Annotated in this window: 56 protein-coding genes (1 of these 56 cut by a window edge); 33 read left to right on the top strand and 23 right to left on the bottom strand. The window is 59.7% G+C overall.

Annotated elements, in window-relative coordinates:
* Window positions 1-731, top strand: the 3' portion of a protein-coding gene (cysH, locus tag HMPREF3143_RS23065) for a phosphoadenosine phosphosulfate reductase (protein WP_032675427.1). It extends 4 nt beyond the left edge of the window; only the last 731 of its 735 coding nucleotides appear in the window; the start codon falls outside the window, past its left edge; its stop codon occupies window positions 729-731.
* 96 nt (window positions 732-827) lie between these two features.
* Here the strand turns inward: cysH and HMPREF3143_RS23060 are convergent, their stop codons facing one another.
* The gene (locus tag HMPREF3143_RS23060) at window positions 828-1871 is read right to left on the bottom strand and encodes an aminopeptidase (protein ID WP_008499615.1); all 1044 of its coding nucleotides are present in this window, start codon (window positions 1869-1871) and stop codon (window positions 828-830) included.
* Between the two features lie 246 nt (window positions 1872-2117).
* Here HMPREF3143_RS23060 and cysG point away from each other — a divergent pair, with 246 nt between their 5' ends.
* The 13 genes from cysG (at window position 2118) to rpoS (ending at window position 13197) form a co-directional block, all read left to right on the top strand.
* Complete coding sequence (cysG, locus tag HMPREF3143_RS23055) at window positions 2118-3467, top strand: siroheme synthase CysG (protein WP_161958631.1); 1350 nt, start codon at window positions 2118-2120, stop codon at window positions 3465-3467.
* A gap of 9 nt (window positions 3468-3476) precedes the next feature.
* Window positions 3477-4385 carry a sulfate adenylyltransferase subunit CysD gene (cysD, locus tag HMPREF3143_RS23050; RefSeq protein WP_008499613.1) on the top strand — a complete coding sequence of 303 codons (909 nt, stop codon included), beginning with the start codon at window positions 3477-3479 and terminating at the stop codon, window positions 4383-4385.
* Window positions 4386-4394: 9 nt separating this feature from the next.
* Entirely contained in the window at window positions 4395-5819 is a 1425-nt protein-coding gene (gene cysN / locus HMPREF3143_RS23045; RefSeq protein ID WP_047746431.1) for a sulfate adenylyltransferase subunit CysN, read from the top strand.
* Window positions 5819-6424 (top strand): adenylyl-sulfate kinase, encoded by a 606-nt coding sequence (gene cysC, locus HMPREF3143_RS23040; RefSeq protein ID WP_070534348.1) that lies wholly within the window; start codon window positions 5819-5821, stop codon window positions 6422-6424. Before cysN ends, cysC begins: the two co-directional genes overlap by 1 nt.
* Before the next feature lie 58 nt (window positions 6425-6482).
* Window positions 6483-6809 (top strand): DUF3561 family protein, encoded by a 327-nt coding sequence (locus HMPREF3143_RS23035; RefSeq protein ID WP_008499610.1) that lies wholly within the window; start codon window positions 6483-6485, stop codon window positions 6807-6809.
* 166 nt (window positions 6810-6975) lie between these two features.
* Window positions 6976-7287, top strand: coding sequence for a cell division protein FtsB (gene ftsB / locus HMPREF3143_RS23030; RefSeq protein WP_008499609.1), 312 nt, complete (start codon window positions 6976-6978; stop codon window positions 7285-7287).
* A gap of 19 nt (window positions 7288-7306) precedes the next feature.
* Entirely contained in the window at window positions 7307-8017 is a 711-nt protein-coding gene (ispD, locus tag HMPREF3143_RS23025; RefSeq protein ID WP_023616744.1) for a 2-C-methyl-D-erythritol 4-phosphate cytidylyltransferase, read from the top strand.
* A complete protein-coding gene (gene ispF, locus HMPREF3143_RS23020) occupies window positions 8017-8496 on the top strand; it encodes a 2-C-methyl-D-erythritol 2,4-cyclodiphosphate synthase (protein WP_070534347.1) in 480 nt (159 codons plus the stop codon). The genes ispD and ispF overlap by 1 nt, the downstream gene beginning before the upstream one ends.
* The gene (truD, locus tag HMPREF3143_RS23015) at window positions 8493-9542 is read left to right on the top strand and encodes a tRNA pseudouridine(13) synthase TruD (RefSeq protein ID WP_063453298.1); all 1050 of its coding nucleotides are present in this window, start codon (window positions 8493-8495) and stop codon (window positions 9540-9542) included. The genes ispF and truD overlap by 4 nt, the downstream gene beginning before the upstream one ends.
* Window positions 9523-10284, top strand: a complete 762-nt coding sequence (gene surE, locus HMPREF3143_RS23010) for a 5'/3'-nucleotidase SurE (RefSeq protein ID WP_023344809.1) — start codon at window positions 9523-9525, stop codon at window positions 10282-10284. Before truD ends, surE begins: the two co-directional genes overlap by 20 nt.
* Window positions 10278-10904 carry a protein-L-isoaspartate(D-aspartate) O-methyltransferase gene (locus HMPREF3143_RS23005; RefSeq protein WP_008499604.1) on the top strand — a complete coding sequence of 209 codons (627 nt, stop codon included), beginning with the start codon at window positions 10278-10280 and terminating at the stop codon, window positions 10902-10904. Before surE ends, HMPREF3143_RS23005 begins: the two co-directional genes overlap by 7 nt.
* Before the next feature lie 116 nt (window positions 10905-11020).
* A complete protein-coding gene (nlpD, locus tag HMPREF3143_RS23000) occupies window positions 11021-12145 on the top strand; it encodes a murein hydrolase activator NlpD (RefSeq protein WP_008499601.1) in 1125 nt (374 codons plus the stop codon).
* Window positions 12146-12204: 59 nt separating this feature from the next.
* The gene (rpoS, locus tag HMPREF3143_RS22995; RefSeq protein WP_008499600.1) at window positions 12205-13197 is read left to right on the top strand and encodes an RNA polymerase sigma factor RpoS; all 993 of its coding nucleotides are present in this window, start codon (window positions 12205-12207) and stop codon (window positions 13195-13197) included.
* 52 nt (window positions 13198-13249) lie between these two features.
* Here the strand turns inward: rpoS and HMPREF3143_RS22990 are convergent, their stop codons facing one another.
* Window positions 13250-13630, bottom strand: coding sequence for a DUF4440 domain-containing protein (locus HMPREF3143_RS22990; protein ID WP_032675421.1), 381 nt, complete (start codon window positions 13628-13630; stop codon window positions 13250-13252).
* A complete protein-coding gene (locus HMPREF3143_RS22985; RefSeq protein ID WP_070534346.1) occupies window positions 13627-14829 on the bottom strand; it encodes an MFS transporter in 1203 nt (400 codons plus the stop codon). Before HMPREF3143_RS22985 ends, HMPREF3143_RS22990 begins: the two co-directional genes overlap by 4 nt.
* A 108-nt stretch (window positions 14830-14937) precedes the next feature.
* Here HMPREF3143_RS22985 and HMPREF3143_RS22980 point away from each other — a divergent pair, with 108 nt between their 5' ends.
* Window positions 14938-15825 carry a LysR family transcriptional regulator gene (locus HMPREF3143_RS22980; protein WP_070534345.1) on the top strand — a complete coding sequence of 296 codons (888 nt, stop codon included), beginning with the start codon at window positions 14938-14940 and terminating at the stop codon, window positions 15823-15825.
* On the opposite strand, the gene HMPREF3143_RS22975 is transcribed toward HMPREF3143_RS22980, so the two are convergent.
* Entirely contained in the window at window positions 15822-16229 is a 408-nt protein-coding gene (locus tag HMPREF3143_RS22975) for a MarR family winged helix-turn-helix transcriptional regulator (protein ID WP_008499596.1), read from the bottom strand. The genes HMPREF3143_RS22980 and HMPREF3143_RS22975 overlap by 4 nt on opposite strands.
* Before the next feature lie 172 nt (window positions 16230-16401).
* Between HMPREF3143_RS22975 and HMPREF3143_RS22970 the strand changes: the two genes are divergently transcribed.
* The 3 genes from HMPREF3143_RS22970 to HMPREF3143_RS22960 are packed head-to-tail and all read left to right on the top strand — an operon-like array spanning window position 16402 to window position 18653.
* The gene (locus tag HMPREF3143_RS22970) at window positions 16402-17004 is read left to right on the top strand and encodes a non-oxidative hydroxyarylic acid decarboxylases subunit B (RefSeq protein WP_055321969.1); all 603 of its coding nucleotides are present in this window, start codon (window positions 16402-16404) and stop codon (window positions 17002-17004) included.
* Window positions 16994-18421: a non-oxidative hydroxyarylic acid decarboxylases subunit C gene (locus HMPREF3143_RS22965; RefSeq protein WP_070534344.1), complete on the top strand. Its 1428-nt coding sequence runs from the start codon at window positions 16994-16996 to the stop codon at window positions 18419-18421. Before HMPREF3143_RS22970 ends, HMPREF3143_RS22965 begins: the two co-directional genes overlap by 11 nt.
* Before the next feature lie 10 nt (window positions 18422-18431).
* Window positions 18432-18653 carry a non-oxidative hydroxyarylic acid decarboxylases subunit D gene (locus HMPREF3143_RS22960; RefSeq protein ID WP_003862116.1) on the top strand — a complete coding sequence of 74 codons (222 nt, stop codon included), beginning with the start codon at window positions 18432-18434 and terminating at the stop codon, window positions 18651-18653.
* Window positions 18654-18745: 92 nt separating this feature from the next.
* Here the strand turns inward: HMPREF3143_RS22960 and mutS are convergent, their stop codons facing one another.
* Together mutS and HMPREF3143_RS22950 are read right to left on the bottom strand one after the other, a co-directional pair.
* Window positions 18746-21307 carry a DNA mismatch repair protein MutS gene (mutS, locus tag HMPREF3143_RS22955; protein ID WP_047748599.1) on the bottom strand — a complete coding sequence of 854 codons (2562 nt, stop codon included), beginning with the start codon at window positions 21305-21307 and terminating at the stop codon, window positions 18746-18748.
* Window positions 21308-21420: 113 nt separating this feature from the next.
* Window positions 21421-21651 carry a SymE family type I addiction module toxin gene (locus tag HMPREF3143_RS22950; protein WP_008499591.1) on the bottom strand — a complete coding sequence of 77 codons (231 nt, stop codon included), beginning with the start codon at window positions 21649-21651 and terminating at the stop codon, window positions 21421-21423.
* A 175-nt stretch (window positions 21652-21826) separates the two neighbouring features.
* On the opposite strand from HMPREF3143_RS22950, the gene HMPREF3143_RS22945 reads away from it, so the two are divergent.
* A complete protein-coding gene (locus tag HMPREF3143_RS22945; RefSeq protein WP_008499590.1) occupies window positions 21827-22171 on the top strand; it encodes a nitrous oxide-stimulated promoter family protein in 345 nt (114 codons plus the stop codon).
* Between the two features lie 5 nt (window positions 22172-22176).
* Here the strand turns inward: HMPREF3143_RS22945 and HMPREF3143_RS22940 are convergent, their stop codons facing one another.
* From HMPREF3143_RS22940 to hypA, 10 genes are all read right to left on the bottom strand, one after another.
* Window positions 22177-23397, bottom strand: coding sequence for an MDR family MFS transporter (locus HMPREF3143_RS22940; RefSeq protein ID WP_008499589.1), 1221 nt, complete (start codon window positions 23395-23397; stop codon window positions 22177-22179).
* 16 nt (window positions 23398-23413) lie between these two features.
* Window positions 23414-24175, bottom strand: a complete 762-nt coding sequence (locus HMPREF3143_RS22935) for a siderophore ABC transporter ATP-binding protein EitC (RefSeq protein ID WP_070534343.1) — start codon at window positions 24173-24175, stop codon at window positions 23414-23416.
* Complete coding sequence (locus tag HMPREF3143_RS22930) at window positions 24175-25212, bottom strand: FecCD family ABC transporter permease (protein ID WP_025912391.1); 1038 nt, start codon at window positions 25210-25212, stop codon at window positions 24175-24177. Before HMPREF3143_RS22930 ends, HMPREF3143_RS22935 begins: the two co-directional genes overlap by 1 nt.
* Window positions 25212-26210 carry a siderophore ABC transporter substrate-binding protein EitA gene (locus HMPREF3143_RS22925; RefSeq protein ID WP_070534342.1) on the bottom strand — a complete coding sequence of 333 codons (999 nt, stop codon included), beginning with the start codon at window positions 26208-26210 and terminating at the stop codon, window positions 25212-25214. The genes HMPREF3143_RS22930 and HMPREF3143_RS22925 overlap by 1 nt, the downstream gene beginning before the upstream one ends.
* A 153-nt stretch (window positions 26211-26363) precedes the next feature.
* Window positions 26364-28436, bottom strand: a complete 2073-nt coding sequence (flhA, locus tag HMPREF3143_RS22920) for a formate hydrogenlyase transcriptional activator FlhA (RefSeq protein WP_070534341.1) — start codon at window positions 28434-28436, stop codon at window positions 26364-26366.
* A gap of 64 nt (window positions 28437-28500) precedes the next feature.
* Window positions 28501-29511: a hydrogenase expression/formation protein HypE gene (hypE, locus tag HMPREF3143_RS22915; protein WP_070534340.1), complete on the bottom strand. Its 1011-nt coding sequence runs from the start codon at window positions 29509-29511 to the stop codon at window positions 28501-28503.
* Complete coding sequence (gene hypD, locus HMPREF3143_RS22910) at window positions 29508-30629, bottom strand: hydrogenase formation protein HypD (protein WP_045418280.1); 1122 nt, start codon at window positions 30627-30629, stop codon at window positions 29508-29510. The genes hypE and hypD overlap by 4 nt, the downstream gene beginning before the upstream one ends.
* 2 nt (window positions 30630-30631) lie before the next feature.
* Window positions 30632-30904, bottom strand: a complete 273-nt coding sequence (locus tag HMPREF3143_RS22905) for a HypC/HybG/HupF family hydrogenase formation chaperone (RefSeq protein WP_008499582.1) — start codon at window positions 30902-30904, stop codon at window positions 30632-30634.
* Window positions 30895-31758 (bottom strand): hydrogenase nickel incorporation protein HypB, encoded by an 864-nt coding sequence (hypB, locus tag HMPREF3143_RS22900; protein WP_039265545.1) that lies wholly within the window; start codon window positions 31756-31758, stop codon window positions 30895-30897. The genes HMPREF3143_RS22905 and hypB overlap by 10 nt, the downstream gene beginning before the upstream one ends.
* Before the next feature lie 3 nt (window positions 31759-31761).
* A complete protein-coding gene (gene hypA / locus HMPREF3143_RS22895; protein ID WP_008499580.1) occupies window positions 31762-32112 on the bottom strand; it encodes a hydrogenase maturation nickel metallochaperone HypA in 351 nt (116 codons plus the stop codon).
* A gap of 210 nt (window positions 32113-32322) precedes the next feature.
* Here hypA and hycA point away from each other — a divergent pair, with 210 nt between their 5' ends.
* The 9 genes from hycA to hycI all read left to right on the top strand — a co-directional run bounded on the left by hycA (window position 32323) and on the right by hycI (window position 40102).
* Window positions 32323-32787 (top strand): formate hydrogenlyase regulator HycA, encoded by a 465-nt coding sequence (hycA, locus tag HMPREF3143_RS22890; RefSeq protein ID WP_008499579.1) that lies wholly within the window; start codon window positions 32323-32325, stop codon window positions 32785-32787.
* Between the two features lie 71 nt (window positions 32788-32858).
* On the top strand, window positions 32859-33467 hold the full coding sequence (locus tag HMPREF3143_RS22885; RefSeq protein WP_023294427.1) for a 4Fe-4S dicluster domain-containing protein: 609 nt from the start codon (window positions 32859-32861) through the stop codon (window positions 33465-33467).
* Window positions 33464-35278: a formate hydrogenlyase subunit 3 gene (gene hycC / locus HMPREF3143_RS22880; protein ID WP_032664254.1), complete on the top strand. Its 1815-nt coding sequence runs from the start codon at window positions 33464-33466 to the stop codon at window positions 35276-35278. Before HMPREF3143_RS22885 ends, hycC begins: the two co-directional genes overlap by 4 nt.
* A gap of 1 nt (window position 35279) precedes the next feature.
* Window positions 35280-36203 carry a respiratory chain complex I subunit 1 family protein gene (locus HMPREF3143_RS22875; protein WP_023294425.1) on the top strand — a complete coding sequence of 308 codons (924 nt, stop codon included), beginning with the start codon at window positions 35280-35282 and terminating at the stop codon, window positions 36201-36203.
* Between the two features lie 15 nt (window positions 36204-36218).
* The gene (hycE, locus tag HMPREF3143_RS22870; RefSeq protein WP_070534339.1) at window positions 36219-37928 is read left to right on the top strand and encodes a formate hydrogenlyase subunit HycE; all 1710 of its coding nucleotides are present in this window, start codon (window positions 36219-36221) and stop codon (window positions 37926-37928) included.
* A 9-nt stretch (window positions 37929-37937) separates the two neighbouring features.
* Window positions 37938-38480, top strand: coding sequence for a formate hydrogenlyase complex iron-sulfur subunit (locus tag HMPREF3143_RS22865; RefSeq protein ID WP_008499573.1), 543 nt, complete (start codon window positions 37938-37940; stop codon window positions 38478-38480).
* Window positions 38480-39247 carry an NADH-quinone oxidoreductase subunit B family protein gene (locus HMPREF3143_RS22860; protein WP_021241938.1) on the top strand — a complete coding sequence of 256 codons (768 nt, stop codon included), beginning with the start codon at window positions 38480-38482 and terminating at the stop codon, window positions 39245-39247. Before HMPREF3143_RS22865 ends, HMPREF3143_RS22860 begins: the two co-directional genes overlap by 1 nt.
* On the top strand, window positions 39244-39654 hold the full coding sequence (locus HMPREF3143_RS22855) for a formate hydrogenlyase maturation HycH family protein (protein ID WP_070534338.1): 411 nt from the start codon (window positions 39244-39246) through the stop codon (window positions 39652-39654). Before HMPREF3143_RS22860 ends, HMPREF3143_RS22855 begins: the two co-directional genes overlap by 4 nt.
* Window positions 39647-40102, top strand: a complete 456-nt coding sequence (gene hycI, locus HMPREF3143_RS22850; protein WP_070534337.1) for a hydrogenase maturation peptidase HycI — start codon at window positions 39647-39649, stop codon at window positions 40100-40102. Before HMPREF3143_RS22855 ends, hycI begins: the two co-directional genes overlap by 8 nt.
* 81 nt (window positions 40103-40183) lie before the next feature.
* Here the strand turns inward: hycI and HMPREF3143_RS22845 are convergent, their stop codons facing one another.
* Together HMPREF3143_RS22845 and ascF are read right to left on the bottom strand one after the other, a co-directional pair.
* On the bottom strand, window positions 40184-41608 hold the full coding sequence (locus tag HMPREF3143_RS22845; protein ID WP_045354360.1) for a 6-phospho-beta-glucosidase: 1425 nt from the start codon (window positions 41606-41608) through the stop codon (window positions 40184-40186).
* Between the two features lie 18 nt (window positions 41609-41626).
* Window positions 41627-43078: a PTS cellobiose/arbutin/salicin transporter subunit IIBC gene (ascF, locus tag HMPREF3143_RS22840; protein ID WP_063436623.1), complete on the bottom strand. Its 1452-nt coding sequence runs from the start codon at window positions 43076-43078 to the stop codon at window positions 41627-41629.
* A 213-nt stretch (window positions 43079-43291) separates the two neighbouring features.
* Between ascF and HMPREF3143_RS22835 the strand changes: the two genes are divergently transcribed.
* The 4 genes from HMPREF3143_RS22835 to HMPREF3143_RS22820 all read left to right on the top strand — a co-directional run bounded on the left by HMPREF3143_RS22835 (window position 43292) and on the right by HMPREF3143_RS22820 (window position 48231).
* Window positions 43292-44305 (top strand): LacI family DNA-binding transcriptional regulator, encoded by a 1014-nt coding sequence (locus HMPREF3143_RS22835; protein WP_023325960.1) that lies wholly within the window; start codon window positions 43292-43294, stop codon window positions 44303-44305.
* 134 nt (window positions 44306-44439) lie between these two features.
* Window positions 44440-44985 carry an electron transport protein HydN gene (hydN, locus tag HMPREF3143_RS22830; protein ID WP_008499565.1) on the top strand — a complete coding sequence of 182 codons (546 nt, stop codon included), beginning with the start codon at window positions 44440-44442 and terminating at the stop codon, window positions 44983-44985.
* Window positions 44986-44990: 5 nt separating this feature from the next.
* Window positions 44991-47207, top strand: a complete 2217-nt coding sequence (hypF, locus tag HMPREF3143_RS22825; protein WP_070534336.1) for a carbamoyltransferase HypF — start codon at window positions 44991-44993, stop codon at window positions 47205-47207.
* Between the two features lies 1 nt (window position 47208).
* The gene (locus HMPREF3143_RS22820; RefSeq protein ID WP_070534335.1) at window positions 47209-48231 is read left to right on the top strand and encodes a HoxN/HupN/NixA family nickel/cobalt transporter; all 1023 of its coding nucleotides are present in this window, start codon (window positions 47209-47211) and stop codon (window positions 48229-48231) included.
* A gap of 81 nt (window positions 48232-48312) precedes the next feature.
* Here the strand turns inward: HMPREF3143_RS22820 and norW are convergent, their stop codons facing one another.
* Entirely contained in the window at window positions 48313-49446 is a 1134-nt protein-coding gene (gene norW, locus HMPREF3143_RS22815; protein WP_070534334.1) for an NADH:flavorubredoxin reductase NorW, read from the bottom strand.
* Window positions 49443-50885, bottom strand: coding sequence for an anaerobic nitric oxide reductase flavorubredoxin (norV, locus tag HMPREF3143_RS22810; RefSeq protein WP_070534333.1), 1443 nt, complete (start codon window positions 50883-50885; stop codon window positions 49443-49445). Before norV ends, norW begins: the two co-directional genes overlap by 4 nt.
* A gap of 186 nt (window positions 50886-51071) precedes the next feature.
* On the opposite strand from norV, the gene norR reads away from it, so the two are divergent.
* Window positions 51072-52583 (top strand): nitric oxide reductase transcriptional regulator NorR, encoded by a 1512-nt coding sequence (gene norR, locus HMPREF3143_RS22805; RefSeq protein ID WP_070534332.1) that lies wholly within the window; start codon window positions 51072-51074, stop codon window positions 52581-52583.
* Here the strand turns inward: norR and gutQ are convergent.
* The 3 genes from gutQ to gutM all read right to left on the bottom strand — a co-directional run bounded on the left by gutQ (window position 52580) and on the right by gutM (window position 54734).
* Window positions 52580-53545 (bottom strand): arabinose-5-phosphate isomerase GutQ, encoded by a 966-nt coding sequence (gene gutQ, locus HMPREF3143_RS22800; protein ID WP_021241948.1) that lies wholly within the window; start codon window positions 53543-53545, stop codon window positions 52580-52582. The two genes, norR and gutQ, sit on opposite strands and share 4 nt — an antisense overlap.
* Window positions 53538-54311 carry a glucitol operon DNA-binding transcriptional repressor SrlR gene (locus HMPREF3143_RS22795; RefSeq protein ID WP_039025238.1) on the bottom strand — a complete coding sequence of 258 codons (774 nt, stop codon included), beginning with the start codon at window positions 54309-54311 and terminating at the stop codon, window positions 53538-53540. Before HMPREF3143_RS22795 ends, gutQ begins: the two co-directional genes overlap by 8 nt.
* A 63-nt stretch (window positions 54312-54374) precedes the next feature.
* Window positions 54375-54734 carry a transcriptional regulator GutM gene (gutM, locus tag HMPREF3143_RS22790; RefSeq protein WP_032653148.1) on the bottom strand — a complete coding sequence of 120 codons (360 nt, stop codon included), beginning with the start codon at window positions 54732-54734 and terminating at the stop codon, window positions 54375-54377.
* Between the last annotated feature and the right edge of the window lie 47 nt (window positions 54735-54781).

Below are 54781 nucleotides of genomic sequence, written 5' to 3'. Positions count from 1 at the left end.
CCGTACTCGATCTAAACGCCCTTAATGACCTGCCAAAAGTCGAACGCATTCTGGCGCTGGCAGAAACCAATGCCCACCTTGAAAAGCTGGACGCTGAAGGGCGCGTGGCGTGGGCGCTGGAAAACCTGCCGGGAGACTATGTGCTCTCGTCAAGCTTTGGTATTCAGGCGGCGGTCAGTTTGCATCTGGTGAATCAGATCCGTCCGGACATTCCGGTGATCCTCACCGATACCGGCTATCTGTTCCCGGAAACCTACCAGTTCATTGACGAGCTGACGGACAAGCTCAGGCTGAACCTGAAAGTTTACCGCGCGACGGAAAGCGCGGCCTGGCAGGAGGCGCGCTACGGCAAGCTGTGGGAGCAGGGCGTTGAGGGCATTGAGAAATACAATGAGATCAACAAAGTTGAGCCGATGAACCGGGCGCTGAAAGAGCTTAATGCCCAGACGTGGTTTGCGGGTCTGCGCCGCGAGCAGTCCGGCAGCCGGGCAACCTTACCGGTGCTGGCGGTGCAGCGCGGGGTCTTTAAAGTGCTGCCGATTATCGACTGGGATAACCGGACGGTGTATCAGTACCTGCAAAAGCACGGGCTGAAATACCATCCGCTGTGGGACCAGGGCTATCTGTCGGTGGGCGATACCCACACCACGCGTAAGTGGGAACCGGGCATGGCGGAAGAAGAGACGCGATTCTTCGGGCTGAAGCGCGAGTGCGGGTTGCACGAAGGGTGATAACTATTTTGCCCGGTGGCGCTGCGCTTACCGGGCCTACAAAGGCTTAAGAGAGGGGTGGGGTGAGGGCATCAGGCCGCACTATGCTTAACGGCCTCAGGCTTTCCCCGCTTTCGCCAGCTCCTTCACCAGCGGCAGCATCACCTTCACCACATCACGACTGCGGTGTTCAATCCGCTGCGGCAGCGCGCGATCGATGTGCTGCTGATTGTCCAGCATCACGTTGTGCCAGCTCGTCCCGTCCGGGAAGGCCTTCGATTTAGCCCGCTGCTGGTAGCCATCTTTTTTGCCCAGCGCCCAGTTCGTCGCTTCCACGTACAGCACCGGAATGCCCGCCTTATCGAACACTTCCCCGTCGTTGCAGCAGCCTGTGCCTCGCGGATAATCCGGGTTACCGCCGGGATTGCTGGTGGCATAAACACCATGGCTGCGGGCTATCGCCAGCGCCCGGTCGCGCGTCAGTTTCCGCACGGTACCCGGCGTACTCTGCCCGCTGTTGAAATAGAGCTTATCGCCGACGATCAGGTTGTCGAGGTTGATCACCAGCAGCGTATTTTTCTTCTCCTCAGCGCTCATACGCTTAAGGAGATTCTCAGCGCCGAGTTTGCCCTCTTCCTCACCGCTGGTGGCAACAAAACGAATGCCATATTGGGTCGGAATATCTTTCATCCGCTCGGCCAGTTCGAGCATCACGCCCAGGCCTGCGGCATTGTCGTCCATGCCCTGCAGCGTCAGCCCGCCAAGATTGTTATCCGTATCGGCGTCACTCATCGGGGCGTAGGTATCAAGGTGCGCCATAATGATAATTTGCTCTTTTGCGCTGCCTTCGTGGGCCGCAATCACCGTACTGCCGGTCACGTTATGCCAGTTTTTCGTTTTATTGCGTGAGGTATAGACGTAGCGGCTGTGAAACGATCGGATATCGCTCTGGTAACCCATGTCGGCAAACTGCTGACGAAGATAGTCCGCGGAGAGCATTTCCGCAGGCGATCCGGTCATGCGGCCAGGGAAAACGGTGGCAATATGCCGCGCCTGCATAGTGGCGATTTCACCATAAGGTTGGTTTTTTGCCTGGGCAGGAAGAATAAAGCAAACGCCGAGCGCCAGGGCAGCAATACGGTGGCGCGTTGCGGAAAACATAGTGAGTCCTTAAAAACAGAGCAAAATAATAACCCGCCTAGTATGAAACTGTGATCGTCCATACACAATTTGAATCGTTCTTAAATGCCCGAAATTTCGCGCGTTAAGCACTTTTTGGTATTAGCTTTTTCACAGCGTTATTCCATTGAGTAACTACTCATTCCAATTCGTAATTTCATTCGGTCTAAGCCGCCCCCTATAGTCCCTCTATTCCTCGTTGTTAGTGAGTTGTTGCCTGTGGACTATCTGCCCTTATTTGCTGCGATTAAAGAGAAACCGGTGCTGGTGGTTGGCACGGGTGAAATCGCCGATCGCAAAATCGCGTTTCTGCAGCGCGCAGGGGCCCAGGTGCAGGTCGTTGAAGAGGCGGATTTCGACGAGTCACAAATCGACAGCGTCGTGCTGGTAATTGCGGCGACCGAAGATCGTGAACTGAACCAGCGGATCTCCGACGCCGCTCAGGCCCGTTACCGCCTGGTGAACGTGGTGGACGACCAGCCTTTATGCTCGTTTATTTTCCCGTCGATCGTTGACCGTTCGCCGCTGCTGGTGGCGATCTCCTCCGGCGGTACCGCACCGGTGCTGGCGCGCGTGCTGCGGGAAAAAATCGAAGCGCTGCTGCCGACCAGCCTCGGGCGCATGGCGGAGAAAGCCAGCTACTGGCGCAACCATCTGAAAACCCGCCTGACCAGCGTGACGGAACGCCGTCGCTTCTGGGAACGCGTGTTTCGCGGCCGCTTTGCCAGCCTGATGCATGCCGGTAATGAGACAGCGGCGCAGAAAATCCTCGAGGACGAACTGGATAACCCCGGCAGTACGGGCGGGGAGATCATTCTGGTGGGCGCGGGGCCAGGCGATGCCGGGCTCCTGACGCTGCGCGGCCTGCAGGTGCTGCAGGATGCGGACGTGGTGTTCTACGACCACCTGGTCACCGACGGCGTGCGCGAGCTGATCCGTCGCGACGCGGAGCAAATCTGCGTCGGCAAACGGGCGGGCGAACACTCGGTGCCGCAGCACGACACCAACCAGATGCTAATTGACGCCGCGAAAGCGGGCAAAACCGTGGTGCGCCTGAAGGGGGGCGATCCGTTCATTTTCGGTCGCGGCGGCGAAGAGCTGCAGGCGGCAGCCGAAGCGGGCGTTCCGTTCCAGGTGGTGCCCGGCATCACGGCGGCTTCTGCGGTAACGGCCTACGCCGGTATCCCGTTGACCCACCGCGATTACGCCCAGAGCGTCACCTTTGTGACCGGCCACTACAAGGCGGACAGCACGCCGTTCGACTGGTCGCATCTCGCCCAGAGCCGCCAGACGCTGGCGATATACATGGGCACGATGAAAGCGGCGGACATCAGCGAACAGCTTATTCAGCACGGTCGCGAGGCGACGACCCCCGTTGCCGTCATTTCTCGCGGCACGCGCGTCGATCAGCATGTTGCTGTCGGCACACTTCAAGACCTTGCAACCCTGGCGAAAGACGCCCCTATGCCCGCCCTGATCGTGGTGGGGGAAGTGGTGCAGCTGCACAGCACGCTCGCCTGGTTTCAGCACACAACCGATACAGAAGGCTTTGGTTCTTCTGTTGTAAATTTGGCTTAAGGAACGGTTATGGACCAAAAACGTCTTACACACCTGCGGCAGCTCGAAGCGGAAAGTATCCATATTATCCGCGAAGTGGCCGCCGAGTTTTCTAACCCGGTGATGATGTACTCCATCGGCAAAGATTCCAGCGTCATGCTGCATCTGGCGCGTAAAGCGTTTTATCCGGGCACGCTGCCGTTCCCGCTGCTGCACGTGGACACCGGCTGGAAGTTCCGCGAGATGTACGAATTCCGCGACCGTACCGCGAAAGCCTACGGCTGCGAGCTGCTGGTGCATAAAAACCCGGAAGGGGTGGCGATGGGGATTAACCCGTTCGTGCACGGCAGCGCCAAACACACCGATATCATGAAGACCGAAGGGCTGAAGCAGGCGCTGAATAAATACGGTTTTGATGCGGCCTTCGGCGGCGCGCGCCGTGACGAAGAGAAGTCACGCGCCAAAGAGCGTATCTACTCCTTCCGCGATCGCTTCCACCGCTGGGACCCCAAAAACCAGCGTCCGGAGCTGTGGCACAACTACAACGGCCAGATTAACAAGGGCGAAAGCATCCGCGTCTTCCCGCTCTCCAACTGGACCGAGCTGGATATCTGGCAGTACATCTATCTGGAAAACATCGAGATCGTTCCGCTGTATCTGGCCGCCGAGCGCCCGGTGCTGGAGCGTGACGGCATGCTGATGATGATCGACGACGATCGCATCGACCTGCAGCCGGGTGAAGTGATCAAAAAACAGATGGTGCGTTTCCGCACCCTCGGCTGCTGGCCGCTGACCGGCGCGGTGGAATCCAACGCCCAGACGCTGCCGGAGATCATCGAAGAGATGCTGGTGTCGACCACCAGCGAGCGACAGGGGCGCGTGATTGACCGCGACCAGGCAGGCTCCATGGAGCTGAAGAAACGTCAGGGTTATTTCTAAGGAGCCGCCATGAATACCACTATTGCTCAACAAATTGCCAACGAAGGCGGTGTGGAAGCGTATCTGCACGCGCAACAACACAAAAGCCTGCTGCGTTTTCTGACCTGCGGCAGCGTGGATGACGGGAAAAGTACCCTGATTGGCCGCCTGCTGCACGATACGCGCCAGATTTATGAAGATCAGCTCTCCTCCCTGCATAACGACAGTAAGCGTCACGGTACCCAGGGCGAAAAGCTGGATCTGGCGCTGCTGGTTGACGGCCTGCAGGCGGAGCGCGAGCAGGGCATCACCATCGATGTGGCCTACCGCTATTTCTCTACCGAGAAGCGCAAATTTATTATCGCCGACACCCCGGGGCACGAACAGTACACCCGCAATATGGCGACCGGCGCGTCGACCTGTGACCTGGCGATCCTGCTGATCGACGCCCGTAAAGGCGTGCTGGATCAGACCCGTCGCCACAGCTTTATCTCCACGCTGCTGGGGATCAAACACCTGGTGGTGGCGGTCAACAAGATGGATCTGGTGAACTTCAGCGAAGAGAAGTTCGAGGAGATCCGCCAGAGCTACCTGACCTTTGCCGAACAGCTGCCGGGCAACCTGGATATCCGCTTTGTGCCGCTCTCGGCGCTGGAAGGGGATAACGTCGCCTCCCAGAGCGCGAACATGCCGTGGTACAGCGGCCCGACGCTGCTGGAGGTGCTGGAGACGGTTGAAATTCAGCGCGTGGTCGACACTCAGCCGATGCGCTTCCCGGTGCAGTACGTGAACCGTCCTAACCTCGACTTCCGCGGTTTCTCCGGTACTCTCGCGTCAGGCTCCGTGAAGGTGGGTCAGCGCGTCAAGGTGCTGCCATCCGGTGTGGAATCGACCATCGCACGCATCGTCACCTTCGACGGCGATCTCCAGGACGCAGGCGCCGGTGAAGCGGTAACCCTGGTGCTGAAAGACGAGATTGATATCAGCCGGGGCGACCTGCTGGTGGACGCGCAGGAAACGCTGGCGGCGGTGCAGGGCGCGTCCGTGGACGTGGTGTGGATGGCGGAACAGCCGCTGACCGCAGGCCAGAGCTACGACATCAAAATCGCCGGCAAGAAGACCCGCGCTCGCGTGGACGGTATTCAGTTCCAGGTGGACATCAACAACCTGACCCAGCGCGAGGTCACCGAGCTGCCGCTGAACGGTATTGGTCTGGTCGATCTAACCTTTGACGAACCGCTGGTGCTGGATCCGTATCAGCAAAATCCGGTGACGGGCGGGCTTATCTTTATTGACCGCCTGACGAACGTCACCGTCGGCGCGGGGATGGTCCGTGAGCCAAACGAACAGGCGTCCGCGGCTTCAGAATTCAGCGCCTTTGAGCTGGAACTGAACGCGCTGGTGCGTAAGCACTTCCCGCACTGGGGCGCGCGCGATCTGCTGGGAGGCAAGTAATGGCTGCCCATGATGAGAACGTCGTCTGGCATCCTCATCCGGTCACCGTCGCCCAGCGCGAACAGCTCCACGGTCACCGTGGAGTTGTGCTGTGGTTTACCGGGCTCTCCGGCTCGGGTAAATCGACGGTGGCGGGCGCGCTGGAAGAGGCATTGCATCAGCAGGGCGTAAGCACGTACCTGCTGGATGGCGACAACGTGCGCCATGGCCTGTGCAGCGATTTAGGGTTCAGCGACGACGACCGCAAAGAGAACATCCGCCGGGTCGGGGAGGTCGCCAGCCTGATGGCCGACGCCGGGCTGGTGGTGCTGACCGCATTTATCTCTCCACACCGCGCCGAGCGCCAGATGGTGCGCGAACGCGTGGGCCAGGATCGCTTTATCGAAGTGTTTGTGGATACGCCGCTGGAGGTTTGCGAAGCGCGCGACCCGAAAGGGCTGTACAAAAAAGCGCGTGCCGGAGAATTGCGCAACTTCACCGGCATTGACGCGATATACGAAGCGCCTGAATCGCCTGAAATTCACCTGGAGGGTCAACAATTGGTAACAAATTTAGTAAGCCAATTATTAGACCTGCTCAGACGGGACGATATTATCAGATCCTGAGACGGTATCGTTCGGGAGCTGTCTTCCCGAACGATGAGTCACGGTCACAGGACTAGCTATGCGCAACAGTGAACATTACATCACCACCACCGGGTCGGAGCCGCTTGCGACCGACGACGAAACGACCTGGTCATTTCCTGGGGCCATCATTGGCTTCGTCTCATGGTTGCTGGCGCTGGGTATCCCGTTTCTTATCTACGGCGGCAACACGCTGTTTTTCTTTCTCTACACCTGGCCTTTCTTTCTGGCGCTGATGCCCGTGGCGGTTGTCGTCGGCATTGCGCTTCACTCGCTGCTCAACGGCAAGCTCCTGTACAGTACCGTGGTCACGATTGTGACGGTGGTGCTGATGTTTGGTCTGTTATTTTTGTGGCTCATGGGCTAACTTCAGCCATAATTCAAACCGTAACCAACTGTGTAACGATATTGAGCAGGACGATTCTGCGGAAAAAATGTGGTACATTTGCCCGCGATGTTGCGGCATCTCTGTTACCCCGGCGTAGTGCTCTGGGGAAGTCTTGGGATGATGATGCCGTTTTTCAGGGGGCAGGATGGGTAAACTAACGCTGCTGTTGCTGGCTTTGCTAATCTGGCTGCAATATTCGCTGTGGTTCGGTAAGAACGGACTGCACGACTATAGCCGGGTGAGCGATGACGTCGCGGCTCAGCAGGCAACAAACGCCAAACTTAAGGCGCGAAACGATCAACTCTTCGCTGAAATTGATGACCTCAATGGCGGGCAAGAGGCGATTGAGGAACGCGCACGCAATGAACTCAGTATGACTAAGCCGGGCGAAACCTTTTATCGTCTGGTTCCGGATGCGTCTAAACGCAATCAGGGCTCAGCACAAAACAATCGATAATCAGGCCCAGGATTACGACATGGCAGTAACTTTTTCGGACGTATGCGCCGTGGTGCCGGCCGCAGGTTTTGGCCGGCGCATGCAGACAGAATGTCCCAAGCAATACCTCTCTATTGGCGATAAAACGATCCTCGAGCACGCCGTGGCGGCGCTGCTGGCGCACCCGCGGGTGACGCGAGCGATCATCGCTATCAGCCCCGGCGATGCGCGCTTCGCGCAGCTCCCGCTGGCAAATCATCCACAGATTACCGTTGTCGATGGCGGTGCCGAGCGCGCCGATTCCGTGCTGGCAGGCATTCAGGCGGCCGGTAATGCGCCGTGGGTGCTGGTCCATGACGCGGCCCGTCCGTGCCTGCATCAGGACGATCTCGCTCGCCTGCTGGCATTGAGCGAAACCAGCAAAGTGGGCGGCATTCTGGCCGCTCCCGTGCGCGACACCATGAAGCGTGCCGAGCCGGGCAAACGGGCTATCGCCCATACCGTCGATCGCGTCGATCTCTGGCACGCGCTGACGCCGCAATTTTTCCCCCGCGAACTGCTCCACGACTGCTTAACGCGCGCGCTTAACGAAGGTGCGACCATCACGGACGAAGCTTCTGCGCTGGAGTACTGCGGTTTCCACCCTGAGCTTGTTGAAGGACGTGCTGATAATATTAAAGTGACGCGTCCGGAAGATTTACAGCTCGCGGAATTTTATCTTACCCGTTCGACCCATCAGGAGAAGGCATAATGCGAATTGGACACGGTTTTGATGTACACGCCTTTGGCGGCGAAGGCCCAATTATCATTGGCGGCGTGCGCATTCCTTATGAAAAAGGGCTGCTGGCGCATTCTGATGGCGACGTGGCGCTGCATGCGCTGACCGACGCGCTGCTGGGCGCGGCCGCACTGGGTGATATCGGCAAGCTGTTCCCGGACACCGACCCGGCGTTTAAAGGGGCGGACAGCCGTGAACTGCTGCGCGAAGCGTGGCGCCGCATCCAGGCGAAAGGCTATACCCTTGGCAACGTCGACGTGACGATTATCGCCCAGGCCCCAAAAATGCTGCCGCACATTCCGCAGATGCGCGTGTTTATTGCAGAAGATCTGGGCTGCCATATGGACAACGTGAACGTCAAAGCGACGACGACCGAGAAGCTGGGCTTTACCGGTCGCGGCGAAGGCATTGCCTGTGAAGCCGTGGCGCTGCTGGTGAAGGCGAGCAAATGACAGACTTTGACAACCTGACATACCTGCACGGTAAGCCGCAGGGGAACGGGGTGCTGAAAGCCAGCCCTGAAGATTTCCTCGTGGTGGAGGATCTGGGCTTTGAGCCGGATGGCGAAGGCGAACATATCCTGGTGCGTATTCTGAAAAATGGCTGCAATACCCGCTTTGTGGCCGACGCGCTGGCAAAATTCCTCAAAATTCATGCCCGCGAGGTGAGCTTTGCCGGGCAGAAAGATAAACACGCCGTCACGGAACAGTGGCTCTGCGCGCGCGTTCCCGGCAATGCGATGCCTGATTTAAGCAAATTTGAGCTTGAGGGCTGTAAGGTACTGGAATATGCCCGCCACAAGCGCAAACTGCGTCTGGGCGCGTTAAAAGGCAACGCGTTTACGTTGGTGCTGCGCGAAGTGACTGACCGTGAAGACGTTGAAAAACGCCTGAATGCCATCAGCGACCGCGGCGTACCGAACTACTTTGGCGCCCAGCGCTTTGGCATCGGCGGCAGCAACCTGCAGGGCGCACTGCGCTGGGCGCAAAGCGACGCGCCGGTGCGTGACAGGAATAAACGCAGTTTTTGGTTGTCGGCGGCCCGCAGTGCGTTGTTTAATCAGATTGTGAGCGAAAGGCTGAAAAAACCGGACGCGAATCAAGTTGTTGTTGGCGATGCGCTACAATTAGCGGGACGCGGAAGCTGGTTTGTGGCAACGGCCGAAGAGATGGCCGATGTCCAGTCGCGCGTGGACGCAAAAGGGCTGCTGATCACCGCCGCGTTGCCCGGTACGGGCGACTGGGGAACACAGGGCGACGCGCTGGCCGCCGAGCAGTCAGCCGTGGCGGATGCGCCAGAATTGCAGTCCTTGCTGGTGCGGGAAAAAGTCGACGCGGCACGCCGCGCGATGCTGCTCTATCCGCAGCAGTTAAGCTGGAACTGGTGGGATGACGTGACTGTCGAGTTACGCTTCTGGCTGCCGGCAGGCAGCTTTGCCACCAGTGTTGTCAGGGAACTTATCAACACCTCGGGTGATTATGCGAATATTGCTGAGTAACGATGACGGGATCCACGCGCCAGGCATTCAGACCCTGGCGAAACACCTCCGTGAGTTTGCGGATGTGCAGGTTGTGGCGCCCGATCGTAACCGCAGTGGAGCGTCTAACTCGCTGACGCTGGAGTCGTCGCTTCGCACCTTTACCTTTGAAAATGGCGATATTGCCGTACAGATGGGCACGCCAACCGACTGTGTTTTTCTGGGCGTGAACGCGCTGATGCGGCCGCGTCCGGATATCGTCGTCTCCGGCATTAACGCCGGTCCTAACCTCGGCGATGACGTGATTTACTCCGGCACCGTGGCGGCCGCAATGGAAGGCCGCCATCTGGGATTCCCGGCGCTGGCGGTCTCGTTGAACGGCTACACGCACTACGACACCGCCGCCGCGGTGACCTGTTCGATCCTGCGGGCGCTCGGCCGCGAGCCGTTGCGTACCGGACGCATCCTCAACATTAACGTGCCGGATCTTCCTCTCGATGAAATTAAAGGCATCCGCGTCACCCGTTGCGGGAGTCGACATCCTGCCGATCAGGTGATCCCGCAGCAGGATCCGCGCGGCAACACGCTTTACTGGATCGGCCCTCCCGGCGATAAGTGCGATGCGGGTCCGGATACCGACTTTGCCGCCGTGGAGGAAGGCTATGTTTCGGTTACCCCGCTGCACGTAGATTTAACCGCGTATAGCGCGCATGATGTGGTGTCGGGCTGGCTGGAACGCGCAGGAGTGAACGCGCAATGGTAAACAAACGTGTACAAACTCTTCTGGAACAACTACGCGCGCAGGGGATCCGCGACGAGCACGTGCTCGAAGCGCTCGCCCTGGTTCCGCGTGAGAAATTTGTAGACGAGGCGTTTGAACACAAAGCGTGGGAAAACGTGGCGCTGCCCATCGGGCAGGGCCAGACGATTTCGCAGCCTTACATGGTGGCTCGCATGACGGAGCTGCTCGAGCTGACGCCCGATTCGCGCGTGCTGGAGATTGGCACCGGGTCGGGGTATCAGACCGCGATCCTGGCGCATCTCGTTCATCACGTATGCTCCGTTGAGCGGATCAAAGGTTTACAGTGGCAGGCGCGTCGTCGCCTGAAACAACTTGATTTACATAATGTTTCGACACGACACGGTGATGGATGGCAGGGTTGGAAGGCTCGTGCCCCGTTTGACGCGATCATCGTGACGGCGGCCCCGCCAGAAATTCCAGCTGCCCTGTTGTCGCAGCTGGATGAGGGGGGCATTCTGGTTCTGCCTGTCGGGGACGAGCAGCAGCTGTTGAAGCGCGTTCGTCGGCGCGGCGGCGAGTTTATTATCGACACCGTGGAAGCCGTGCGCTTTGTGCCTCTGGTGAAGGGGGAGTTGGCCTGAGACTCGGAATTATCCAGGGTTATTAAGGCAAATTCAGCGTATGGTGTGGCGCGAAAGATTCGTGCCATCACGGTAAATTTTAAGTCACTGGTAGTTAACACATTCCTGGGGGATAAATGAGCGCGGGAAGCCCTAAATTCACCATCAGCCGTGTTGCGGCATTATCACTGGTTTCGCTCTGGCTGGCAGGCTGTACAAGTTCTAACAACGCGCCTGCGCCCGTCAGTTCCGTCGGCGGAAACAGCGGCTCCGGTAACACGTCCAGCGGAATGTTAATCACGCCGCCACCTAAAATGGGAACGGCTGCGCCGCAGCAAACACCACAAATTCAGCCTGTGCAACATCCTGTTACACAGCCAATGCAGGTTCAGCCAGTTGAACAGCCTGTTCAGACCCAAAACGGCCGCATAGTCTATAACCGCCAGTATGGGAACATTCCGAAAGGCAGCTACACCGGTGGCAGCACCTATACCGTGAAACGCGGCGATACGCTGTTCTACATTGCGTGGATCACCGGGAACGATTTCCGTGACCTCGCGCAGCGCAACAACGTCCAGGCCCCATATGGTCTGGAAGTCGGGCAAACGCTCCAGGTGGGCAACGCGACGGGTACGCCGCTTACGCCTGGCAACACGGTTTCAGCAGCCGATGTGACGGCTCAAAATAACAGCGTTAAGCCTGCACAAAAATCCACCACGGTGGTTGCTTCACAACCTGTAATTACGTATTCTGAGGATTCAGGTGATCAGACTGCTAACAAAATGTTGCCGAATAATAAAGGGACTGCGACTGCTGTCACAGCACCGGTTACGGCACCTGTGGTTAGCTCTACTGAACCGACTGCCAGCAGTATGACCTCCAGTTCGCCGATTTCTGCATGGCGCTGGCCGACTGACGGCAAGGTTATCGAGAACTTCTCTTCCTCCGAAGGGGGAAATAAAGGGATCGATATCGCAGGGAGTAAAGGACAGGCTATCATCGCGACCGCAGATGGACGCGTTGTGTATGCCGGTAACGCTCTGCGCGGTTACGGTAATCTTATCATCATCAAACACAACGATGATTACCTGAGTGCCTACGCCCATAACGACACAATGCTGGTCCGGGAACAACAAGAAGTTAAGGCGGGGCAAAAAATCGCTACCATGGGTAGCACCGGAACCAGTTCTACACGCTTGCATTTTGAAATTCGTTACAAGGGGAAATCCGTAAACCCGCTGCAGTACTTGCCGCAGCGATAATTTGACGGGGCATGCCAGCCAGGGTGTCTCGTTCAGGGATCACGGGTAGGAGCCACCTTATGAGTCAGAATACGCTGAAAGTTCATGATTTAAATGAAGACGCGGAATTTGATGAGAACGGAGTAGAGGCTTTTGACGAAAAAGCCTTAGTAGAAGAGGAACCCAGTGATAACGATTTGGCTGAAGAAGAGCTGTTATCGCAGGGCGCCACACAGCGTGTACTGGACGCGACTCAGCTTTACCTTGGGGAGATTGGTTACTCCCCACTGCTAACGGCCGAAGAAGAAGTCTATTTCGCACGTCGTGCTTTGCGTGGTGATGTGGCCTCGCGTCGTCGCATGATTGAAAGTAACCTGCGACTGGTCGTGAAAATTGCCCGCCGTTACGGCAATCGTGGTCTGGCTCTGCTGGATCTGATTGAAGAGGGCAACTTAGGTCTCATCCGCGCAGTTGAGAAGTTTGACCCGGAACGCGGGTTCCGTTTCTCAACCTACGCGACCTGGTGGATTCGTCAGACCATCGAACGGGCTATTATGAACCAGACCCGTACGATTCGCCTGCCGATTCACATCGTCAAAGAGTTGAACGTGTATCTGCGTACCGCGCGCGAGTTGTCCCATAAGCTGGACCACGAGCCAAGCGCAGAAGAAATTGCCGAACAACTCGATAAACCGGTTGATGACGTAAGCCGTATGCTGCGTCTCAACGAGCGCATTACCTCCGTTGACACCCCGCTGGGTGGCGACTCCGAAAAAGCGCTGCTGGACATCCTGGCCGATGAAAAAGACAACGGTCCGGAAGACACCACGCAGGACGATGACATGAAGCAGAGCATCGTCAAATGGCTGTTCGAACTGAACGCCAAACAGCGTGAAGTGCTGGCGCGTCGTTTCGGTTTACTGGGGTATGAAGCTGCGACACTGGAAGACGTCGGCCGCGAAATTGGCCTGACCCGTGAACGTGTTCGTCAGATTCAGGTTGAAGGTCTGCGTCGCCTGCGTGAAATCCTGCAGGGGCAAGGTCTGAATATCGAAGCGCTGTTCCGCGAATAAGCAACCTTTCGTCAAAAAAGGCCCGTCGTGAGACGGGCCTTTTTCTTTTGTGTTACGGCTGCGTCGCCGTCTCGTGCAGCAGACGCCAGGTTATTTTGTCACCTTCCTGATTAAGCACCGCGGTTGACCAGCGCACGTTAACGGGCAGGTCTGGCCGGGTTTGCGTCTCCCGGTAGTGAAGCACTGCACCCCGTTCGCCGCTCTGGATCGTGGTTAATTCGTCAATGACGATTTTCAGCCCGGGACGGCTTCCGCGCTGTTTTTCCAGAAAACTGGCCAGGCCGTTATAGTCGACCTGCACACCGCCCGGCGGGATCATCAGAAAATCGCGACGGAAACGGGCGAGCAGGGCGTCGGCCTCGCCTTCACCTTTGCCTAACCATGCTTCAAGCGCAATGTGGAGGTCGATAATGTCGTGTTCGAAAGGCGTCATGAATTCTCCTGTCGCAGCGGGTTTAGCACCTGCGTATTGTTAAGACGAAAAACGTACGGTACAGGCAGCAAGGTCATGCCTGCGGCAAAAATAAACATCCCGTGCCAGGCGGCGTGTGGCGTCAGCCACGCCTGCGCCAGGTTCAGCACCTGCGCCAGCAGCAGGGCACCGGCAAAAAAGCTCAATTGACGATTGAGATTCCACAGCGCGCTGGCATCCGGCATCTCGTCCCGGCGCGTTGTCAGAAACGCGCTGCTCTGAGCCGTGCTGCTGCACAGGCTTCCCCCGGCGCCCATCAGGGCAAACGCGACGGCAGGCAACAGCGTAGCCGAACTGACGTCAATCAAAAGCAGAATGCCCGTCGCCTGCAGCAGGCAGCCGATGACGATCAGGGGTCGGGGGCCGGTACGGTTAAAATAACGTCCCGTTGCCGAGATGGCGATAAACGATGCCACAGACCACGGCAGCATGAGCATGCCCGTAGCGGCTGGGCTCATATTCGCCACGTTCTGAAGATAAAACATGCCCGTGACGTTCACCCCAATAAATACGCCAGGAACGCAGATATAGACAAGCATGGAAAAACGCAAAAGCGGGTCCGCGAGCAATGACAGGTTTAGCAGTCTGGCCGCGTTCATCGCAGGCATTTCGTGTTTAAGCCACAGGCAGGCCAGAACGAAGGTCACGATAGCGACCGGTAGCGTGGCGAAAAATATCCATCGCCAGCTTAGCGTCTGTACCAGCAGTCCCCCGATAGCCGGGGAGCAGGCCGGGGCAAGCAGCGCGACCAGCATCACCGCCGAGGAGAGCTTCGCACGCTCCTGAGGCCTGAACTGTTGCCAGGTCAGCGCCTGTCCGACGGGGATCAGTAGGCCTCCTCCCACGCCCTGAAGCACTCGCCAGGCAATCAGACTTTCAAGCGTTGCAGACAGGCCCGCCGCAGCGGAGGCGGCACTGAACAGAAAAAGCGAAAGCAGGATGACGCGCTTTGGCCCAATGCGGCGCGAGAGCAGGCTGCTGAACGGGATCGCCAGCGTCAGGCCGGCAATGTACCCGTTACTGACCCAGGTAAGGGCCGAAGGCGTGGTGTTAAAGGCGTGAGCCATCGCCGGAAAGGCGACGCTGGCAATAAACATGTTGATCAAATCAAGAAAAAAGCCCAGCAGATAGACAACGGCAACTTGGCTGCGATACGTCATGGTGGATCCTCCGGTGAGGTGGCGTATCGTATCGATCCGGGAAGCACGGATAAACCTGACAAAGCGCGATATACTGTCAAAAATATTTTGACAGTAAAGGGTGTGATGATGATTAACCTGCAGCGGACGCAGATGTTTGTCGCGGTGGCCGACACCGGCAGTTTTACGGCGGCCGCCGAGGCGATGGGGCTGACAAAAGCGGTGGTTAGCTTCAATATCCGCCAGCTTGAAGATGAGCTGGGCGTTACGCTGCTGCTGCGCTCCACCCGCCGCCTGACGCTAACCGAGGCGGGCGTGCTTTTTCATCAGCGCAGCGTCGCGCTTCTGAAGGAGGCCGAACGGCTGCAGGATGATGTCCGTGCGAACCATGCGGGGCTCACCGGCGAACTGCGGATCACGACCACGCCTGAATATGGCGCCCGGGTCGTGGTGCCGCTGCTGGCCAGGTTTAGCCAGCAGCACACGGATCTTCGCGTCCGACATGTTTCGTCGTCACTGCACGCAGACCTTATCTCGGAGCGCTTTGACGTGGCCATCCGGCTGGGAACGCTTGTTGATTCGCGCAACCACGCCGCACTGATTTCTCACTTTTCTATTCTCCCCGTCGCGACGCCCGAGTGGCTTGCGAGAAACCCGATCGAATCGCTTGCGCAGCTGGCGCAGGCCGACTGGATTATCCACGAGCGCTTAGCCTCGCCGCTGCGCTGGCAGGTGAAAGATGCCCGCGGTGCGCCTGACATGCTGGAGATAAAAAAGGCGCCGCGTTTGTTTGCCGACAGCGCTCAGGCCCTTATGGCTTTTGCGCTCGCAGGCGGTGGGGTGGCGTTACTGCCGGAATGGATGGTGCGTGAAGCGCTTGATGCGGGAACGCTGGTGACGATTTTACCGGAGTATACCTTTGCGCGGCAGGGGATCTATGCGGTCTATCCTGATGCCCGGCATGTGCCCGCAAAAGTGCGCACCTTTATCGATTTTATGCGCACCAGCGTGAGTTAATCGTGCATCATCTTTTTGATGAGCGCAGAGAACTGCTCCCGCTCGGCCTTGTTAAGGCGTCCTAAAAAGGCCTCATCAACCTCATTGCCTACCGGCTTACAGTCTGCAAGCAGGGCTTCACCTTCTGGCGTCAGGAAGACAAAGCGACGGCGTTTATCCGCAGGGTCGTGCTCGCGTTTGACCAGCCCGCGCGCCTCCATGCGGCTCAGCATTTCCGCCAGGGTCGCTTTCGTGCTGACCGCGACTTCAGTCAATGCCACCTGTTCAATGCCCGGATGCTCGGCAATCGAGCGCATCACCGCATACTGCGGCTTGGTCAGTTCCGGCAGGGCATGTTGCCACTTTGCGGTATGCTGTTGAAAAAGCTGACGTAACAGGTGGAACGCCTCTTGTCTTAGTTCCATGAACACTCCGACAGAAAAAATCACCCCCTATGATAGCCGCTAAAGTCCAGGATGATAATGCGGCATTTTTTAGCATTTTGTGTGATCGTGTACGAACAATCTTGTCAGAAAAACAATCCGGGAGTAGTTTACCTACAATGTTCGTACACGAACAAATTGATTGAGGTGATGAATGAGATTGATCGTGGGAATGACGGGGGCGACGGGTGCTCCGCTGGGCGTGGCGCTGCTGCAGGCGCTGCGGGAAATGCCGGAAGTAGAGACGCATCTGGTGATGTCGAAGTGGGCAAAAACCACCATTGAGCTGGAAACGCCTTACACCGCCCAGGACGTTGCTGCCCTGGCTGACGTCATCCACAGCCCGGCTGACCAGGCCGCCACCATCTCCTCCGGCTCGTTTCGTACCGACGGCATGATCGTCATTCCCTGCAGCATGAAAACGCTGGCCGGGATCCGCGCGGGCTATGCCGAAGGGCTGGTGGGCCGTGCGGCGGATGTGGTGCTGAAAGAGGGGCGTAAGCTGGTACTGGTGCCCCGTGAAACGCCGCTCAGCACCATTCATCTGGAGAACATGCTGGCGCTCTCCCGCATGGGCGTGGCGATGGTGCCGCCCATGCCTGCGTACTACAACCACCCGCAAACCGCCGATGACATTACCCAGCATATTGTGACCCGCGTGCTCGACCAGTTTGGCCTGGAGCATAAAAAGGCGCGTCGCTGGAACGGGTTGCGGGAGGCGAAACATTTTTCACAGGAGAATAAAGATGGCATTTGATGATCTGAGAAGCTTCCTGCAGGCGCTCGATGAGCAAGGGCAACTGCTGAAAATTGAGGAAGAGGTGAACGCCGAGCCGGATCTGGCGGCGGCAGCCAACGCGACCGGCCGCATCGGTGACGGCGCGCCCACGCTGTGGTTCGACAATATTCGCGGCTTTACCGATGCCCGCGTGGTGATGAACACCATCGGCTCCTGGCAAAATCACGCTATTTCGATGGGGCTGCCTGCGAACACGCCGGTGAAAAAGCAGATCGACGAGTTTATTCGCCGCTGGGATAAATTCCCGATTGCGCCAGAGCGCCGCGCCAACCCGGCCTGGGCGCAGAATACGGTGGACGGTGAAGACATTAACCTGTTCGACATCCTGCCGCTGTTCCGCCTGAACGACGGGGACGGTGGTTTTTATCTCGACAAAGCGTGCGTTGTCTCACGCGATCCGCTCGACCCGGATAACTTCGGCAAGCAGAACGTTGGCATCTACCGCATGGAAGTGAAGGGCAAGCGCAAGCTCGGCCTGCAGCCGGTGCCGATGCACGATATCGCCCTGCATCTGCACAAAGCGGAAGAGCGCGGCGAAGACCTGCCGATTGCGATTACGCTGGGCAACGACCCGATCATCACCCTGATGGGCGCGACGCCGCTTAAATACGATCAGTCGGAATATGAAATGGCTGGTGCGCTCCGTGAAAGCCCGTACCCGATTGCCACCGCACCGCTGACCGGCTTTGATGTGCCGTGGGGTTCTGAAGTGATCCTGGAAGGGGTGATTGAAGGCCGTAAGCGCGAAATTGAAGGGCCGTTCGGCGAGTTTACCGGCCACTACTCCGGTGGCCGTAACATGACGGTTGTGCGTATCGACAAAGTTTCTTACCGCACCAAACCGATTTTCGAATCCCTTTACCTCGGCATGCCGTGGACCGAGATTGATTATCTGATGGGGCCAGCCACCTGCGTGCCGCTCTACCAGCAGTTGAAAGCGGAGTTCCCGGAAGTGCAGGCGGTAAACGCGATGTACACCCACGGTCTGCTGGCGATCATCTCCACCAAAAAGCGTTACGGCGGCTTCGCCCGCGCGGTTGGCTTGCGCGCCATGACCACGCCGCACGGCCTGGGATACGTGAAGATGGTGATTATGGTGGATGAGGATGTCGACCCGTTCAACCTTCCGCAGGTGATGTGGGCGCTGTCATCGAAGGTCAACCCGGCAGGCGATCTGGTGCAGCTGCCGAACATGTCGGTGCTTGAACTCGATCCGGGATCCAGCCCAGCGGGCATTACCGACAAACTGATTATTGATGCGACCACGCCTGTCGCACCGGACACCCGGGGCCACTATAGCCAGCCGGTTCAGGATCTGCCTGAAACCAAAGCCTGGGCTGAAAAACTGACCGCGATGCTGGCTGCACGCCAATAAGGAGGAAAAGATGATTTGTCCACGTTGTGCCGATGAGCATATTGAAGTGATGGCGACGTCACCGGTGAAAGGGGTCTGGACCGTTTACCAGTGCCAGCATTGTCTGTATACCTGGCGCGATACCGAACCGCTGCGTCGTACCAGCCGCGAGCACTACCCGGAAGCGTTCCGCATGACGCAGAAGGATATTGACGAGGCGCCACAGGTGCCGACAATCCCGCCGCTGCTCTAAAAAAAAGCCCGGTGGCGCTGCGCTTACCGGGCCTACGGTTTTGTAGGTCGGGTAAGGCGAAGCCGCCACCCGACAAAACAGACCGCAGAGAACTAAACCAGACTCTTCAACCGATAAATCCACTCCAGCGCCTGACGCGGCGTCAGGGAATCCGGATCGAGATTCTCCAGCGCTTCCACTGCAGGCGATGTCTCTTCCGCTGGCACCAGCAGCGACATCTGCGTACCATCGATCTGCGTCGCCGCCGCATTCGGTGACAGGCTTTCCAGCTCACGCAGCTTCTGACGCGCGCGCTTGATCACCTCTTTCGGTACACCGGCCAGCGCCGCAACGGCCAGACCATAGCTCTTGCTTGCCGCGCCATCCTGCACCGTGTGCATAAAGGCGATGGTGTCGCCGTGCTCCAGCGCATCAAGGTGGACGTTAGCCACGCCTTCCATTTTCTCCGGCAACTGCGTCAGCTCGAAGTAGTGGGTGGCGAACAGCGTCATGGCCTTGATTTTATTCGCGAGGCTTTCCGCACAGGCCCAGGCCAGCGACAGACCATCGTAGGTTGACGTTCCGCGTCCGACTTCGTCCATCAGCACCAGGCTGTGCTCCGTCGCGTTATGCAGAATATTAGCCGTTTCGGTCATTTCAACCATGAAGGTTGAGCGACCGCTAGCCAGATCGTCCGCAGCCCCGACGCGGGTAAAGATACGGTCGATGGGGCCAATCTCCACGTTTTGCGCCGGAACGTAGCTGCCGATATAGGCAAGCAGGGCAATCAGCGCCGTCTGACGCATATAGGTACTCTTACCGCCCATGTTCGGACCGGTAATGATCAGCATTCTTCGCTGCGGCGACAGGCTCAGCGGGTTGGCGATGAACGGTTCGTTCAGCACCCGCTCGACCACCGGGTGACGGCCTTCGGTAATGCGAATGCCGGGCTTGTCGGTAAAGGTCGGGCAGGTGTAGTTCAGCGTTTCCGCGCGCTCTGCCAGATTCACCAGCACATCCAGTTCCGCCAGCGCGCTGGCGCTCAGCTGCAGGTCGGCCAGGTGTGGCATCAGCATGTCAAACAGCTCTTCATAGAGCTGTTTTTCCAGCGCCAGCGCTTTGCCTTTCGAGGTGAGAACTTTGTCCTCGTACTCTTTCAGCTCGGGAATGATGTAGCGTTCAGCGTTTTTCAACGTCTGGCGGCGCACGTAGTGAATCGGCGCCAGATGGCTCTGCCCGCGGCTGATTTGAATGTAGTAACCGTGAACCGCGTTATACCCCACCTTCAGGGTGTCGAGCCCAAGACGCTCGCGCTCGCGGATTTCCAGCTTATCAAGGTAGTCCGTCGCGCCGTCGGCCAGCGCGCGCCATTCGTCCAGTTCCTCGTTGTAGCCCGGGGCAATCACGCCGCCATCACGCACGAGAACCGGAGGCGCATCAATAATGGCGCGTTCAAGCAGCTCGCGGAGTTCGGTAAATTCGCCCATGGTTTCGCGGAGTTTCTGTACCGGCGCGCTGTCAACGTCGCTCAGCTGCGCACGCAGTTCCGGCAGCTGCTGGAAAGCATGACGCATCCGCGCGAGATCGCGCGGTCGCGCCGTGCGCAGCGCCAGACGGGCCAGGATACGTTCCAGATCCCCCACCTGGCGCAGGACCGGCTGCAGCTCGGTATACCGATCCTGCAGGGCAGCAATCGTCTGCTGACGGCAAACCAGCGTAGCGGTATCGCGAATCGGCATATGCAGCCAGCGTTTCAGCATACGGCTGCCCATTGGCGTTACCGTATTGTCGAGGACCGACGCGAGCGTATTTTCTACGCCGCCCGCCAGGTTCTGCGTGATCTCCAGGTTACGGCGCGTGGCGGCATCCATGATGATGCTGTCCTGCTGGCGCTCCATGGTGATAGAGCGGATATGCGGCAGGGCGGTGCGCTGGGTATCTTTCACGTACTGCAGGAGGCAACCTGCCGCACACAGCCCGCGCGGGGCATTTTCAACGCCAAAGCCAATCAGATCGCGGGTGCCAAACTGCAGATTCAGCTGCTGGCGCGCGGTATCAATTTCGAATTCCCAGAGCGGACGGCGGCGCAGGCCGCGACGACCTTCAATCAGCGCCATTTCGGCGAAATCTTCGGCATAGAGCAGTTCTGCCGGGTTGGTGCGCTGCAGTTCGGCAGCCATCGTTTCACGATCGGCCGGTTCACTCAGACGAAAACGCCCGGAACTGATGTCCAGCGTCGCGTAGCCAAAGCCTTTGCCGTCCTGCCACAGCGCGGCCAGCAGGTTATCCTGGCGCTCCTGAAGCAGGGCTTCATCACTGATGGTGCCCGGCGTGACGATACGCACGACCTTGCGTTCCACCGGACCTTTTGAGGTCGCGGGGTCGCCGATCTGTTCGCAGATGGCGACAGACTCACCCTGATTCACCAGTTTCGCCAGGTAGTTTTCTACCGCGTGGTGGGGTATACCGGCCATTGGAATGGGTTCACCAGCCGATGCGCCCCGTTTGGTCAGCGAGATGTCGAGCAGCTGCGATGCGCGTTTGGCATCGTCATAAAACAGCTCGTAAAAATCGCCCATACGATAGAACAGCAGGATTTCCGGATGCTGTGCCTTCAGCTTCAGATACTGCTGCATCATCGGCGTATGTGCGTCGAAATTGTCGAGTGTGCTCATGGAGTTATGATGTCCATTTCTTTGAATATAAACCGTTTTGAGCGGCTCAGTGGCCGTTTGTTCCTTCTATTGTCGCATGAAAAAAAGGTACGGCGCAGAAAAATGTCGCCGTTTTACGAGGCATCTTCCGACATGAGCTCAATGACGATTTTTCCATGCTCCACACCCACTCGCACCCGGGAGTGGGTGGTAAACCCTGCCTTTTCAAGCCAGTCACCTTTTAAGCTCAGCGCCGCATGCACGCTGTAGCGCTTCGGTATCTTGGTATTGCGGTCTTCATGGCGCTTTCTGAAATATCCCACTGTTAAATGGCGATAGGGTTTGTTGATAGCGAGTTCTTGCATAGGGTCTCCTGACAACACGGATAAAAGTCATTACTGATGCCTGTATAAAATACCAGTGATGGTTGGGCCTTGCAGGGCTAAAACTGGAATCAGGCTTCAGAAAACGACATGCAATAACTGAAATCCCGCATTGAAAGGTGTATTATTTTTGCACTTTATTGTTCGGTAAGTCGCTATGTCCGGTAAACGAATTTCTCGCGAAAAAGAGACCATCGCGAAAATGATCGCGCTGTATCAGAAGCAGTGTCCTCAAGCCTCTGTGGAAGAGGGGCACTATCAGGCGCTAAATGCCTATGCCGATAAGCGTCTGGATAAATGCGTTTTCGGGGAGGAAAAGCCCGCCTGTAAACAGTGTCCGGTCCACTGCTACCAGCCTGCAAAACGCGAAGAGATGAAGCAGATTATGCGCTGGGCAGGCCCGCGAATGCTCTGGCGTCACCCCATTCTGACCGTCCGCCATCTGATGGATGACCGTCGTCCCGTACCGGAACTGCCGGAAAAGTATCGTCCGAAAAAGTGACCGGTTCAGCTTCTGAGCGGGCGGCAAATCACGTTAAGGGCCAGCGCGCTGCAGAGCGGGAAGAGGGCCAGCAGCAGCCAGGGGAGCATCGCCTGCGTTGAGGGCACCAGCGCGCGATCCAGCAGGCTGCCAAACAGCAAATTTCCGGCCAGTACCGCAATGCCTCCGGCGGTGGCGAGTGCGCCGTAGTGCGCCCCCAGCGTGGACTCCTCGGCAAACCGGGGGACCAGGTCCTTAGCTGAGGGTACCAGCAGCATCTGTCCCAGCGTCAACAGCGTCACGAAACAGACCGACGGCAGCAGGCGAAGCCAGCCCTCAGGCGGTGCCGTCGGCGCAAACATTGCCACGCTTGCAAAGGCGGCGGAGAGGAATAAAAAGCCCACCGGCAGGATCCTCACCGCGCCCACGCGCCGGGCGAATCGCGCCAGTGGCAGCTGTAAAGCAACAATCAGTACAGAGGCCAGCATAAAAAGCGGGCCGAGATCTTTCTCGTTACCGCCGGCGCGCTGGATCTCTACCGGCAGCGCCAGATAGAGCTGGTTATAGCTTAAAAGCCACGAGCTATAGGCAATGATAAAGGCGACAAAGCGGGGCTGGCGAAAGGTCGTCCACCAGGGAACGAGCTTCAGCGTCCGCGCGGCATGGCGTGACGCGGGCAGGCAAAAGTAGAGAACCACCAGCGCAACGAGAAAGACGCCAGCGCCCGCCAGCGCCACCTGGCGAAAGCCCAGGCCGGTGAGCAGTGCGCCGGCAACCGGGCCCAGTACCGCACCGAGTTCCCCGCAGACCGCAAAGAGCGCGAACCACTCCGCCCGGCTTCGTTTACCTTTCGCCTCGCTGTGCGTGCCCGCTTTCGCCAGCAATGCCTCAATAGAAGGAGAAAACAGCGCGCCGCCCACCCCCGTCAGGCACGCGCCCAGAATAATCGGCCACAGCGATTCTCCAAGCGCCAGCAGCAGATACCCCGCGACGCGAATAATGCACCCGCTCAGGATAACGATTTTCGCGCCAAACCGGTCCGAGAGCGCGCCGCCGACGATAAACATCCCCTGCTGAGAGAACGTGCGCAGGCCGAGGATCAGCCCGATCAGCCCGCCGGAGAGCAGCATATCGTCGCGCAGGAATATCGCCAGGAAGGGGACAACGGCGTAAAAGCCGATGTTAAAAACAAACTGGCTACCCAGTAAAACGGGGGGCCAGAGCGTGGTGGCAGGGCGAAGGGGCATCGTTGGTCACTCGCCCCTAAACGATAAAGTGAATGTGTTTTTTGCCATGGAACGGCGAGATCTCGATTTTGGTTTTGACCCGGAAGACGTCCCAGAGCAACGACTCGGACAGGATGTCCTGCGGCGTCCCCGTCGCCACAATTTGGCCTTTCTGCATCACAATCAGCGAGTCGCAGAACATCGAGGCGTGGTTGAGATCGTGGATAGCGACAATGCTGGTGACCGGTAAGTCGCTGATCAACTGCATCAGCTGCATCTGATGATGAATGTCCAGGTGGTTTGTTGGTTCATCCAGCAGGATTTCCGTCGGGATCTGGGCCAGCGCGCGGGCAATGTGGACGCGCTGACGCTCACCGCCGGAGAGGCTCAGCCACCCCTGGTTGCTTTTATCCAGCATATCCACGCGCTGCAGAGCGGCGGTGACGGTTTCGTCATCGTGCGTGCTCCAGTTGGAAAAGGCGGAGTGGTGCGGAATCCGCCCGAGTTTGACCACGTCGCGCACGCGCATGTTGGCGTCAGTCATGCCGTGCTGCTCCACGAAGGCGACCCGGCGGGCCAGCTGCTTTTTGGCAATACGAGAGATGTCCTGGCCGTCCAGCGTCACACAGCCCGCATCCGGGCGACGCAGCCCCGCGAGGATTCGTAAAAGAGACGATTTACCGCAGCCGTTAGGGCCAAGCAGTCCTACCGTTTCGCCCCGGGAAACCTTCAGCGAGACGTCATTAACGATGACTTTTTTGCCGACCTTCCAGGTAATATTTTCAGCGCAGATGCTCATCACTTATTCCTTGAGCGGTAGATAATCACGGCAAAGAACGGAACGCCAACCAGCGCGGTGACCACGCCGACGGGCAGGCTTTGCGGCGCAATCAGCATGCGCGAGGCAATGTCTGCCAGCACCATCAGGATCGCGCCTGCCAGCGCGCTGGCAATCAGCAGCGTGCGGTGCAGCGGCCCGAACAGGAAACGCATGACGTGCGGCACCACCAGCCCGACAAAGCCGATTGAGCCCGCCATGCTGACGATGGTTGCGGTAATCAGCGCGGTGGTGGTAAAGAGCGCCAGGCGCACCCAGGGGACTGCAATGCCCAGCGACGCCGCGGCGTCATCGCCGAACGTAAAGGCATCCAGCGCCCGGGAATAGTAGAGGCACACGGCTAACCCAATCAGCACCACGACCAGTGCCAGCTGGAATTCAGGCCAGCGTACGCCGCTGAAGCTGCCCAGCAGCCAGAACATCACGTCGCGTGCCTGCTGGGCACTGGCGGAGGTGCTAATGGTGTAGGCGGTAATGGCGTTAAAAAGCTGCGAGGCGGCGACGCCTGCCAGAATCGTACGTTCATTCCCGCCGCGCGCGCCGTTCGTCAGAAACGCGACAAACGCAAACGCGGCGAACGCCCCGGCAAAGGCCCCGGCAGAGAGCGACACCGCACCGGTGCCGATCCCCAATACGACGACAGAAACCGCCCCGGTCGATGCGCCCGCGGACACGCCGAGCACGTAGGGTTCCGCCAGTGCGTTCTTCAGCAGGCTCTGCAATACGGCCCCGCAGATGGCCAGCCCCGCGCCGCAGCAGGCCGCCACCAGCGCGCGGCTCAGGCGGAAGTCCCAGATCACGCTCTCATAGATGCGAGTGAGCGGAACATTGGTGAGCCCCATTTTATTGCTGATGGCGTAAAACACGTTATCCAGCGGGATGGACAGCTCGCCGACGCTGACGCTCAGCGCGATAACCAGAAATAGCAGGACAAAGGCGAGCAAACACGAGGTCGTCAGAACCAGGCTCTGCCTGGCCTGAAGGACAGCGGTGGTCATCAGTTCAGCCCCAGTTTTCTGAGCTGTTCGCCAACCTGCTCAGCCCCGTAAATCGTGCGAATTGTCGGGTTCATGGCCTGACCGTCCATCACCACGATATGGCCTTTTTTCACCGCGTCCAGCTGGCTGACGGCCGGATCGCTTTTCAGGAATTTGATTTTCTCTTCCGCGTTATCCAGCGCCCAGCGGTTGCGATCCAGGCTCGAGACCACAATCACATCCGGATTGGCGGCAATAATGCTTTCCCAGCCCACGGTTGGCCATTCGGTCTCGGAGGTGATGGCGTTATGCCCGCCCATCAGGCTGGCGATAAACCCGGAGGGGCTATTTTTACCGCCTACGTAGGCGTCCGCAGAGGGGGATGAGCTGGAGAACCAGAAAACAAAGGAGAGATCTTTTTTGTTCTTGCCGAATTCCTTACGCAAGTCGGCCTCACGTTTTTTGAAATCGGCAATCACGGCCTGACCGCGGTCTTCAACGTTAAAGATTTTGGCGAAATCCTCAATCTCCTGATAGAGATACGTCATATCCCACAGTTTCTGGCGGCTGCCGTACATATCGCCGGTGGCTTTTTTGGTCGCACACATGCCCGGGGACACGTAGCTGTTCACGCCCAGGGTCATCAGATCGTCGCGTTTTGCGACCTTGCTTTCTGGCCCCAGCAGCAGCGGTGACTGTGCGGGGACAAAGTCGGGATTTTGCGCAAGCACGGATTCAAGGGTAGGGATTTCGACCGTCAGGGTTTTGATTTTTGCGTTCTGTTCCGCCAGCTGCGGCAGCACTTTCGTCGGCCAGAAGGCGCTGGCCTTCACCTTATCTTCCAGCCCCAGCAGGAGCAGAATTTCGACGGTATTCTGACCCAGAGCCACGACGCGTTCCGGCGCTTTGGTGAATATCTCTTTATAGCCACAGTTTTCAATCGTCAGAGGATATGTGGTTGCCAGAGCAGAACTGACCGACGCAACCGCCAGGCCTAACGCGCAGATGACCTTCTTCATGAAACGCTACCCTTGATTAATATTATTATTGATGCAAATGAAACTCATTATTAAGGCGGAATTTTATACAGAGGAAACGATTTTGTGTCAATGAGGGACAATTGCGCAGGGTAACGAAAGGCGGTGCCAGAAAAACACCGCCGGATTGGGGGCTTAAACCAGGCTCTCTTTGTCGATCCCGAGACGCTTCATGCGCGACAGCAGGGTAGTGCGTTTTAACCCTAAACGCTGGGCGGCACCTTTTGGCCCGGCAACCACGCCGTTGGTCTCTTTGAGTACGCGCATAATGAGCTGATATTCATCTTCTCCCTCTTTCGCCGTCTCGGCGGCGGGCACGGTCACGTCAGGCAGCGTCACTTCAGGCAGGGAGAGCTGCAGCACATTGCCGCGCGTCAGCAGCACCGCACGCTCGATGACGTTTTCCAGCTCGCGCACGTTGCCGGGCCACTCCATCGATGAAAGGGTACGTAACGTCTCGGCAGGAATGCTGTCGATGTTTCGCCCCATCCGACGCGCGATCTTGGCGGTAAACGCTTTGACCAGCAGGGGAATATCTTCCGGGCGCTCGCGCAGCGGCGGCAGGAAGATCGGGAAGACGTTCAGGCGATAGTAGAGATCGCTGCGAAACTCGCGGTCGGCGACCATTTTTTTCAGGTCGCGGTTGGTGGCGGCAATCAGCCGCACGTCAGTCTGGATAAGCTTGTTGCTGCCAAGACGTTCAAACTCCTGCTCCTGCAGGACGCGCAGCAGTTTCGGCTGTAGCTCCAGCGGCATATCGCCCACTTCGTCGAGGAACAGCGAGCTCTTGTCCGCCAGCTCAAAACGGCCCAGCCGCTGGCTGCTGGCCCCGGTGAATGCACCGCGCTCGTGGCCGAACAGGTCGCTTTCCAGCAGGCCTGCGGGCATCGCCGCGCAGTTCATCTTCACCATCCGACGGCTGTTGCGGTTGCTCAGGTTGTGGATGGCGCGGGCAATCAGCTCTTTACCCGTACCGGTTTCGCCAAGGATCAGCACCGTGCTGTCGCTTTGCGCCACCATCTCAACCTGCTTGAGCACGCTGTACATGGCGTCGCTGCGCCCGATGATTTCACCAAACTCGCTGTCCACGTTGTTGAGCTGTTCGGTCAGGGCCAGGTTCTCATCCACCAGCCGCTCTTTCAGGCGGTGGATCTCCTGATAGGCGAGGGCGTTATCCAGCGCGATGGAGATACGCTCGGCGATCTGGCGCAGCAGCTTCAGGTTGGCGGTGGTAAACACGGCCTCATCGCACTGCGCCAGCTTCAGCACCCCCAGCATGGTGTTGCCGGACATCAGGGGAAGCAGGCACAGGGTCTGAATCTTGTTGCCCCAGGTGTTAAACAGCATCCGCTCGTACGGTGCCACCGGGTCCTGCTCGCTCAGGTTGAGCAGCAGGATCTCTTTGCTTTTAAACACCCGCTCAGACAGGGTGCCCGCTTCGTCCACTTCGCTCTGCTCGTGCGCCGGGTTGGCTTCATCCAGATAATGCGTGGAGTAGATGTTCAGCTTGCCCTTGCGATGGCCGCGCAGCGCGATGCTGATGGCATCGATTTTGAAATAGTGATGGATCTCTTTCGACACTTCGCTGCCCAGCTCGTCCATATCGAGCCGTGATAGTACGGCGTTGGTGATGGCGACCAGAATGCGGAAGTTGTCGCGTTCGCGGCTCAGCAGGTCGTAATCCACGTTATTGGTCACGCGGCTTTGGATCTGCTCCGCGACGACGGCCACAATCTGGGTAAAGGTGTGCAGACGCTCGTATTCCGCCTCGCTCCAGGGCTGGTCGGTCGTGCGAATAAACTCGCAGCCACCAAAAATATGGCCCTCCGCCGCCAGCGGCAGCATGCTGTAGTGGCCGAAAGGCTGATAAAGATTGCTCTCTGCCAGCCGCGGCCACGCCGTGCGGAACTCCTCAAAGTTGCAGTGCAGCGCTTCAGGCCGGGAGAGAATACGGCGCACCGGGCCATGCGCGAGATACGTTTCGTCTTCGTACTCAAACGTTTTGCCATTATCGCGCGTTGAGTAGTAGCTCGCGCGGTGCGTTCCGCTATGCCACAGTACAATCGCCGCGCTGTCGGCCAGCGCTGATTGCCTGACCAGCCGCGTCAGGGCATCGCTCAGCGCGCCGAGATCGGGCTGCTGTAAAAGTGTGCGCGTGATATCAAACAGGCCCTGCTGTCCAAGATCGCTCATCGGTGTATACGGCATTATTGCTTTCCAATAGAAACTGGCAAAAAAGAGACATTCAGTGCTGACCGCTTATGGCGCGGCTCTAGCAAATTCGGGGTAAGGGTTCCGCGTGCGGCAGGTCCAGCGTGCGCTTCACGCCGTAAAGTCCGGTCAGGCGCACCCCCTTGCGCTCAACCACTTCGCCGATGATGGCGGCCTCTTTCCCTAATGGATGCGCGCGCAGCTCTGCAAGAACGGCTTCCGCCGCCGCGCGTTCCACGCCGATCACCAGCTTGCCTTCGTTAGCAAAGTTCAGTGGGTCAAGTCCCAATAGTTCGCACAGCCCGCGCACGGCAGCTTTTACAGGCAGGCCACGCTCGGTCAGTTCAATCCCGCACCCGCTGCTTGCGGCGAATTCGTGAACCACCGCATTCACCCCGCCGCGGGTGGCATCGCGCAAGGCCTTCACGCCGGGAATAGTACACAGCGTCTGAATCAGCGGGGTGAGCACCGCGCAGTCGCTGCGCAGTTCACCGTCCAGCCCTAAGCCTTCACGCAGGTTAAGGATAGTCGCTCCGTGGCAGCCCAGCGTGCCGGTTACCAGCAGCACGTCGCCCGCGCTAAGCCGCTGTGCGCCCCAGTGAATGTTGGCGGGGATAGCCCCCATTCCGGCGGTGTTGATAAACAGCTTATCGGCCGCACCGCGCTGGACCACTTTGGTGTCCCCGGTGACGATAGCGATACCCGCCTCGCGCGCGGTGTGTGCCATGCTGTTCACCACCGCCGAGAGCGTCTCCATCGGCAGACCCTCTTCAAGGATGAATCCGCAGGAGAGGTAGCGGGGAATGGCGCCGCAGACGGCCACGTCGTTGGCCGTGCCGCAGACGGCGAGCTTGCCGATATCGCCGCCGGGAAAGAACAGCGGATCGATGACATAGCTGTCGGTGGAGAAGGCCAGCCGGTCGCCCTGGGCGGTGAGGGTGGCGAGGTCAATGCGCGCCTGGTCTTCCTGCTCGCCGAGCCAGGGGTTGTTAAAGGCCTCCATGAACAGCCGGTTAATCAGCTGCTGCATCGCCTGTCCACCGCTTCCGTGCGCCATTTCCACCGTGTTCATGCTTCACACTCCTGGTTGCGATATTGATACCACGCGGCGCATGCCCCTTCGGAGGAGACCATCAGCGCGCCAAACGCCGTTTGCGGGTTACAGGTATTGCCAAATAACGGGCACTGATGCGGTTTGCATTTGCCGGTGAGCACCTCGCCACAGCGGGCCCGGGGATCGTCGCAAACCTGCTGCGGCTGCGGGCGGAAATGCGCTTCGGCGTCGAACGCGCGATAGGCTGGCGTCAGGCGCACGCCGGATTCGGCAATCAGCCCCAGTCCTCGCCACTCGCTGTCGCCTTCGACGCTGAACACCTCCGCAATGGCACGCTGAGCCCGTTCATTGCCGGCATCCGGTACCACGCGGCGGTACTGGTTTTCAACCGCGCTCAGGGCCGCTATTTTCTGCTCAACCAGCATGGTGACACCTTGCAGTAGATCAAGTGGTTCGAAACCAGCCACCACTAACGGACGATTGTACTGTTCAGCGATAAAACCGTAGGCGTCTGTGCCAATCACCATGCTGACGTGGCCCGGTGCCAGAAAGGCGTCAATGCCGTTGCCTGGCGCTTCCAGCAGGCTGCGCAGGGTGGGGATAAGCGTAATGTGCTGGCAGAAGAAGAAAAAGTTATCGACGCCGCGCGCTTTCGCCTGCTGCAGCGTGATGGCCGTCGCGGGCATGGTGGTTTCAAACCCCAGGCCAAAAAATACCACCTTGCGCGCGGGGTTATCCGCTGCCAGCGTCAGGGCATCCATCGGCGAATAGACGATCCGGATGTCGGCCCCGCGCGCTTTCGCCTGCAGCAGCGAGCCGTTTTTCCCCGGCACGCGCATCGCGTCGCCAAAGGTGCAGAATATGACGTCGGGCCGGCTGGCAATCTCGATACAGCTGTCGATGCGTCCCATTGGCAGCACGCAGACCGGGCAGCCGGGGCCGTGGATAAACTCAATGTTCTCCGGCAGCAGCTGGTCGAGGCCAAATTTGAAGATCGCGTGCGTGTGCCCGCCGCACACCTCCATGATCCGCAGCGGTTTCTCTTTCGTGTAGTCCAGCCGCGCCGCGCGCGTTTTGAGGTGTCCGATAAGCTGCAGCACCTGCTCCGGCGCGCGGTATTCATCAACGTAACGCATGATTACCGCTCCTCGCCGTACAGCAGCGCGCCCACGTCCGGCTCCACGTCGAACATGTTTTGCAACGCATCCAGCGTGTCGCGGGCTTCCGCTTCGTTAATCACGCTCATGGCAAACCCCACGTGGACCAGCACCCACTGGCCGAGACGCGACGCGCCCGTTTCATCGGTGCTGCCCACCAGCGTCAGGTCTACATCGCGCAGGATGCCGCAGACCTCGACTTTGGCCTGATTACCGTTGAGGGAATGGATTTGTCCCGGTACGCCTATGCACATCGTTCGTTCTCCAGCCAGCGTAACCAGCCGTCCATGCCGTCGCCGCGCGTGGCGGAGACCATCATGATCTCAATCTCCGGGTTCACTTCGCGGGCATACGCCAGGCACTTATCCACGTCGAAATTCAGGTACGGCAGCAGGTCGACTTTGTTCAGCAGCATCAGGGATGCCGCGGCGAACATGTGGGGGTATTTCAGCGGCTTGTCTTCGCCCTCGGTCACCGAAAGCACCGCCACCTTGTGTCGTTCACCCAGATCGAAGCTCGCCGGGCAGACGAGGTTGCCGACGTTTTCAATAAACAGGATGCCGTTATCCGCCAGCGGCAGGCGCGGGGCGGCGTCGGCAATCATCTGCGCATCCAGGTGGCAGCCTTTGCCGGTGTTAACCTGAATTGCCGGGGTGCCGGTTTCGCGGATGCGCGCCGCGTCGTTTACCGTTTGCTGGTCGCCCTCGATCACCGCGCAGGAGACGCGCCCGTTGAGGCGTTTGAGCGTTTCGGTCAGCAGCGTGGTTTTACCGGATCCGGGGCTGGAGACCAGGTTCAGCGCCAGCTGTTTGCGGGTGGCAAAGCGGGCGCGGTTGCGGGCGGCGATCTGGTTATTTTTGTCCAGCACGTTGATTTCCACGTCCAGCATCTGGCGCTGGCTCATGCCCGGCGCGTGGGTACCCGCTTCGCCGTGGCCGTAATGCAGGTCGCCCGCGTCGGAACGCTGCGGCGCAAAGGTAATGCCGGTCAGGGCTGCCGCAGGGCGCGGGGCAGGGGAAAAGGGCGCGGAGCGAAACGCGGAGTGGGGACGGTGCTCATCCCCTTCTATATACAGGTTGCCTTCGGCGCAACCGCAGGTACTACACATACTTTACTCCTTCTCGATTTCGAGGCGTTGGATCTGCATGCCGTCATCCGCCACGATGCGCAGCCCGGTGCTCTGACACTGCGGACAGCGCTGTACCTTTGATGAGAGCAGGGTGACGTACTGCTGACACTGTTCGCACCAGCACTCCGCCTGCTGCTCCTCAATATGCAGTTCGCAGCCTTCCGCCAGCGTGCCGCGGCACACCAGCTCAAAACAGAAGGTCAGGGCGCTGGTCTCGACGCAGGAAAACGCCCCGACCTTCAGCCAGACGCCGGTGACGCGTTTCGCGTGGTTTTGCACAGCCTGCTGTTCGATAAGTTCCAGAGCCCGCTGGCAGAGGGTGATTTCGTGCATGACGCCTCCTCAATGAATTGCCCCGGTAATGCAATAACAGTGCCAGCTTGATTTTTGTTAAGGCGTGTCGATGTCACCGCTGTCGAAATGACACGTCGACACCGCGATGTTGACAGCGAATTTTTAATTAAATCCATTGAAAATCATAAGCATAAAAACTGGCATGGAATCTGCTTAACAGCCGCTATCTCCATTAAACGGATACCTTTTATGACTATTTGGGAAATCAGCGAAAAAGCGGAATACATCGCGCAGCGTCATCAGCAGTTACAGGACCAGTGGCACCTTTACTGCAACTCTCTGGTTCAGGGCATTACCTTGTCGAAAGCGCGTCTTCACCACGCGATGAGCTGTGCGGCGCAGGGCGATATGCGCTTTGTCCTCTTCGGCCATTTCATCATCAACGTCACCCTGGCGGATAACTTCAACAGCCACACCATCGAGTACTACCTCGAGACAAAAGACGGTGAAAAACAGTGTATTGCAAAGGCGCAGCTGATGGCTGACGGCATGGTGGACGGCCACGTCAGCAACCGCGATCGCCAGCAGGTACTGGAGCACTATCTGGAAAAAATCGCCCCGGTTTATAACGGCCTGTACACCGCCGTTGAACACGATCTCCCGGTCAACCTGAAGCAGCTGATGGACGGAAATACCTCAGCGAACGTGGCCTGACCCCCAGTGTGTCGAGAAGTGTCGACAAGACAGTTTTTCGTCAAAAATGACTATCACCAGAGGATAACCCGGTGAACCGTTTTGTAATTGCTGACTCGACGGTCTGTATTGGCTGTCGAACCTGTGAGGCGGCGTGTTCGGAAACGCATCGCCTGCATGGGCTACAGTCCATGCCGCGCCTGCACGTCATGCGTAATGAAAAAGAGTCTGCCCCGCAGCTCTGCCATCACTGTGAAGATGCCCCCTGCGCGGGTGTCTGTCCCGTGAACGCCATCACCCGCGTGGATGGCGCAGTCCAGCTGAACGAAAGCCTGTGCGTAAGCTGCAAGCTGTGCGGCATTGCCTGCCCGTTCGGCGCGATTGAATTCTCCGGCAGCCGCCCGCTGCATATTCCGGCTAATGCCAACTCGCCTAAAGCCCCGCCCGCGCCTCCGGCGCCTGCACGCGTCAGCACGCTGCTGGACTGGGTGCCCGGCATCCGCGCCGTGGCGGTGAAGTGCGACCTGTGCAGCTTCGATGAACAGGGCCCGGCCTGCGTGCGCACCTGTCCAACCAAAGCGCTGATTCTGGTGAACATTCGCGACATCGCCCGCACCAGCAAGCGCAAGCGCGAGCTGACCATTAATACCGACGTCGGCGATCTTTCGCTTCTGCAGGCGCTCAACGAGGGGGTTAAATGAACGCGATTACGATGATTACCAGCGCCGTGGCGTACTTTGCCGCCGCCGCCGTGCTGGCGTGGCTTCTGTCATTCCATAAAACCCTGAGCGGCTGGATCGCCGGGATCGGCGGGGCGGTCGGCAGCCTGATGACGCTGGCGGCGGGTGGAGTTGTCCTGCTCGGCGGGCAGTCCGCAGAGGCCGTGATGCCGCTGATTCGCCACACCGTTGCGATTACGCCGCTGAACGCCATCTGGCTGGTGACCTTTGGCCTGTGCGGGCTGTTTATCAGCCTGTTCAATATCGACTGGCACCGCCATCCGCACGCCAAAGCCAACGGCCTGCTGGTGAACCTGCTGATGGCGACGGCGGTGTGCACCGTGATCGCCAGCAACCTCGGCGCGCTGGTGGTGATGGCGGAGATTATGGCGCTGTGCGGCGTGTTCCTGACCGGCTGCAGCGCCTCCGGGAAAGTGTGGTTTGCGCTGGGACGCCTCGGGACGCTGCTGCTGGCGCTGGCCTGCTGGCGGGTGTGGCAGCGTTTCGGCACGCTGGAGTTCGCTGCGCTTAACGGGCATCCGCTGGGCAATGACGTCTGGCTGCTGGGCGTGATCGGCTTTGGCCTGCTGGCCGGGATTATCCCGCTGCACGGCTGGGTGCCGCAGGCGCATGCGAATGCCTCCGCGCCCGCTGCCGCGCTGTTTTCTGTGGTGGTGATGAAGGTCGGTCTGTTCGGGATTCTGGCGATGACGCTGACCGGCGGCCAGCCGCCGCTGTGGTGGGGCGTGGTGCTGCTGATTGCGGGCATGATCACCGCCTTCATCGGCGGCCTGTACGCGCTGATGGAGCACAATATCCAGCGTCTTCTGGCGTACCACACGCTGGAGAATATCGGCATCATCCTGCTCGGCATGGGCGCGGGCGTGACCGGGCTGGCGCTTAATCAACCGGCGCTGATTGCCGCCGGCTTTATCGGCGGTCTGTATCACCTGATTAACCACAGCCTGTTTAAAAGCACCCTGTTTCTCGGGGCGGGCAGCGTCTGGTTCCGCACTGGCCATCGGGATATCGAAAAGCTCGGTGGGATTGGCAAAAAAATGCCGGTGATTTCGCTGGCGATGCTGGTCGGGCTGATGGCGATGGCCGCGCTGCCGCCGCTGAACGGCTTTGCCGGGGAGTGGGTGATCTATCAGTCCTTCTTCGCCCTCGGTCAGAGCGAGGCGTTTATCGCCCGCCTGCTGGGGCCGCTGCTGGCGGTCGGGCTGGCGATTACCGGGGCGCTGGCCGTGATGTGCATGGCGAAAGTCTATGGCGTGACCTTCCTTGGTGCGCCGCGTACGCGTGAGGCTGAGAACGCCTGCTGCGCACCGGTACTGATGGGCGTAAGCGTGGTCGCGCTGGCGCTGTGCTGCATCGCGGGCGGGGTTGCCGCGCCGTGGCTGCTGCCGCTGCTGGGCCACGCCATTCCTCTGCCGCTTGAGACGGCGCACACCGTCGTTTCCCAGCCGATGATTGCACTGCTGCTGATTGCCGCGCCGCTGCTGCCGTTCGTGCTGATGCTGTTCTTCAAACGCGACCGGCTCACCTCCCGCTCGCGCGGTGCCGCGTGGGCCTGCGGTTATGAACACGAACAGTCGATGGTCATCACCGCCCACGGTTTTGCTATGCCGGTGAAAGAGAACTTCGCCGCCGTGCTGAAGCTGCGCCACTGGCTGAACCCGGTGGGCTGGGTACCCGGCTGGCAGAACGCTGCCGCGCCCGCGCTGTTCCGCCGTCTGGCGCTGATCGAGCTGGCGGTACTGGTAGTGATTGTGATTTCACGAGGAGCCTGACATGAGTCTGTTACTGGCAATTCTTCAGGCGCTGGTGCTGTTCGCCGCCGCGCCGCTGCTGTCGGGCATCACGCGCGTGGCGCGCGCCCGGATGCACAACCGTCGTGGGCCTGGCGTACTGCAGGAGTACCGCGATCTCTTCAAGCTGCTTTCTCGCCAGAGTGTGGCCCCGGATGCCGCAGGCTGGGTCTTCCGCCTGACGCCGTTTGTGATGGTGGGCGTGATGCTCACCGTCGCCACCGCGCTGCCGGTGGTGACGGTGGCTTCGCCCCTGCCCGTGCTTGGCGATCTGATTACCCTTATCTACCTCTTCGCCATCGCCCGCTTCTTCTTTGCGATTGCGGGCCTGGACACCGGTAGCCCGTTTACCGGCATCGGTGCCAGCCGCGAGGCGATGCTCGGCGTGCTGGTTGAGCCGATCCTGCTGCTGGGGCTGTGGGTCGCCGCGCAGGTTGCGGGTTCCACGCACATCAGCTTTATCACCGACACCGTTTACCACTGGCCAGTTGCCCGCTCCCTTCCGCTGGTGCTGGCGCTGTGCGCCTGCGCGTTCGCCACGTTTATCGAGATGGGCAAGCTGCCGTTCGATCTGGCCGAAGCCGAGCAGGAGCTGCAGGAAGGGCCGCTCACCGAATACAGCGGCTACGGCTTTGCGGTGCTGAAGTGGGGCATCAGCCTCAAACAGCTGGTGGTGCTGCAGATGTTTGTCGGCGTCTTCTTCCCGTGGGGGCAGATGACGCACTTCTCCGCGGGCGGTCTGCTGCTGGCCGTCGTGGTTGCCGCCCTCAAGCTACTGGTCGGCGTGCTGGTCATTGCCCTGTTCGAAAACAGCATGGCGCGCCTGCGTTTTGTGGAAACGTCCCGCATCACCTGGGCCGGGTTTGGTTTTGCATTTTTAGCGTTCGTCTCCTTGCTGGTGGCGTGATTAAAGAGAGTATTTATGTCTGAAGAAAAGAAAGGTCAGCAGTATCTCGCCGCGTTGCATCAGGCTTTCCCGGGCGTGGTGCTGGAGGAGTCCTGGCAAACCAAAGACCAGATCACCGTCACCATTAAGGTGAACTATCTGCCGGAAGTGGTGGAGTTTCTCTACTACCGGCAGGGCGGCTGGCTGTCGGTGCTGTTCGGTAACGACGAGCGCCAGCTGTGCGGCAGTTACGCGGTGTATTACGTGATGTCGATGGAGCAGGGCGAGAAGTGCTGGATCACCGTGCGCGTCGAGGTCGACCCGAATAAACCGGAATACCCGTCCGTCACGCCGCGCGTGCCCGCCGCCGTCTGGGGCGAGCGTGAAGTGCGCGATATGTATGGCCTGGTGCCGGTTGGCCTGCCGGACGAGCGCCGTCTGGTGCTGCCGGACGACTGGCCGGACGAACTCTATCCGCTGCGCAAAGACAGCATGGACTACCGCCAGCGCCCGGCGCCGACTACCGACAGCGAAACCTACGAGTTCATCAACGAGCTGGGCAGCAAGAAGAATAACGTGGTGCCGATCGGCCCGCTGCACGTCACCTCTGACGAACCGGGCCACTTCCGCCTGTTCGTTGACGGTGAAAACATTATCGACGCCGACTACCGCCTGTTCTACGTCCACCGCGGCATGGAGAAGCTGGCGGAGACCCGCATGGGCTACAACGAAGTGACGTTTCTTTCTGACCGCGTGTGCGGCATCTGCGGCTTCGCCCACAGCACCGCCTACACCACCTCGGTAGAGAACGGCATGGGGATCGTGGTGCCGGAACGCGCGCAGATGATCCGCGCCATCCTGCTGGAGGTGGAGCGCCTGCACTCGCACCTGCTGAACCTCGGCCTGGCCTGCCACTTCGTCGGCTTTGACTCCGGGTTTATGCAGTTCTTCCGCGTGCGTGAGGCGTCGATGAAGATGGCGGAGATCCTCACCGGGGCGCGCAAAACTTACGGTCTGAACCTGATCGGCGGGATCCGCCGCGACCTGCTGAAGGATGACATGATCCAGACCCGCCTGCTGGCGCAGCAGATGCGCCGGGACGTGCAGGAGCTGGTGGACATGCTGCTCAGCACGCCCAACATCGAGCAGCGCACCGTCGGCATTGGCCGTCTTGACCCGGAGATTGCCCGCGACTTCAGCAACGTCGGCCCGATGGTGCGCGCCAGCGGCCACGCCCGCGACACCCGCGCCGATCACCCGTTCGTCGGCTATGGCCTGCTGCCGATGACCGTGCACAGCGAGCAGGGCTGCGACGTCATTTCCCGCCTGAAGGTGCGCATCAACGAGGTGTTCACCGCGCTGAACATGATCGACTTCGGTCTGGACAACCTGCCGGGCGGCCCGCTGATGGTGGAAGGCTTCACCTACATTCCAAACCGCTTTGCCCTCGGCTTTGCCGAAGCGCCGCGCGGGGACGACATCCACTGGAGCATGACCGGCGACAACCAGAAGCTCTACCGCTGGCGCTGCCGTGCGGCGACCTACGCCAACTGGCCAACCCTGCGCTATATGCTGCGCGGCAACACTGTCTCCGACGCGCCGCTGATCATCGGCAGCCTCGACCCGTGCTACTCCTGCACCGACCGCATGACCGTCGTGGACGTGCGCAAGAAGAAAAGCCAGGTGGTGCCGTACAAAGAGCTTGAGCGCTACAGCATCGAGCGTAAGAACTCGCCGCTGAAATAAGGATTCGTCATGTTTACCTTCATCAAAAAAGTGATCAAAACCGGCACGCAGACCAGCCGCTATCCGCTGGAGCCGATGCCGGTCGACAAAAACTTTCGCGGCAAGCCGGAGCACAACCCGCAGCAGTGCATCGGCTGCGCGGCCTGCGTCAACGCCTGCCCGTCGAACGCCCTGACGGTGGAAACGGATCTCAAAACCGGCGAGCTGGCCTGGCAGTTTAACCTTGGACGCTGCATCTTCTGCGGCCGCTGTGAGGAGGTCTGCCCGACGGTCGCCATTCGCCTGTCTCAGGAGTACGAGCTGGCGGTGTGGAAGAAAGAGGATTTCCTGCAGCAGTCGCGCTTTGACCTGTGCCACTGCCGGGTCTGCCAGCGCCCGTTCGCCGTGCAAAAAGAGATCGATTACGCCATCGCGCTGCTGCAGCACAACGGCGACGCGCGCGCGGAACACCACCGCGAAAGCTTCGAAACCTGCCCGGCGTGCAAGCGACAGAAGTGCCTGCTGCCGTCCGACCGCATTGATATCACCCGCCACATGAGAGAGGCCAGCTGATGGAAAACCTACTGGGCCCGCGCGACGCGAACGGCATTCCGGTGCCGATGACGGTGGACGAATCCATCGCCAGCATGAAGGCGTCGCTGCTGAAAAAAATCAAACGCTCGGCCTACGTCTACCGCGTGGACTGCGGCGGCTGCAACGGCTGCGAGATTGAGATCTTCGCTACGCTGTCGCCGCTGTTTGACGCCGAGCGCTTCGGCATCAAAGTGGTGCCGTCCCCGCGTCATGCGGACATCCTGCTGTTCACCGGGGCCGTCACCCGCGCAATGCGCTCGCCCGCGCTGCGCGCCTGGCAGTCCGCGCCGGACCCGAAAATCTGCATCTCGTACGGCGCCTGCGGCAACAGCGGCGGCATCTTCCATGACCTCTACTGCGTCTGGGGCGGCACCGACAAAATCGTGCCGGTGGACGTCTACATCCCGGGCTGCCCGCCGACGCCCGCCGCCACGCTGTACGGCTTCGCGATGGCGCTCGGCCTGCTGGAGCAGAAAATCCACGCCCGCGAGCCGGGCGAACTCGACAACCAGCCGGCCGCCATTCTGCACCCGGACATGGTGCAGCCGCTGCGGGTGAAGGTTGACCGCACGGCGCGCAGGCTGGCGGGGTACCGCTACGGGCGCCAGATTGCCGACGACTATCTGCGCCTGCTGAGCCAGGGTGACCACCAGGTCGCACGCTGGCTGGAGGCGGAAAACGATCCGCGCCTCAATGAGATTGTGGCGAACCTGAACAGCATCGTCGACGAGGCGCGTATCCGATGAGTGAAACGGTGGTGTTCAGCCAGCTGAGCCGTAAGTTTATTGATGAGAACGATGCCACGCCGGATGCGGCGCAGCAGGTGGTCTATTACAGCCTGGCGATTGGGCATCACCTCGGGGTAATTGACTGCCTGGAGGCCGCGCTGAACTGCCCCTGGCCGGAATACCTGGCGTGGATTGCCACGCTGGAGGAGGGCAGTATGGCGCGGCGCAAAATGGAAGGCGTGCCGAAGTACGGCGAGATCGTGATCGATGCGAACCACATTGCCATGCTCGCCAACGCCTTTGACGCGGCGCTGGGCAGGCAAACCCCCGAGCAGCAGGCGTGGAGCAAAACGCTGCTCGGCATGCTGCATGATATTCATCAGGAGAGCGCCATCTACCTGATGGTGAGGAGATTACGTGACTGACGTTTTACTGTGTGTCGGCAACAGCATGATGGGCGATGACGGCGCGGGTCCGCTGCTCGCAGAGATGTGTGCCGCCAACCCGCAGGGCGACTGGGTGGTGATTGACGGCGGCAGCGCGCCGGAAAACGACGTGGTGGCCATCCGCGAGCTGTGCCCGGACAGGCTGTTAATCGTCGATGCCACCGATATGGGGCTCAACCCCGGCGAGATCCGCCTGATTGACCCGGACGACATCGCCGAGATGTTTATGATGACCACCCACAATATGCCACTGAACTACCTCGTGGATCAGATCAAAGGTGACGTGGGCGAGGTGCTGTTTTTGGGCATTCAGCCGGATATTGTCGGGTTTTATTACCCGATGACGCCGCCGGTGAAAGAGGCGGTGGACGTGGTGTATTCACGGCTTGCCGGGTGGGTTGGGGATGGAGGTTTTTCTCAGCTCTGAGCAGCGCCCGGTGGCGCTACGCTTACCGGGCCTACGGATTTGTAGGCCGGGTAAGGCGAAGCCGCCACCCGGCAAAACAGGCTACTCGAGATCCGCCCCGTTACTCGCAATCACCTTCTTATACCATCCGAACGATTTCTTGCGTTTGCGCTCCAGCGTGCCGTTCCCAGCGTCGTCGCGGTCGACGTATACAAACCCGTAGCGCTTGCTCATCTCACCGGTTGAGGCCGAGACCAGGTCAATGCAGCCCCAGGTGGTGTAGCCCATCAGCGGCACGCCGTCCTCAATCGCGTCGCCCATTGCGCGGATATGCTCGCGCAGATAGCTGATGCGGTAGTCGTCGTTAATCTCGCCGTTTTCATCAACGACATCTTTCGCCCCCAGGCCGTTTTCCACCAGGAACAGCGGCTTCTGGTAGCGGTCGTACATCATGTTCATGGTGATGCGCAGCCCGAGCGGGTCGATGCCCCAGCCCCATTCGCTTACCTGGATGTGCGGGTTGCGCAGGGACTTCACGATGTTCGCCGCGCTGGTGTTGCCCGCGTTCATGTCCGCCGAGGCGCAGCGCGAGGCGTAGTAGCTAAACGAGACAAAATCGACGGTATTTTTCAGCAGTTCGTCATCGCCCGGGTCTTTCACAATTACCACGCCTTTCTCGCGGAACACGCGGGCAGAATAGGCCGGATAGCGGCCGCGCGCCTGCACGTCGATAAAGAACAGGTTCTCGCGGTCTTTCTCCAGCGCCATCCACACGTCTTCCGGCTTGCAGGAGTAGGGGTAGAAGTTACCGCCCGCCAGCATGCAGCCGACCTGGTTTTCCGGGTTTACCTCGTGGGCAATTTTGGTCGCCAGCGCGCTCGCCACCAGCTCGTGGTGCGCGGCCTGGTATTTCACCTGGTCTTCGTTTTCGCCTTCCTCAAACACCAGTCCCGCCCCGGAGAACGGGCTGTGCAGCATGATGTTGATTTCGTTGAAGGTCAGCCAGTATTTCACCAGCCCGTTAAATTCTTCAAAGCAGGTGCGGGCGTAGCGGGCGAAGAAATCGACCATCTTGCGGTTGCGCCAGGAGCCGTACTCCGTCACCAGGTGCATCGGCACGTCAAAGTGGCAGAGGGTCACCAGCGGCTCGATGTTGTACTTTTTGCACTCCTCGAACACCGCGCGGTAAAAGGCAATGCCTTCTTTGTTCGGCAGCGGCTCGTCGCCGTTCGGATAGAGGCGGCTCCAGGCGATCGAGGTGCGGAACACCGTAAAGCCCATCTCCGCCATCAGGGCGATGTCCTCTTTATAGCGATGGTAAAAATCAATCGCCTCGTGGCTCGGGTAGAACTCGTCGTCACGCAGCGAGAAACGCTTTTCCTTACCGAGCTTCACTGCCAGGCGATTCGCGCCGTGGGGGATCATATCGACCGTCGTCAGCCCTTTGCCGCCTTCACGGTAAGCCCCTTCGCTCTGGTTGGCGGCAAGCGCGCCGCCCCATAAAAATCCTTGTGGAAAAACAGACATTCTTACCTCGCTTTCAATTTATGCTTTTGCTGCGTTGTTCTGTACCGGTGCGGTCTGCAGGGCGCGCGCTTTTTCAGCCTCGTCTTCGACCGGAATATCCTCAAAGCCCAGTATCAGGGTCAGAATAAACGACAGCACCACTGCCAGACCCATCACGCCAAACACCCAGACGATGGTCATCGGGTTGGCCGGGTCGAAGAACTGCACGCTGGTGAACAGCCCCGGTGCCGCCATCGAATGGCTGGCAAGACCGGCTATGCCCGCCACCGCGCCGCAGATAAAGCCGCTGATCAGGCTGGCAATCAGCGGGCGTTTCAGACGGATCGCGACGCCGTACAGGGCCGGTTCAGAGATCCCCGCCATGATGGCGGAGGCCGCCGCCGCCAGCGCCGTCTGGCGCAGCTCCGGGTTTTTCGTTTTCCACGCCACCGCCAGCGACGAACCGCCGAGCGACAGGTTGGCGCCAATTTCCGACGGCATGACCATCCCTTCCTTGCCCGTTTCGGCAATGGTCTGAATGATGGTCGGCGTAAAGACGCGGTGCATCCCGGTCATCACCAGCAGCGGCCACAATGCGCCCATGATCGCCACGGAGAGCCAGCCCAGGTAGCCGTGAATGGTGTAGACCAGCGCGGAGATGGCGCTACCGATCCAGATCCCCAGCGGGCCAATCAGCACGATGGCGAGCGGGGCGGCAATCAGCACGATCAGCATCGGCTTGAGGAAGTTTTTCGTCACCGCCGGGGTGATGCGATCCACCCAGCGTTCGATGTACGACAGGCACCAGGTCATCACCAGCGCGGGGATGACGGTGTAGGTGTATTTCACCGCCGTCACCGGGATAAAGGCGAACTCAACGTGCTCGCCCTGCGCGGCTTTCGCCATCAGCTCGATAAAGCTCGGGTGCACCAGCACGCCCGCAATGGCTATCGCCAGCGACATGTTGGTTTTGAATTTCACCGCCGCCGAGGCCGCCACCATCAGCGGCAGGAAGAAGAACGCGCCGTCGCCGATGACGGTCAAAATGGTGAGCGTCGGTGCGCCTTTGGGCAGCACGCCGGTCATCTCGAGGATCATCGCCAGCAGCTTGACCATCGAGCCGCCGATGATCGCCGGGATCAGCGGGGACATGGTGCCGATCAGCGCGTCGAGGATCCCGGCGCCAATGCTGCGTAACGTCAGCTTTTGCGGGCCTTCCGGCACCGCGGGCTGCAGGTCAGCGGGCAGCAGGCTTACCACCTCGCGGTACGCCTGAGAGACGGTATTGCCAATAATCACCTGGCACTGGTTGTCGTTACGCACCACGCCGAGCACGCCGCTGATGCTTTTCAGGCGCGCGGCGTCGGTGAGGGTTTCGTCTTTCAGAACGAAACGCAGTCGCGTCATGCAGTGGGTGACGGCGACGATGTTCTCTTTGCCGCCCAGCGCGCTGATAACGTCGTTCGCCAGCGCAGCGTAATTTTTGGCCATCGGATGTGATCCTGTTATCGTTGTGTGAAATGTAGGAAACCGGTTCCACATAATCATCATGAGTTTTTATGAATGAAACAAGATTGCTTTTTGACCATTTTTTCGTTTCGTGATGAATGTCGCAATGAGGTGCCGAAAGCGTGATGTCGCCGCTGCGACAATTTTTCTGCAGTGCAGTACACTGCCCGCATGAGTTTCGGATGGAAAAAAAACATGACCACGATGCTGGAAGTGGCGAAGCGGGCAGGCGTTTCGAAAGCGACGGTGTCCCGGGTGCTGTCGGGTAATGGCTACGTCAGCCAGGAGACCAAAGACCGGGTGTTTCAGGCCATTGAAGAGAGCGGCTATCGCCCAAATTTGCTGGCGCGCAACCTGGCGACCAAACGCACCCAGACGCTGGGCCTGGTGGTGACGAACACCCTTTATCACGGCGTCTACTTTAGCGAACTGCTGTTTCACGCCGCGCGCATGACCGAAGAGAAAGGGCGACAGCTGATCCTCGCGGACGGCAAGCACAGCGCTGATGAGGAGCGCGAGGCGATCCAGTATCTGCTGGATATGCGCTGCGACGCGGTGATCATCTATCCGCGTTTTCTGAGCGTGGATGAGATGGATGCGATCGTCGAGAAGTGCGAGCAGCCCATTATGGTGCTCAACCGCCGCCTGCGGAAAAACAGCAGCCACAGCGTCTGGTCCGATCATAAAGCCTCCAGCCAGGACGCGGTGTCACAGCTGATTGCGAAAGGGCATCGGGAGATCGCCTTTATCACCGGCTCGATGGATTCCCCCACCGGGGTCGAGCGTCTCTCCGGCTACAAGGACGCGCTGGCGCAGCACGGTATTCCGCTGCGCGAGGGGCTGATCGCGCAGGGGAAGTGGAACCCCGCCAGCGGCGCGGCGGCGGTGTCCGACCTGCTTGCGCGCGGCGAACGCTTTACGGCGCTGGTGGCGAGCAATGACGATATGGCCATCGGTGCCCTGAAGCAGCTGCACGACAGCGGCGTGGCCACGCCCGACGCGGTGTCGGTGATCGGTTTCGACGATGTGGCCATCGCACCCTACATCGTGCCGTCGCTCTCCAGCGTACGCATTCCGGTAACGGAGATGATTCAGGAGACCATCAGCCGCCTGATCTTCATGCTCGACGGCGGCGAGTTTAAATATCAGCAAACCTTCTCCGGCGAGCTTGTCCTGCGCGACTCGGTTATTGACGGCCCACACCGCTGATGTCGACAGCTGTCATCGTCATAAGTGACGATGACAGCGCCGCTGCGATTTTTAAAGTTCTATAAAATCAATGTGTTATTTATTGGCACGGTTTATGAATATCTCCGCGCATAACTGTAATGCTGGAGAAGCAGATGAACCGTTTTATTATGGCCGATGCCAGTAAGTGTATTGGTTGCCGTACCTGTGAAGTGGCGTGCGTGGTTTCCCATCAGGCGGAGCAGGACTGTGCGTCGCTCACCCCTGACACCTTCCTGCCGCGCATCCACGTCATCAAAGGCGTGAATATCTCCACCGCCGCCATCTGTCGCCAGTGCGAAGACGCTCCGTGCGCGAACGTCTGCCCGAACGGGGCGATTAAACGCGAGAAAGGCTTTGTGCACGTGATGCAGGAGCGCTGCATTGGCTGCAAAACCTGCGTGGTTGCCTGCCCGTATGGCGCGATGGAGGTGGTGGTCCGTCCGGTGGTGCGCAACAGCGGCATGGGGCTGAGCGTGCGGGCGGAGAAAGCCGAAGCCAACAAGTGCGACCTGTGCTACCACCGTGAGGCCGGCCCGGCCTGTATGGAAGCCTGCCCGACGCACGCGCTGGTCTGCGTGGATCGCGACAAGCTTGAGCAGATGAGCGCCGAAAAGCGCCGTCGCGCGGCGTTCGACACCTCGTCATCACTGCTGTTCTGAACCGTATGAGCAGCAACGGCGTTCAGCTGCGGGTGCGCGGCAAGGTGCAGGGCGTGGGGTTTCGTCCCTTCGTCTGGCAGCTGGCGCAGGCGCTTCAGCTGACCGGTGACGTCTGCAATGACGGAGAGGGCGTGCTGGTGCGCCTCGCGGGTAATGGGGGGGCCTTTACCGCGAGGCTGCATCAGGACTGCCCGCCGCTGGCACGCATTGATCGCGTGGAAACGCAGCCGTTTACCTGGGCGCACGTGCCGGAGGACTTTACCATCCGCCACAGCGGGGCCGGGACGATGGACACCCAGATTGTCCCCGATGCCGCGACCTGCCCGGCGTGTCTGGCTGAGATGGGCGACCCACGCGAACGCCGCTATCGCTATCCGTTTATCAACTGCACCCACTGCGGGCCGCGGTTTACCATTATCCGCGCCATGCCCTACGACCGCCCGGCCACGGCAATGGCGCTGTTCCCGCTCTGCGGGCCGTGTGAAGCAGAGTACCGTAATCCTGCCGACCGCCGTTTTCACGCCCAGCCGGTCGCCTGCCCGGACTGCGGACCCGCGCTGGCGTGGCGTGCGGGCGACATGACCGCTGAGCGCGAGGCTGCGCTGCGCGCGGCGGTGGCGATGCTGAAAAGCGGTGGTATTGTCGCGGTTAAAGGGCTGGGCGGCTTTCACCTTGTCTGCGATGCGCGTAACCCGCAGGCGGTCGCGACGCTTCGGTCACGCAAGCAGCGCCCGTCGAAGCCGCTGGCGGTAATGATCCCGCATGCGGATGACCTGCCGGAGACGGTTCAGGCACTGCTGCGCTCACCCGCCGCACCCATTGTGCTCACGCCAAAAGCCTGGCTGCCCGCCTTCCCGGAAGGTATCGCGCCCGGTCTGGATACCGTGGGCATCATGCTTCCTGCGAACCCGCTGCAGCATCTTCTGATGATGGACTGTCAGCGCCCGCTGGTGATGACCTCCGGCAACCTCAGCGGCAGACCGCCTGCCGTCACCAACCGCCAGGCACTGGATGAGCTCAGCGACATCGCGGACGGCTTCCTGCTGCATAACCGCGATATCCTGCAGCGGATGGACGATTCGGTGATGGATCGGGACGGTGCGATGCTGCGCCGCGCGCGCGGCTTTGTGCCCGATGCCGTCACGCTGCCTGCCGGGTTCGACAATATCCCCGCCATGTTATGCACCGGGGCGGAGATGAAAAACACCTTCTGCCTGGTGCGTGGGAACCAGGCGGTGCTGAGCCAGCATTTTGGCGATCTCGGTGACGAGGGTGTGGAAGCGCAGTGGCGTTCCGCGCTGTCGGTGATGCAGGACATTTACGCCTTTCAGCCGACGCGCGTGGTGTGCGATGCCCATCCGGGATACCGCGCTCGCCAGTGGGCGCAGGCGCAGGCGTTGCCCCTTGAAGAGGTACACCACCATCACGCTCACGCGGCGGCGTGCCTGGCCGAAAACGGCTGGCCGCGCGAGGGCGGAGACGTTATCGCCCTGACGCTGGACGGGATCGGCATGGGGGAAAACGGCGCGCTGTGGGGCGGAGAGTGTCTGCGGGTCAGCTATCTCGAATACGCGCATCTGGGTGGCCTGCCTGCCGTTGCGCTGCCGGGCGGCGATCTGGCGGCGCGGCAGCCGTGGCGCAATCTGCTCGCCCACTGCCTGGCGTTTGTGCCTGACTGGCAGCAGTACCCGGAAACCCACGCGGTACAGCGCCAGAACTGGCCGCTGCTGGCGACGGCGATCCAGCGTGGCCTCAACGCGCCGCGGGCCTCGTCCTGCGGTCGCCTGTTTGATGCAGTCGCCTGCGCGCTGGGTATCGAAACGCAATCCTGGGAAGGTGAAGCCGCCTGCCGGCTGGAAGCCCTGGCATCGCAGTGCGCGGGTGTCGACCATCCGGTGACGCTGATAGTGGATAACCTCGCGCTTTTCTGGCAGCAGTGGCTGAGCTGGCAGGCGGAGCCCTGCGCGCGCGCCTGGGCGTTTCACGACGCGCTGGCAAAAGGGCTGGCGCAGCTCGCCGCGTTTCACGCCCGGCGCCTGTCGCTGTCGACAATCTGCCTCAGCGGCGGGGTATTGCACAACCGTCTGCTGCGCGCGCGTCTGCGTCATTATCTTTCTGACTTTACGCTTCTTTTTCCTTCGCGCCTGCCCGCAGGTGACGGAGCGATCTCCTTCGGGCAGGCGGTGGTCGCCGCTGCCCGGTCATGTTTACAAAGGAATTAAAATGTTACGACTGTTACGCAATGAACCTCGCGCCGCGCTCCTGCTGCTGGCTCTGGTAATGGCAAACCTGCTGGCCTGGGGATGGGCATGGCACACCTTTAGCGGCAGCACGGCGCTGATGGCGGCAAGCCTGCTGGCGTGGTGCTACGGGCTGCGTCATGCGGTGGACGCTGACCACATTGCCGCCATTGATACCGTGACGCGTAAGATGATGCAGCAGGGCAAACGCCCGTCCGGCGTGGGGGCGTGGTTCTCGCTGGGCCACTCCACCATCGTGGTGCTGGCCTCCATTGCCATCGCCGCTACCGCCACGGCGTTTCAAAAGAACATGGCGTGGTTCCACGAAACCGGCAGCCTGATTGGTACCGCCGTTTCCGCGACCTTCCTGTTGGCGATGGCGATGGTGAATATGGTGATCCTGCGCGGCGTCTGGCGCAGTTTTCAGGCGCTAAAACGCGGCAGGCCGGTGCAGGACGACATCACGCTACCGGCTCAGGGCGGGGTAATGAACTGGCTGTTCGGCAAGACCTTCCGCCTCGTCAATAAAAGCTGGCAGATGTACCTGGTCGGTTTCCTGTTTGGTCTCGGCTTTGACACGGCCACCGAGATCGGCGTGCTGGGGATCTCTGCCGCCAGCGCGTCCAGCGGAATGTCGGTGTGGTCAATCATGATCTTCCCGGCACTCTTCGCCAGCGGCATGGCGCTGGTGGATACCCTCGACAACCTGCTGATGGTGGGTGCCTACGGCTGGGCGTTTAACAAACCGCAGCGCAAGCTTTACTACAACATGACCATCACCGGCACCTCCGTGGTGGTGGCGCTGTTTATCGGCGGGCTGGAAGCGCTGGGTCTGCTGATGGATAAATTTGCCCTCAGCGGCGGCCTCTGGGATCTGATTGGCGCGGTAAACGACAATCTGGGCAACGCCGGGTTTGTCGTCGTGGGTCTGTTTGTCGCCTGCTGGCTGATCTCCATGGCGAATTACCGCTGGCGCGGCTACGACGCGCTGGTGGTACGTTCCTGAACGACCCAGTCCGGTGGCGCTACGCTTTTACGGGTCTGCATGTAGGCCGGGTAAGCGCAGCGCCACCCGGCAACAGGAGGGTTAAGCAGGGAGCGATTTCAGCAGGGCGAAGGCCTCCTTCATCCTGTCCTCACTGACGACAAAGGCGCGCATCTGACCGTCGGTATCGGTGCCGCGCGCCACCATGCCCTGCGGCGAAAGGGCAATCTGCCAGTCCAGATCCTGACGCTGCGTTTCGCCTGCGAGATGCAGCGGCAATTCCGGCGTTTTGACCTTTACCAGCATGGCGGGTAATTTCACCGGCGTACTGCCGCCGAGCAGGTTTTTCGCCAGGCACATGGCGCTTAACTGAATCGGCTGCAGGAACGGCAGCACCTGGCCGTTAATTTCCGCGCAGTCGCCCAGGGCATACATGTCCGGCTGCGTGGTTTGCAGGTAGCTGTTAACCTTCACGCCGCGGTTGATTTCGGCGCCTGCGCGGTGCGCCAGCGCCGTTTCCGGGCGCAACCCCGTCGCCGCAATCACCACATCCACCTCCACGCTGCGGCTGCGGTCGAGCGTCACACGTATGCCGCTGCCGGTTTTGCTCAGGCTCTGCAGCTGCGATTTCAGCAGCAGATGCACGCCCATGTCGGTCAGACGATGCTGTAAGCGACTGCTCACTTCCGCGGGCATCAGCGCTGACAGAATGCTCGCCGCGTGGTCGACCAGGGTCACGGATTTACCCGCACGGCAGAAGTCCATCGCCAGCTCGGTACCGATCAGCCCGCCGCCGACAATCATCACCCGCGTGGCGTCGCGAAGCTCCGTTTCGCTGGCCTGATACGCCTGCTGGCTGTTGAGCGTGACCATCAGCTCGCGGCCCTCAACCGGCGGCACAAACGCAGAGGCACCCGTGGCCAGCACCAGCTTGTCGTACTGCCAGGTTTTATCTTTCGCTTTCACCAGACGGGCGTTGGCGTCGATATCGGTGACCCAGGTGTACGGAAACAGACGCAGGTTAAACTGTTCTGCGAACGCCCCCGCCGTCTGGCGGGTGAGATCGTCTGCGCGCTGGTTCTGGCTAATGACGTGGCTTAAATCAGGCTTGTTGTACTCGTCCATGCTGTCGGCGGCGATCAGCGTCAGCGGCACGTTAGCGTCCTGCTTGCGGATATTTTTCACCAGCTGGCGGGCGGCAAAGCCCGAGCCGATAATGACGATGCCGTGGCTCATTTTGCCTCCGTTGCCAGTTCATCAAAGACGTCTTTCCCGAGGGAACATTCCGGGCAGAGGAAGGTGTCCGGCACCTCGCTCCACGGCGTGCCCGGGGCGACATCCTGCAGCGGCTCGCCCCGTTCCGGGTCGTAAATCCACTGGCACACGCTGCACTGCATGCAAGGACCGAGGTCGGCAGCGGCGGCTTCAGCTATGGCTTCCGGCGCAACCGCCGCGGCGGGGGCGGTTTCCGGCAGCGGTGCGAGCGCCCACTGACGGGCAATGTCGCGGCCGTGCTGGCGGCAGATTTCCAGGGCGTCGATATCCGGCCGCCATTTCGCTTTCAGGCTCATCGACATCTCAAACCCTGCATCCTGTAAACGGGTGGAAAGGCGGTCGACCGCACCGCCGCTCCAGCCGTGGGAGCCAAAGGCGCTGGCGCGCTTGTTGCGAAAACGCAGGCCGGTCATCTCTTCGACCAGGCCGGCAATCTTCGGCATCATCACGTTGTTCATGGTGGAGGTGCCTACCAGCACGCCCTTGGAGCGGAAGACGTTGGTGAGGATCTCGTTTTTATCGCTGCGCGCCACGTTGAAGATTTTCACCGCCACGTTCGGGTCCACTTCGTTGATGCCCTGGGCAATGGCGTCCGCCATCATGCGGGTGTTGTTGGACATGGTGTCGTAGAAGATCGTGATGCGATCTTCCTGATAATCCGCCGCCCACTTCAGGTACAGCTCCACGATCTGGGTAGGGTTTTCACGCCACACCACGCCGTGGGAGGTGGCAATCATCTCCACCGGCAGGTTAAAGCCGAGGATCTCGGTGATTTTAGGCGTCACCAGACGGCTGAACGGGGTGAGGATGTTGGCGTAGTACCGCTGGCACTGTTCGAACAGCTCGGTCTGATCCACCTCGTCGTTGAACAGACGTTCGTCGCAGTAGTGCTGGCCGAAGGCGTCGTTGCTGAACAGCACCGCGTCGCCGGTCATATAGGTCATCATGCTGTCCGGCCAGTGCAGCATCGGCGTTTCCACGAAGATCAGCTGCTTGCCGTTGCCGATATCCAGCGCGTCGCCCGTTTTCACGGTGTGGAAGTTCCACTCCGGATGGTGGTGGTGGCCGTTGATTGAGTCGATGGCGTTGGTGGTGCAGTAGATCGGGGTGTCCGGAATATACGACATCAGCTCGGTCAGGGCCCCGGCGTGATCCTCCTCCGCGTGGTTGATGATGATGTAGTCGATGGCGTTCAGATCGATTTCGCCGCGCAGGTTCTGCACGAACTCGCGGCTGAACTTGTGATCGACGGTATCGATCAGCACATTTTTACCTTCACGAATGAGATAGCTGTTGTAGCTGCTGCCGCGCAGCGTTTTATATTCCGTCCCGTGGAAATCGCGCACTTCCCAGTCACGTTGACCCACCCAATGAATGTTATTTTTAACCAGAATAGACATAGCAAACCTCAGCGTAATATCGCGTTTTCAAATAGGATGGTTTGCTTATATCAAGCCGCGTGCCAACTTTTATCTATTGATTTTTATAGGTTAATAATTTTATGATCCGAAATGGGTAGTCATTATGACTATTAAAAACAGTGTCACTATGACAACATGTATTGTCAAAATGACAGCGAGGCAGAGATGAGCTTTTCCGTAGACGTGCTGGCGAAAATCGCCATTGAACTGCAAACCGGTATTGGTCATCAGGACCGCTTCCAGCGGCTGATCTCCACGCTGCGCCACGTGCTGGCGTGCGACGCCTCGGCGCTGCTGCGCTACGAAGGACGGCAGTTTATTCCACTGGCCATCGATGGCCTGGCGAAGGACGTGCTCGGGCGGCGCTTTACTCTTGAAGGCCATCCGCGTCTGGAGACCATTGCCCGCGCGGGTGACGTGGTGCGCTTCCCGGCGGACAGCGATCTGCCCGACCCATATGACGGGCTGATTCCAGGCCAGGAGAGCCTGAAGGTGCACGCCTGTATTGGCTTGCCGCTGTTTGCAGGGCAGAATCTGATTGGGGCGCTGACCCTCGACGGCCTGTCGCCGGACCAGTTCGATACCTTCAGCGATGAGGAGCTTCGCCTGATTGCCGCCCTGGCCGCCGGGGCGCTGAACAATGCGCTGCTGATTGAACAGCTGGAGAGTCAGAATATTTCTCCCGGCAGCCCGGCGGCGTTTGAGCAGGTGACGCACACGGAGATGATTGGCCTCTCGCCGGGCATGGCGCAGCTCAAAAAAGAGATTGAGATTGTTGCCGCGTCCGATTTGAACGTGCTGATCTTCGGGGAGACCGGCACCGGCAAGGAGCTGGTGGCGAAGTCGATTCACGAAGCGTCGCCGCGCGCGGTCAATCCGCTGGTGTACCTCAACTGCGCCGCGCTGCCGGAAAGCGTGGCGGAAAGCGAATTGTTTGGCCACGTCAAAGGGGCGTTTACCGGCGCCATCAGCAACCGCAGCGGCAAGTTCGAAATGGCCGATAACGGCACGCTGTTTCTGGATGAAATAGGCGAGCTTTCCCTGTCGCTCCAGGCCAAACTTCTGCGCGTATTGCAGTACGGCGATATCCAGCGCGTGGGGGATGACCGCAGCTTAAGAGTGGATGTGCGCGTGCTGGCGGCGACCAACCGCGACCTGCGTGAGGCGGTGCTGGCCGGGCAGTTTCGCGCCGACCTGTTCCACCGCCTGAGCGTGTTTCCGCTTACCGTGCCGCCGCTGCGCGAGCGCGGGGACGACGTGGTGCTGCTGGCGGGCTATTTCTGCGAACAGTGCCGTCTCAGGATGGGGCTTTCCCGCGTGGTGTTAAGCCCGGGGGCGAGGGCGCATCTGCTGAGCTACGGCTGGCCGGGCAACGTGCGCGAGCTGGAACACGCGATTCACCGCGCGGTGGTGCTGGCGCGAGCGACGCGTTCGGGTGATGAAGTGGTTATACATGCCCGGCATTTTGCGCAGCATGATGAAATTGCGTCTATTGCGCAGGCTGTACCAGAGAGAGCGCATGAAAATCTGCGTGACGCCACGGAGGCGTTTCAGCGTCAAATGATTACCCGCGCGCTGGAGCAGAACAACCGCAACTGGGCGGCGTGCGCCCGGGCGCTGGAGATGGACGTCGCCAACCTGCACCGGCTGGCGAAGCGTCTCGGGCTGAAGGGTTAGATAATCCCGGCCTGATAGAAATCCTGCAGGTTGATGGCACCGCACAGCCTGCCGGTGTCATCCACCACCGGTGCGGCGGTGATTTTGCGCTTCATCAGCACCTCTTTGGCTTCAATGGCGCGGCTCTCGGCGTTCAGCGTCAGCCCGCCCTGGGTCATGGCGTCCGACACGTCTGTTTCCAGCTTACCGCCGCCCACCAGCCAGCGGCGCAGGTCGCCGTCGGTGAACACGCCTTTGACGTATCCGTCGTCATCGCACACCGCCACCAGCCCCAGACCGGTACGGCTCAGCTCCAGCATCGCGTCCATGACGCTGGTATTGAGTTTGACCTGTGGAATCGCATCTTCTGTGCGCATCAGGTGGTGAACCTTGTTGAGCAGGCGCGCTCCGAGCGCACCCGCCGGATGCGAACGGGCGAAATCTTCTTCGTTAAACCCGCGCGCCTGCATTACCGCCATCGCCAGCGCGTCGCCCATCATCAGGGTATTTACGGTGCTGGAGGTGGGGGCGAGGTGCATCGGACAGGCTTCACGCTCAACGGAAATATCCAGCGTTGCTTTGGCGGCCAGCGCCAGGGGCGAGCGGGATTTCCCGGTCATCGCCAGCAGGGCGACCGATTTTTCCTGCAGGCGCGGAATAATGAGATCCAGCTCTTTCGCCGAACCGGAGTAGGAGATAAACAGCATCACGTCGCGGCTTTCAATCATTCCCAGATCGCCGTGCAGCGCTTCGGCAGGGTGCACGAAGAAGGCCGGGGTGCCGGTGCTGGCCAGCGTCGCGGCAATCTTTTTGCCGATATGGCCGGATTTACCGATGCCCGCCACGATCACTTTGCCTTCGCAGTGGATAATGGTGTTGGCCGCGCGGACAAAATCCTCGCCCAGACGTTCCGGCAGGCGGCTGGCTTCCTGCAGCTCCAGCATCAGCGTCTGGCGGCCCGTTTCTAACAGAAAATCACTCATCTCTCTCTCCGGTTACGATCACGTCGATGCCTTTCTCTTCCAGCGCTTTTTTGAACGCCGGGTCGATACCCGCGTCGGTAATCAGCTTATCAACGCTTTCAAGGCTACAGACAATGTTGGGGCTTTTGCGGCCAAACTTCGACGAGTCCGCCATCAAAATCACTTCCCGCGCGGCGTTGCACATGGCTTTACTGACGCTGAACACCTCGTTAAACGTCGTGACGCCCGCGTTCAGGTCGATGCCGTCGGTACCCATAAACAGTTTATCGAAGCTGAAGTGGTCGAAGGCGTTCTCCGCCAGCTGCCCGTGGAACGACGCGGATTTTTTACGGAAGGTGCCGCCGGGCATCAGGATGGTCTGCTCGCAGTCGTTCTCCGACAGGGCGTTGACGATATGCAGGCTGTTGGTCATCACCGTGATGTTGTTAAAGCGGCTGAGCAGGGGGATCATCTGCAGGACGGTACTGCCGGCATCCAGAATGATCGAGTCGCCATCGTGGATAAATTTTACGGCGGCTTCGGCAATCAGCGCTTTCTGGTGGGTATTGATCAGCGTTTTGTGGTCGATAGGCGGGTCCGCTTCGTCTTTATTGAGCACCACGCCGCCGTAGGTTCGAATGACGGCGCCAGAGTTTTCGAGCAATACGAGGTCCTTGCGTATCGTCGTGCCGGTGGTGTCAAAGTAGTGGGCCAGATCCTCCACCGAGCATTTTCCCTGTTTTTGCAGATACTCAAGAATGGCCGCCTGCCGCTGACGAGGTTTCATAGGCGCTTCGTTCCTTAGGTTGCGAAATGATAATTTCGCAAGTCTATATCTTTCACAACGAAATTATCCATGTTTCAGATTAAGCGCTAATGATAGTGCATTCTGACAAAGTGGATCATGGGGAAAGATCACATCGGGCTGCAATTCCTGCAGCGAAATGCCGTTGATTGCCTGGATTTTCACCGGACGGGCAAAGACGGTCATGCCGCGCATGATGAGGGAATCACAGACCTTGTTGTTTTCATCCAGCGCAACAGCGACGACGACCCGCGGCTTGAAGCGTCCACCGGAACGCCCGACGCCCACGCGGCCTTTCTGGCACAGGGCGTCAAACGCGCGGTTAAACCGATGGATTTGCCAGCCGCCAAACGCCATCTGGCAGATCCAGGCGAGGGCGGCGACGGTAATGAGTGCGGTGACCATATCGGCTCCTTAATTGCCGGGTGGCGGCTGCGCCTTACCCGGCCTAC

This window comes from Enterobacter sp. HMSC16D10 (genome assembly GCF_001807145.1).
In the GTDB taxonomy this organism is placed as follows: domain Bacteria; phylum Pseudomonadota; class Gammaproteobacteria; order Enterobacterales; family Enterobacteriaceae; genus Enterobacter; species Enterobacter roggenkampii.
Note: the sequence above shows the minus strand (reverse complement) of the source record. Positions and strands in the feature narration are given on the sequence as shown.

What these genes read in the sequence shown, in the direction of transcription:
- HMPREF3143_RS23060 (WP_008499615.1), bottom strand. Translation starts at nt 1,871, where the DNA reads ATGTTTTCCGCAACGCGCCACCGTATTGCTGCCCTGGCGCTCGGCGTT.
- cysD (WP_008499613.1), top strand. Translation starts at nt 3,477, where the DNA reads ATGGACCAAAAACGTCTTACACACCTGCGGCAGCTCGAAGCGGAAAGT.
- cysN (WP_047746431.1), top strand. Translation starts at nt 4,395, where the DNA reads ATGAATACCACTATTGCTCAACAAATTGCCAACGAAGGCGGTGTGGAA.
- cysC (WP_070534348.1), top strand. Translation starts at nt 5,819, where the DNA reads ATGGCTGCCCATGATGAGAACGTCGTCTGGCATCCTCATCCGGTCACC.
- HMPREF3143_RS23035 (WP_008499610.1), top strand. Translation starts at nt 6,483, where the DNA reads ATGCGCAACAGTGAACATTACATCACCACCACCGGGTCGGAGCCGCTT.
- ftsB (WP_008499609.1), top strand. Translation starts at nt 6,976, where the DNA reads ATGGGTAAACTAACGCTGCTGTTGCTGGCTTTGCTAATCTGGCTGCAA.
- ispD (WP_023616744.1), top strand. Translation starts at nt 7,307, where the DNA reads ATGGCAGTAACTTTTTCGGACGTATGCGCCGTGGTGCCGGCCGCAGGT.
- ispF (WP_070534347.1), top strand. Translation starts at nt 8,017, where the DNA reads ATGCGAATTGGACACGGTTTTGATGTACACGCCTTTGGCGGCGAAGGC.
- truD (WP_063453298.1), top strand. Translation starts at nt 8,493, where the DNA reads ATGACAGACTTTGACAACCTGACATACCTGCACGGTAAGCCGCAGGGG.
- surE (WP_023344809.1), top strand. Translation starts at nt 9,523, where the DNA reads ATGCGAATATTGCTGAGTAACGATGACGGGATCCACGCGCCAGGCATT.
- HMPREF3143_RS23005 (WP_008499604.1), top strand. Translation starts at nt 10,278, where the DNA reads ATGGTAAACAAACGTGTACAAACTCTTCTGGAACAACTACGCGCGCAG.
- nlpD (WP_008499601.1), top strand. Translation starts at nt 11,021, where the DNA reads ATGAGCGCGGGAAGCCCTAAATTCACCATCAGCCGTGTTGCGGCATTA.
- rpoS (WP_008499600.1), top strand. Translation starts at nt 12,205, where the DNA reads ATGAGTCAGAATACGCTGAAAGTTCATGATTTAAATGAAGACGCGGAA.
- HMPREF3143_RS22990 (WP_032675421.1), bottom strand. Translation starts at nt 13,630, where the DNA reads ATGACGCCTTTCGAACACGACATTATCGACCTCCACATTGCGCTTGAA.
- HMPREF3143_RS22985 (WP_070534346.1), bottom strand. Translation starts at nt 14,829, where the DNA reads ATGACGTATCGCAGCCAAGTTGCCGTTGTCTATCTGCTGGGCTTTTTT.
- HMPREF3143_RS22980 (WP_070534345.1), top strand. Translation starts at nt 14,938, where the DNA reads ATGATTAACCTGCAGCGGACGCAGATGTTTGTCGCGGTGGCCGACACC.
- HMPREF3143_RS22975 (WP_008499596.1), bottom strand. Translation starts at nt 16,229, where the DNA reads ATGGAACTAAGACAAGAGGCGTTCCACCTGTTACGTCAGCTTTTTCAA.
- HMPREF3143_RS22970 (WP_055321969.1), top strand. Translation starts at nt 16,402, where the DNA reads ATGAGATTGATCGTGGGAATGACGGGGGCGACGGGTGCTCCGCTGGGC.
- HMPREF3143_RS22965 (WP_070534344.1), top strand. Translation starts at nt 16,994, where the DNA reads ATGGCATTTGATGATCTGAGAAGCTTCCTGCAGGCGCTCGATGAGCAA.
- HMPREF3143_RS22960 (WP_003862116.1), top strand. Translation starts at nt 18,432, where the DNA reads ATGATTTGTCCACGTTGTGCCGATGAGCATATTGAAGTGATGGCGACG.
- mutS (WP_047748599.1), bottom strand. Translation starts at nt 21,307, where the DNA reads ATGAGCACACTCGACAATTTCGACGCACATACGCCGATGATGCAGCAG.
- HMPREF3143_RS22950 (WP_008499591.1), bottom strand. Translation starts at nt 21,651, where the DNA reads ATGCAAGAACTCGCTATCAACAAACCCTATCGCCATTTAACAGTGGGA.
- HMPREF3143_RS22945 (WP_008499590.1), top strand. Translation starts at nt 21,827, where the DNA reads ATGTCCGGTAAACGAATTTCTCGCGAAAAAGAGACCATCGCGAAAATG.
- HMPREF3143_RS22940 (WP_008499589.1), bottom strand. Translation starts at nt 23,397, where the DNA reads ATGCCCCTTCGCCCTGCCACCACGCTCTGGCCCCCCGTTTTACTGGGT.
- HMPREF3143_RS22935 (WP_070534343.1), bottom strand. Translation starts at nt 24,175, where the DNA reads ATGAGCATCTGCGCTGAAAATATTACCTGGAAGGTCGGCAAAAAAGTC.
- HMPREF3143_RS22930 (WP_025912391.1), bottom strand. Translation starts at nt 25,212, where the DNA reads ATGACCACCGCTGTCCTTCAGGCCAGGCAGAGCCTGGTTCTGACGACC.
- HMPREF3143_RS22925 (WP_070534342.1), bottom strand. Translation starts at nt 26,210, where the DNA reads ATGAAGAAGGTCATCTGCGCGTTAGGCCTGGCGGTTGCGTCGGTCAGT.
- flhA (WP_070534341.1), bottom strand. Translation starts at nt 28,436, where the DNA reads ATGCCGTATACACCGATGAGCGATCTTGGACAGCAGGGCCTGTTTGAT.
- hypE (WP_070534340.1), bottom strand. Translation starts at nt 29,511, where the DNA reads ATGAACACGGTGGAAATGGCGCACGGAAGCGGTGGACAGGCGATGCAG.
- hypD (WP_045418280.1), bottom strand. Translation starts at nt 30,629, where the DNA reads ATGCGTTACGTTGATGAATACCGCGCGCCGGAGCAGGTGCTGCAGCTT.
- HMPREF3143_RS22905 (WP_008499582.1), bottom strand. Translation starts at nt 30,904, where the DNA reads ATGTGCATAGGCGTACCGGGACAAATCCATTCCCTCAACGGTAATCAG.
- hypB (WP_039265545.1), bottom strand. Translation starts at nt 31,758, where the DNA reads ATGTGTAGTACCTGCGGTTGCGCCGAAGGCAACCTGTATATAGAAGGG.
- hypA (WP_008499580.1), bottom strand. Translation starts at nt 32,112, where the DNA reads ATGCACGAAATCACCCTCTGCCAGCGGGCTCTGGAACTTATCGAACAG.
- hycA (WP_008499579.1), top strand. Translation starts at nt 32,323, where the DNA reads ATGACTATTTGGGAAATCAGCGAAAAAGCGGAATACATCGCGCAGCGT.
- hycC (WP_032664254.1), top strand. Translation starts at nt 33,464, where the DNA reads ATGAACGCGATTACGATGATTACCAGCGCCGTGGCGTACTTTGCCGCC.
- HMPREF3143_RS22875 (WP_023294425.1), top strand. Translation starts at nt 35,280, where the DNA reads ATGAGTCTGTTACTGGCAATTCTTCAGGCGCTGGTGCTGTTCGCCGCC.
- hycE (WP_070534339.1), top strand. Translation starts at nt 36,219, where the DNA reads ATGTCTGAAGAAAAGAAAGGTCAGCAGTATCTCGCCGCGTTGCATCAG.
- HMPREF3143_RS22865 (WP_008499573.1), top strand. Translation starts at nt 37,938, where the DNA reads ATGTTTACCTTCATCAAAAAAGTGATCAAAACCGGCACGCAGACCAGC.
- HMPREF3143_RS22860 (WP_021241938.1), top strand. Translation starts at nt 38,480, where the DNA reads ATGGAAAACCTACTGGGCCCGCGCGACGCGAACGGCATTCCGGTGCCG.
- HMPREF3143_RS22855 (WP_070534338.1), top strand. Translation starts at nt 39,244, where the DNA reads ATGAGTGAAACGGTGGTGTTCAGCCAGCTGAGCCGTAAGTTTATTGAT.
- HMPREF3143_RS22845 (WP_045354360.1), bottom strand. Translation starts at nt 41,608, where the DNA reads ATGTCTGTTTTTCCACAAGGATTTTTATGGGGCGGCGCGCTTGCCGCC.
- ascF (WP_063436623.1), bottom strand. Translation starts at nt 43,078, where the DNA reads ATGGCCAAAAATTACGCTGCGCTGGCGAACGACGTTATCAGCGCGCTG.
- HMPREF3143_RS22835 (WP_023325960.1), top strand. Translation starts at nt 43,292, where the DNA reads ATGACCACGATGCTGGAAGTGGCGAAGCGGGCAGGCGTTTCGAAAGCG.
- hydN (WP_008499565.1), top strand. Translation starts at nt 44,440, where the DNA reads ATGAACCGTTTTATTATGGCCGATGCCAGTAAGTGTATTGGTTGCCGT.
- hypF (WP_070534336.1), top strand. Translation starts at nt 44,991, where the DNA reads ATGAGCAGCAACGGCGTTCAGCTGCGGGTGCGCGGCAAGGTGCAGGGC.
- HMPREF3143_RS22820 (WP_070534335.1), top strand. Translation starts at nt 47,209, where the DNA reads ATGTTACGACTGTTACGCAATGAACCTCGCGCCGCGCTCCTGCTGCTG.
- norW (WP_070534334.1), bottom strand. Translation starts at nt 49,446, where the DNA reads ATGAGCCACGGCATCGTCATTATCGGCTCGGGCTTTGCCGCCCGCCAG.
- norV (WP_070534333.1), bottom strand. Translation starts at nt 50,885, where the DNA reads ATGTCTATTCTGGTTAAAAATAACATTCATTGGGTGGGTCAACGTGAC.
- norR (WP_070534332.1), top strand. Translation starts at nt 51,072, where the DNA reads ATGAGCTTTTCCGTAGACGTGCTGGCGAAAATCGCCATTGAACTGCAA.
- gutQ (WP_021241948.1), bottom strand. Translation starts at nt 53,545, where the DNA reads ATGAGTGATTTTCTGTTAGAAACGGGCCGCCAGACGCTGATGCTGGAG.
- HMPREF3143_RS22795 (WP_039025238.1), bottom strand. Translation starts at nt 54,311, where the DNA reads ATGAAACCTCGTCAGCGGCAGGCGGCCATTCTTGAGTATCTGCAAAAA.
- gutM (WP_032653148.1), bottom strand. Translation starts at nt 54,734, where the DNA reads ATGGTCACCGCACTCATTACCGTCGCCGCCCTCGCCTGGATCTGCCAG.